General features: G+C 64.3%; 57 protein-coding genes, 2 tRNA genes and 2 pseudogenes (1 of these 61 running past the window's edge). 34 read left to right on the top strand and 27 right to left on the bottom strand.

The genetic code is table 11. From position 1 onward, the window contains the following. Positions 1 to 2006, top strand: partial view of a multidrug efflux RND transporter permease subunit gene (locus tag ACFDS3_RS05630; protein ID WP_375261362.1) — the 3' portion only. It extends 1108 nt beyond the left edge of the window; only the last 2006 of its 3114 coding nucleotides appear in the window; its start codon lies off the left edge, out of view; it ends in the stop codon at positions 2004 to 2006. A gap of 166 nt (positions 2007 to 2172) precedes the next feature. Here the strand turns inward: ACFDS3_RS05630 and ACFDS3_RS05625 are convergent. The 6 genes and pseudogenes from ACFDS3_RS05625 to ACFDS3_RS05600 form a co-directional block, all read right to left on the bottom strand. After that, positions 2173 to 2298 (bottom strand): annotated as a pseudogene (locus ACFDS3_RS05625) (integrase); the annotation flags it as partial. A 50-nt stretch (positions 2299 to 2348) separates the two neighbouring features. Beyond that, positions 2349 to 2948, bottom strand: a pseudogene (locus ACFDS3_RS05620) (ABC transporter permease); the annotation flags it as partial. 84 nt (positions 2949 to 3032) lie between these two features. Further along, complete coding sequence (locus ACFDS3_RS05615) at positions 3033 to 3881, bottom strand: ABC transporter permease (RefSeq protein ID WP_375261361.1); 849 nt, start codon at positions 3879 to 3881, stop codon at positions 3033 to 3035. After that, complete coding sequence (locus tag ACFDS3_RS05610) at positions 3818 to 4186, bottom strand: hypothetical protein (protein ID WP_375261360.1); 369 nt, start codon at positions 4184 to 4186, stop codon at positions 3818 to 3820. The genes ACFDS3_RS05615 and ACFDS3_RS05610 overlap by 64 nt, the downstream gene beginning before the upstream one ends. A gap of 3 nt (positions 4187 to 4189) precedes the next feature. Further along, positions 4190 to 4804 (bottom strand): ABC transporter ATP-binding protein, encoded by a 615-nt coding sequence (locus ACFDS3_RS05605; RefSeq protein WP_375261371.1) that lies wholly within the window; start codon positions 4802 to 4804, stop codon positions 4190 to 4192. A 105-nt stretch (positions 4805 to 4909) separates the two neighbouring features. After that, complete coding sequence (locus ACFDS3_RS05600; RefSeq protein WP_375261359.1) at positions 4910 to 6043, bottom strand: efflux RND transporter periplasmic adaptor subunit; 1134 nt, start codon at positions 6041 to 6043, stop codon at positions 4910 to 4912. Positions 6044 to 6343: 300 nt separating this feature from the next. Between ACFDS3_RS05600 and ACFDS3_RS05595 the strand changes: the two genes are divergently transcribed. Next, positions 6344 to 7012 (top strand): 4'-phosphopantetheinyl transferase, encoded by a 669-nt coding sequence (locus ACFDS3_RS05595; protein ID WP_375261370.1) that lies wholly within the window; start codon positions 6344 to 6346, stop codon positions 7010 to 7012. Between the two features lie 418 nt (positions 7013 to 7430). Here the strand turns inward: ACFDS3_RS05595 and ACFDS3_RS05590 are convergent, their stop codons facing one another. Beyond that, positions 7431 to 8480: a helix-turn-helix domain-containing protein gene (locus tag ACFDS3_RS05590; protein ID WP_375261358.1), complete on the bottom strand. Its 1050-nt coding sequence runs from the start codon at positions 8478 to 8480 to the stop codon at positions 7431 to 7433. A gap of 113 nt (positions 8481 to 8593) precedes the next feature. Here ACFDS3_RS05590 and ACFDS3_RS05585 point away from each other — a divergent pair, with 113 nt between their 5' ends. Beyond that, the gene (locus ACFDS3_RS05585; protein ID WP_375261357.1) at positions 8594 to 9607 is read left to right on the top strand and encodes an alpha/beta hydrolase family protein; all 1014 of its coding nucleotides are present in this window, start codon (positions 8594 to 8596) and stop codon (positions 9605 to 9607) included. Between the two features lie 35 nt (positions 9608 to 9642). Here the strand turns inward: ACFDS3_RS05585 and ACFDS3_RS05580 are convergent, their stop codons facing one another. Together ACFDS3_RS05580 and ACFDS3_RS05575 are read right to left on the bottom strand one after the other, a co-directional pair. Continuing rightward, a complete protein-coding gene (locus ACFDS3_RS05580; RefSeq protein WP_375261356.1) occupies positions 9643 to 10293 on the bottom strand; it encodes a DUF6538 domain-containing protein in 651 nt (216 codons plus the stop codon). Positions 10294 to 10662: 369 nt separating this feature from the next. Then, positions 10663 to 10752, bottom strand: a tRNA-Ser gene (locus ACFDS3_RS05575). Positions 10753 to 10885: 133 nt separating this feature from the next. On the opposite strand from ACFDS3_RS05575, the gene ACFDS3_RS05570 reads away from it, so the two are divergent. The 7 genes from ACFDS3_RS05570 to ACFDS3_RS05540 all read left to right on the top strand — a co-directional run bounded on the left by ACFDS3_RS05570 (position 10886) and on the right by ACFDS3_RS05540 (position 16930). Next, complete coding sequence (locus tag ACFDS3_RS05570; protein ID WP_375261355.1) at positions 10886 to 11695, top strand: DUF2059 domain-containing protein; 810 nt, start codon at positions 10886 to 10888, stop codon at positions 11693 to 11695. A 183-nt stretch (positions 11696 to 11878) separates the two neighbouring features. After that, positions 11879 to 12595 (top strand): 50S ribosomal protein L21, encoded by a 717-nt coding sequence (gene rplU / locus ACFDS3_RS05565; protein ID WP_375261354.1) that lies wholly within the window; start codon positions 11879 to 11881, stop codon positions 12593 to 12595. Between the two features lie 15 nt (positions 12596 to 12610). Next, positions 12611 to 12880: a 50S ribosomal protein L27 gene (rpmA, locus tag ACFDS3_RS05560; protein ID WP_375261353.1), complete on the top strand. Its 270-nt coding sequence runs from the start codon at positions 12611 to 12613 to the stop codon at positions 12878 to 12880. 67 nt (positions 12881 to 12947) lie between these two features. Further along, positions 12948 to 13490, top strand: coding sequence for a GNAT family N-acetyltransferase (locus ACFDS3_RS05555; protein WP_375261352.1), 543 nt, complete (start codon positions 12948 to 12950; stop codon positions 13488 to 13490). Beyond that, positions 13487 to 14518: a GTPase ObgE gene (obgE, locus tag ACFDS3_RS05550; protein ID WP_375261351.1), complete on the top strand. Its 1032-nt coding sequence runs from the start codon at positions 13487 to 13489 to the stop codon at positions 14516 to 14518. The genes ACFDS3_RS05555 and obgE overlap by 4 nt, the downstream gene beginning before the upstream one ends. Beyond that, positions 14506 to 15618 (top strand): glutamate 5-kinase, encoded by a 1113-nt coding sequence (proB, locus tag ACFDS3_RS05545; protein WP_375261350.1) that lies wholly within the window; start codon positions 14506 to 14508, stop codon positions 15616 to 15618. The genes obgE and proB overlap by 13 nt, the downstream gene beginning before the upstream one ends. A 46-nt stretch (positions 15619 to 15664) precedes the next feature. Then, a complete protein-coding gene (locus ACFDS3_RS05540) occupies positions 15665 to 16930 on the top strand; it encodes a glutamate-5-semialdehyde dehydrogenase (RefSeq protein WP_375261349.1) in 1266 nt (421 codons plus the stop codon). On the opposite strand, the gene ACFDS3_RS05535 is transcribed toward ACFDS3_RS05540, so the two are convergent. Beyond that, entirely contained in the window at positions 16927 to 17511 is a 585-nt protein-coding gene (locus tag ACFDS3_RS05535) for a histidine phosphotransferase family protein (protein WP_375261348.1), read from the bottom strand. The two genes, ACFDS3_RS05540 and ACFDS3_RS05535, sit on opposite strands and share 4 nt — an antisense overlap. Positions 17512 to 17547: 36 nt before the next feature. Here ACFDS3_RS05535 and ACFDS3_RS05530 point away from each other — a divergent pair, with 36 nt between their 5' ends. From ACFDS3_RS05530 to ACFDS3_RS05520, 3 genes are all read left to right on the top strand, one after another. Further along, positions 17548 to 17724 (top strand): DUF3553 domain-containing protein, encoded by a 177-nt coding sequence (locus tag ACFDS3_RS05530; RefSeq protein WP_375261347.1) that lies wholly within the window; start codon positions 17548 to 17550, stop codon positions 17722 to 17724. Positions 17725 to 17877: 153 nt separating this feature from the next. After that, positions 17878 to 18642, top strand: a complete 765-nt coding sequence (locus tag ACFDS3_RS05525) for a GNAT family N-acetyltransferase (RefSeq protein WP_375261346.1) — start codon at positions 17878 to 17880, stop codon at positions 18640 to 18642. Then, positions 18639 to 19481 carry a lysophospholipid acyltransferase family protein gene (locus tag ACFDS3_RS05520; RefSeq protein WP_375261345.1) on the top strand — a complete coding sequence of 281 codons (843 nt, stop codon included), beginning with the start codon at positions 18639 to 18641 and terminating at the stop codon, positions 19479 to 19481. The genes ACFDS3_RS05525 and ACFDS3_RS05520 overlap by 4 nt, the downstream gene beginning before the upstream one ends. Here the strand turns inward: ACFDS3_RS05520 and ACFDS3_RS05515 are convergent. Next, complete coding sequence (locus ACFDS3_RS05515; RefSeq protein ID WP_375261344.1) at positions 19461 to 20075, bottom strand: thiamine phosphate synthase; 615 nt, start codon at positions 20073 to 20075, stop codon at positions 19461 to 19463. The genes ACFDS3_RS05520 and ACFDS3_RS05515 overlap by 21 nt on opposite strands. An 87-nt stretch (positions 20076 to 20162) precedes the next feature. Here ACFDS3_RS05515 and ACFDS3_RS05510 point away from each other — a divergent pair, with 87 nt between their 5' ends. The 3 genes from ACFDS3_RS05510 to ACFDS3_RS05500 are packed head-to-tail and all read left to right on the top strand — an operon-like array spanning position 20163 to position 23547. Then, positions 20163 to 20882 carry an RNA methyltransferase gene (locus ACFDS3_RS05510; protein WP_375261343.1) on the top strand — a complete coding sequence of 240 codons (720 nt, stop codon included), beginning with the start codon at positions 20163 to 20165 and terminating at the stop codon, positions 20880 to 20882. 56 nt (positions 20883 to 20938) lie between these two features. After that, positions 20939 to 22081, top strand: a complete 1143-nt coding sequence (ctaA, locus tag ACFDS3_RS05505; protein ID WP_375261342.1) for a heme A synthase — start codon at positions 20939 to 20941, stop codon at positions 22079 to 22081. Further along, complete coding sequence (locus ACFDS3_RS05500) at positions 22078 to 23547, top strand: carboxypeptidase M32 (protein ID WP_375261341.1); 1470 nt, start codon at positions 22078 to 22080, stop codon at positions 23545 to 23547. The genes ctaA and ACFDS3_RS05500 overlap by 4 nt, the downstream gene beginning before the upstream one ends. On the opposite strand, the gene ACFDS3_RS05495 is transcribed toward ACFDS3_RS05500, so the two are convergent. The 6 genes from ACFDS3_RS05495 to ACFDS3_RS05470 are packed head-to-tail and all read right to left on the bottom strand — an operon-like array spanning position 23544 to position 29453. After that, positions 23544 to 24764 carry a cytochrome P450 gene (locus ACFDS3_RS05495; protein WP_375261340.1) on the bottom strand — a complete coding sequence of 407 codons (1221 nt, stop codon included), beginning with the start codon at positions 24762 to 24764 and terminating at the stop codon, positions 23544 to 23546. The two genes, ACFDS3_RS05500 and ACFDS3_RS05495, sit on opposite strands and share 4 nt — an antisense overlap. Before the next feature lie 58 nt (positions 24765 to 24822). Beyond that, the gene (locus ACFDS3_RS05490) at positions 24823 to 25593 is read right to left on the bottom strand and encodes a glycerophosphodiester phosphodiesterase family protein (protein WP_375261339.1); all 771 of its coding nucleotides are present in this window, start codon (positions 25591 to 25593) and stop codon (positions 24823 to 24825) included. Then, a complete protein-coding gene (locus tag ACFDS3_RS05485; RefSeq protein WP_375261338.1) occupies positions 25590 to 26894 on the bottom strand; it encodes an HlyC/CorC family transporter in 1305 nt (434 codons plus the stop codon). Before ACFDS3_RS05485 ends, ACFDS3_RS05490 begins: the two co-directional genes overlap by 4 nt. A gap of 39 nt (positions 26895 to 26933) precedes the next feature. After that, positions 26934 to 27839: a site-specific tyrosine recombinase XerD gene (locus ACFDS3_RS05480; RefSeq protein WP_375261337.1), complete on the bottom strand. Its 906-nt coding sequence runs from the start codon at positions 27837 to 27839 to the stop codon at positions 26934 to 26936. Then, positions 27836 to 29329, bottom strand: a complete 1494-nt coding sequence (locus tag ACFDS3_RS05475; RefSeq protein WP_375261336.1) for a hypothetical protein — start codon at positions 29327 to 29329, stop codon at positions 27836 to 27838. Before ACFDS3_RS05475 ends, ACFDS3_RS05480 begins: the two co-directional genes overlap by 4 nt. After that, positions 29319 to 29453 (bottom strand): hypothetical protein, encoded by a 135-nt coding sequence (locus tag ACFDS3_RS05470; RefSeq protein WP_375261335.1) that lies wholly within the window; start codon positions 29451 to 29453, stop codon positions 29319 to 29321. Before ACFDS3_RS05470 ends, ACFDS3_RS05475 begins: the two co-directional genes overlap by 11 nt. Positions 29454 to 29580: 127 nt before the next feature. On the opposite strand from ACFDS3_RS05470, the gene ACFDS3_RS05465 reads away from it, so the two are divergent. The 4 genes from ACFDS3_RS05465 to ACFDS3_RS05450 are packed head-to-tail and all read left to right on the top strand — an operon-like array spanning position 29581 to position 32949. Continuing rightward, positions 29581 to 30126, top strand: a complete 546-nt coding sequence (locus ACFDS3_RS05465) for a shikimate kinase (protein ID WP_375261369.1) — start codon at positions 29581 to 29583, stop codon at positions 30124 to 30126. Further along, positions 30126 to 31235 (top strand): 3-dehydroquinate synthase, encoded by a 1110-nt coding sequence (aroB, locus tag ACFDS3_RS05460; protein ID WP_375261334.1) that lies wholly within the window; start codon positions 30126 to 30128, stop codon positions 31233 to 31235. Before ACFDS3_RS05465 ends, aroB begins: the two co-directional genes overlap by 1 nt. Positions 31236 to 31240: 5 nt before the next feature. After that, positions 31241 to 32356, top strand: coding sequence for an aminodeoxychorismate synthase component I (locus ACFDS3_RS05455; protein WP_375261333.1), 1116 nt, complete (start codon positions 31241 to 31243; stop codon positions 32354 to 32356). Continuing rightward, the gene (locus tag ACFDS3_RS05450) at positions 32320 to 32949 is read left to right on the top strand and encodes an aminotransferase class IV (protein WP_375261332.1); all 630 of its coding nucleotides are present in this window, start codon (positions 32320 to 32322) and stop codon (positions 32947 to 32949) included. The genes ACFDS3_RS05455 and ACFDS3_RS05450 overlap by 37 nt, the downstream gene beginning before the upstream one ends. A gap of 4 nt (positions 32950 to 32953) precedes the next feature. Here the strand turns inward: ACFDS3_RS05450 and ssb are convergent, their stop codons facing one another. After that, entirely contained in the window at positions 32954 to 33454 is a 501-nt protein-coding gene (gene ssb, locus ACFDS3_RS05445; RefSeq protein ID WP_375261331.1) for a single-stranded DNA-binding protein, read from the bottom strand. 137 nt (positions 33455 to 33591) lie between these two features. On the opposite strand from ssb, the gene ACFDS3_RS05440 reads away from it, so the two are divergent. Further along, a complete protein-coding gene (locus tag ACFDS3_RS05440) occupies positions 33592 to 34182 on the top strand; it encodes a lytic transglycosylase domain-containing protein (protein ID WP_375261330.1) in 591 nt (196 codons plus the stop codon). Between the two features lie 24 nt (positions 34183 to 34206). On the opposite strand, the gene guaA is transcribed toward ACFDS3_RS05440, so the two are convergent. From guaA to ACFDS3_RS05410, 6 genes are all read right to left on the bottom strand, one after another. Further along, the gene (gene guaA / locus ACFDS3_RS05435; protein ID WP_375261329.1) at positions 34207 to 35793 is read right to left on the bottom strand and encodes a glutamine-hydrolyzing GMP synthase; all 1587 of its coding nucleotides are present in this window, start codon (positions 35791 to 35793) and stop codon (positions 34207 to 34209) included. 256 nt (positions 35794 to 36049) lie between these two features. Then, entirely contained in the window at positions 36050 to 37867 is a 1818-nt protein-coding gene (gene typA / locus ACFDS3_RS05430; protein WP_375261328.1) for a translational GTPase TypA, read from the bottom strand. 108 nt (positions 37868 to 37975) lie between these two features. Further along, positions 37976 to 38305 carry a DMT family transporter gene (locus tag ACFDS3_RS05425; RefSeq protein WP_375261327.1) on the bottom strand — a complete coding sequence of 110 codons (330 nt, stop codon included), beginning with the start codon at positions 38303 to 38305 and terminating at the stop codon, positions 37976 to 37978. 11 nt (positions 38306 to 38316) lie between these two features. Further along, positions 38317 to 38919 (bottom strand): YitT family protein, encoded by a 603-nt coding sequence (locus tag ACFDS3_RS05420; RefSeq protein ID WP_375261326.1) that lies wholly within the window; start codon positions 38917 to 38919, stop codon positions 38317 to 38319. 64 nt (positions 38920 to 38983) lie between these two features. Next, complete coding sequence (locus tag ACFDS3_RS05415) at positions 38984 to 40195, bottom strand: NADP-dependent isocitrate dehydrogenase (RefSeq protein ID WP_375261325.1); 1212 nt, start codon at positions 40193 to 40195, stop codon at positions 38984 to 38986. Positions 40196 to 40261: 66 nt separating this feature from the next. Next, on the bottom strand, positions 40262 to 42463 hold the full coding sequence (locus ACFDS3_RS05410; RefSeq protein WP_375261324.1) for an NADP-dependent isocitrate dehydrogenase: 2202 nt from the start codon (positions 42461 to 42463) through the stop codon (positions 40262 to 40264). Between the two features lie 180 nt (positions 42464 to 42643). Here ACFDS3_RS05410 and ACFDS3_RS05405 point away from each other — a divergent pair, with 180 nt between their 5' ends. Next, complete coding sequence (locus tag ACFDS3_RS05405) at positions 42644 to 42802, top strand: YqaE/Pmp3 family membrane protein (RefSeq protein ID WP_375261323.1); 159 nt, start codon at positions 42644 to 42646, stop codon at positions 42800 to 42802. Positions 42803 to 42892: 90 nt separating this feature from the next. Then, the gene (locus ACFDS3_RS05400; protein ID WP_375261322.1) at positions 42893 to 43486 is read left to right on the top strand and encodes an NAD(P)H-dependent oxidoreductase; all 594 of its coding nucleotides are present in this window, start codon (positions 42893 to 42895) and stop codon (positions 43484 to 43486) included. A gap of 66 nt (positions 43487 to 43552) precedes the next feature. Here ACFDS3_RS05400 and ACFDS3_RS05395 read toward each other — a convergent pair whose 3' ends face one another. The 3 genes from ACFDS3_RS05395 to ACFDS3_RS05385 are packed head-to-tail and all read right to left on the bottom strand — an operon-like array spanning position 43553 to position 45567. Next, positions 43553 to 44248, bottom strand: a complete 696-nt coding sequence (locus ACFDS3_RS05395) for a glutathione S-transferase (protein WP_375261321.1) — start codon at positions 44246 to 44248, stop codon at positions 43553 to 43555. A gap of 28 nt (positions 44249 to 44276) precedes the next feature. Next, a complete protein-coding gene (locus tag ACFDS3_RS05390; protein ID WP_375261320.1) occupies positions 44277 to 44909 on the bottom strand; it encodes a glutathione S-transferase family protein in 633 nt (210 codons plus the stop codon). 4 nt (positions 44910 to 44913) lie between these two features. Beyond that, positions 44914 to 45567 (bottom strand): alpha/beta hydrolase, encoded by a 654-nt coding sequence (locus tag ACFDS3_RS05385; protein ID WP_375261319.1) that lies wholly within the window; start codon positions 45565 to 45567, stop codon positions 44914 to 44916. Between the two features lie 168 nt (positions 45568 to 45735). On the opposite strand from ACFDS3_RS05385, the gene ACFDS3_RS05380 reads away from it, so the two are divergent. The 11 genes from ACFDS3_RS05380 (at position 45736) to ACFDS3_RS05330 (ending at position 54012) form a co-directional block, all read left to right on the top strand. Continuing rightward, positions 45736 to 46197 carry an Rrf2 family transcriptional regulator gene (locus tag ACFDS3_RS05380; protein WP_375261318.1) on the top strand — a complete coding sequence of 154 codons (462 nt, stop codon included), beginning with the start codon at positions 45736 to 45738 and terminating at the stop codon, positions 46195 to 46197. Positions 46198 to 46243: 46 nt separating this feature from the next. Then, on the top strand, positions 46244 to 47296 hold the full coding sequence (locus ACFDS3_RS05375; protein WP_375261317.1) for a cysteine desulfurase family protein: 1053 nt from the start codon (positions 46244 to 46246) through the stop codon (positions 47294 to 47296). Between the two features lie 12 nt (positions 47297 to 47308). After that, positions 47309 to 48868 carry a Fe-S cluster assembly protein SufB gene (gene sufB / locus ACFDS3_RS05370; protein WP_375261316.1) on the top strand — a complete coding sequence of 520 codons (1560 nt, stop codon included), beginning with the start codon at positions 47309 to 47311 and terminating at the stop codon, positions 48866 to 48868. 1 nt (position 48869) lies between these two features. Continuing rightward, positions 48870 to 49076, top strand: a complete 207-nt coding sequence (locus ACFDS3_RS05365) for a hypothetical protein (protein ID WP_375261315.1) — start codon at positions 48870 to 48872, stop codon at positions 49074 to 49076. Between the two features lie 20 nt (positions 49077 to 49096). Continuing rightward, positions 49097 to 49417 (top strand): heavy metal-binding domain-containing protein, encoded by a 321-nt coding sequence (locus tag ACFDS3_RS05360; protein WP_375261368.1) that lies wholly within the window; start codon positions 49097 to 49099, stop codon positions 49415 to 49417. A gap of 27 nt (positions 49418 to 49444) precedes the next feature. Then, positions 49445 to 50200, top strand: coding sequence for a Fe-S cluster assembly ATPase SufC (gene sufC, locus ACFDS3_RS05355; protein ID WP_375261314.1), 756 nt, complete (start codon positions 49445 to 49447; stop codon positions 50198 to 50200). Beyond that, complete coding sequence (locus ACFDS3_RS05350) at positions 50200 to 51498, top strand: SufD family Fe-S cluster assembly protein (RefSeq protein WP_375261367.1); 1299 nt, start codon at positions 50200 to 50202, stop codon at positions 51496 to 51498. The genes sufC and ACFDS3_RS05350 overlap by 1 nt, the downstream gene beginning before the upstream one ends. A 1-nt stretch (position 51499) precedes the next feature. Then, positions 51500 to 51982 carry a YIP1 family protein gene (locus tag ACFDS3_RS05345; protein WP_375261313.1) on the top strand — a complete coding sequence of 161 codons (483 nt, stop codon included), beginning with the start codon at positions 51500 to 51502 and terminating at the stop codon, positions 51980 to 51982. Next, complete coding sequence (locus ACFDS3_RS05340) at positions 51979 to 52575, top strand: YIP1 family protein (RefSeq protein ID WP_375261312.1); 597 nt, start codon at positions 51979 to 51981, stop codon at positions 52573 to 52575. Before ACFDS3_RS05345 ends, ACFDS3_RS05340 begins: the two co-directional genes overlap by 4 nt. Positions 52576 to 52585: 10 nt before the next feature. Then, positions 52586 to 53806 (top strand): cysteine desulfurase, encoded by a 1221-nt coding sequence (locus ACFDS3_RS05335; protein WP_375261311.1) that lies wholly within the window; start codon positions 52586 to 52588, stop codon positions 53804 to 53806. Positions 53807 to 53935: 129 nt separating this feature from the next. Then, positions 53936 to 54012: transfer RNA gene (locus ACFDS3_RS05330), tRNA-Arg, on the top strand. Positions 54013 to 54395: the final 383 nt, after the last annotated feature.

Below are 54395 nucleotides of genomic sequence, written 5' to 3'. Positions count from 1 at the left end.
CCGTGCCGGTGGTGCTTCTGGGGACGCTCGGCGTGCTGCTGCTTTTCGGCTACACGATCAACACGCTGACGATGTTCGCGCTTGTGTTGGCAATCGGCCTGCTGGTCGATGACGCGATCGTGGTGGTCGAGAATGTCGAGCGGATCATGGACGAAGAGGGGCTCGACCCCGTCGCCGCGACCGAGAAGAGCATGCGCGAGATCACCTCGGCCCTGGTCGGAATCGTGCTGGTCCTGTCGGCGGTGTTCCTGCCCATGGCGTTCATGACAGGATCGACCGGGGCGATCTATCGCCAGTTCTCGGTCACGATCATCACCGCCATGGTCCTGTCGCTGGGGGTCGCGGTGATCCTTACCCCGGCCATGTGTGCTACGTTGTTGAAGAAGGGCGGCCACGGCACGCGATTTGCACCGGCGCGGTGGTTCAATGCATCGCTCGGCCGCGCGACGAATGGATATGGCCGCGCGGTCGGGGTCCTGATCCGGCGGCCCTTCAGCATGCTGGTCGTGCTGGCTGCGATCACCGCGGGCGCACTTTACTTCTACGATCGGCTGCCCAGCTCGTTCATCCCGCAGGAGGATCAGGGCGTCCTGATCGTCATGGTGCAGACCCCTGACGGGTCCACGACACCAAAGACCGAAGCCCGCGTCGCCGAGGTCGAGGACTACCTGCTGAACGACTTGGGAGCGGCGGTCGACTCGGTCTTCGGCGTGATGGGGTTCAGCTTCGGCGGCTCGGGGCAATCCTCGGCCATGCTGTTCGTCAAGCTCGAGGATTACGAGGCGCGCGCGGATACCAGCGCGGCGGCGTTGGCAGGGCAGATCAACCAGCACTTCTACCTCAACAACCGCTCCGGCACCGTCTACGCGCTGCAACCGCCCGCGATCCAGGGGATGGGCGCGACCTCGGGCTTTTCGATGTACATGGTCGATCAGGGCGGCCAGGGGGCGGACCGCCTGGCCGAAGCCGCAGACGAAGTCGTGGCCATGGCCCAGCAGGACGGGCGCGTGACCAACCTGCGCGGCAACGACAACCCTGCCGGAACGTCGCTGCGCATCGACATCGATCAGCAAAAGGCGGCGGCGTTCGGCCTGTCGATCGGCAACGTCAACTCGATGTTGTCGCTGATCTTCAGCGGCCGCGAGGTCGGGGATTTCCCGATGAACGACGACCTGCGCCCCGTCATCGTCCAAGGCGAGGCCGCGGCGCGGTCGCAGCCCGAGGATATCGGCAAGTGGTACGCCCGCAACGAGTCCGGCGAGATGGTCTCGCTCGCGGCCTTCACCGATCTTGTCTGGGACGAGCAGCCGCAATCCATCTCGCGCTTCGCGGCGACGCGGGGGCTGAACCTGACGGGAACCCCCGCCGAAGGCGTCTCGTCCGGCGTTGCGATGGAGGTGATGGAGGACCTCGTCGCCAGCCTGGACGAGGGGTTCTCGGTCGAGTGGACCGGCCTGTCCTATCAGGAGCGGCTGTCGGGCAACCAGGCGCCGCTGCTTTACGCGCTGTCTGCCCTCGTCGTCTTCCTGGCGCTCGCTGCCCTGTATGAAAGCTGGGCGCTTCCGCTGGCCGTCATGATGACGGTGCCGGTCGGGATCTTCGGCGCCATCGGCGCGGCGCTGTTCTTTGGTCAGCTCAACGACGTCTACTTTAAGGTAGGGCTTCTCACGACCATTGGTCTGGCCGCAAGAAATGCTATCCTGATCGTGGAATTCGCCGAAGAGCAGCGCCGCGAAGGGAAGGCGCTTGTCGAGGCTGCAGTCACGGCCTCTCGGATGCGCCTGCGCCCGATCCTGATGACGACGCTGGCTTTCATGTTCGGTGTGTTGCCGCTGGCAATTGCATCCGGAGCGGGGGCGGCCGCACAGCGATCCATCGGCATCGGTGTCCTTGGCGGCATGGCAGCCGCCGCCGTCATCGGGATCTTTCTGGTCCCCGTGTTCTACGTGGCCGTCCTTGGTGCAGTCAGTCAATTGCGGCGCCAAGGGCGCGTTGCAGATGTCTGACGTCTTGCGGACCCGCGTTCGCAGCCGGGTCGTGACAAACGTGGCGACTGCGTTTTGTCGTTACTGCGGAGCTGGATGGAGTGAATGACGCTGCCTGCCGCCGCGAACGTCCGCTGGTAGGAAGCCGCACCGCGGCGCGGGCTGACCACGTGAACGGCCCGATCCTTCATATCTCCACCGCCTCGGATATTGCCAGGGCGTCTTCGAGCTCGACGCCAAGGTATCGGACTGTGCTGTCCATCTTTGTGTGGCCCAGCAGCAGTTGCACGGCCCTAAGTAATCCTTTTCGCTTTTCGTCGGCAGCGCGATCTGGGGCGTACTCGCGGCATGTGCCGCGAAAGCTTCCATCGCCTTGGCTCCCGTCAGTTTGATCCGAGCGGATTGCACTAAGCCGGGACGGTCAAAGAGGGTCTGCACGACGCCCGCATCGGCGAACATCTCGGATTCGAAGACCGACCCTTCGGCCACAAACATGCCGACGACCTTCCATGTGGACGTACCGAACGTCACGTCATCGCCAACAGCAAGCCCTTTGTAATCACGGCTCAGACGGCGTCCGACGACGATTTCGGGCGCACCGGGGGTAAAGGCGCGGCCTTCTGTGATACGGACCAGCGGGCGCACGTCGAACCCGTGATCGCCGATGCCCCGCAGGGACAAGGTCTCAAACCGGCCAGACTCCTTTTCCGTCGCATCGACCGGGACGACAAGTTCGCGCGACATGATTGCTTGGCTGTCTGCATCGCGGGCAATTTGTGTCGCCGCGGACAGGAAATGAAGCTGCGCAGGCTCGATCCGGCTGCCTAGCTCAGAGGCGGCACCGGTGCCCAAGGCGATGGCAATATCGTCCGACCCGGCATGTTGCAGCGCCATTCGGAAGCCGTTGGCCATCGCTAGAAAGCCGAGTAGGACCGTGACGACCAAGGCCACCGAGAATATCATTGACAGCGAGATCCAGAACCGTCGCGGCAGGCTTTTGAGGTTTGCGCGAGACAGGGCGAAAGATTGCTTGAGAAGGGACATGGCTCAAATTCCTTTCAGGGCCGCAGAGGCCGGAACGCGCACGGCGTTCAACGCGGGAAGTCCGCCAGTGAGCAGCGCGAAGAGAAACGCGAAACCGCCGGCGGTCATCAGGATCCGCGGTGTCAGCACTAGGCTCGGCACGAATGTCGAAAGTGGCGCCGCCAAGGCGGATGTGGCCAAAGCTGCCGCCAGGAGGCCTAGGATCAGCCCCAGCAAGAAAGTCCAGAGCATTTCGGCCAACACGCTGCGCAGGATATAGCCGCCGGAGAAGCCCAGCACCTTCAGTACGCCAATCTCCATCGTCCGCTCGCGTATCGCGAAGAACATGGTGTTGGCGACGATCATTAGAATTGTGATGAAGGACGCGCCTGCAATCAGGCGAACGATAGTCGTGATGTCAGCGAATTGCGCCACGAAAGCCTTCATGAATTCGCTTTCCGTCCGCGTGCGCGTCTCGAACGCGGAATTAGCGAAACGAGTGTCGATGGCTCTAATGACATCCGCGGACCGCGTGCCATCAGCAGGAAGGATGCCGAAATTGCCGACCGTATCGACACCGAAACTGCGCGCCGCGTTGAAGTAATCGTAGCGCATGACCACGAAACTGGTATCAGCGGTCTTGTCTATACCATCGAAAATACCCGCGATCCGGAATCCCCACTCGGCAGAGCCATCGGCTTTCACCGCGTCGGTTGAGGTTAGGACGATGCGGTCGCCGACGTCCCATCCCTCACGGTCGGCCAGCGAACGGCCCACAAGGAGCCCGTCACGGCTGCTTTCTATAGCGGTCAGGTGGCTTTCGGTGAAGTCGTACTGATCGGCGAAGAACCTCGCATAGCTACGTGGCTCCACCGCGTTGGCCCCGAGGTAATTATTTGGTGATCCGTGGGTGGCACGCATCCGGCCATATACGTAACGTTCCCGACCTCAGGCATGTCCGTAAGTCGTGCGGCATAGCTGATCGGCAGGCCTTGCGCGGTCCCGGCCTTATTGGTGACGATCAGCCGCTCCGTTTTGCTGTGCACGCCGTTGAAGCCCTGCTCAAACGCGGCGAGAAGAGCGAAGATGAAGAAGGCGATGCCGATTGACAGCACCAGAAGCACGCCGCGCGTACGCTTGCGGGATAGATTCCGGCGGATGAGCGTGAATGTGTTCATGGCTCAGGCGACCTTCGATGTTGGCTGTGTCTCGACGAAGCGGCCCTTATTCAGGTTCAGGGTGCGCTTGGCATATCCGCATGCAGCTTCGTCATGCGTTACCATCACAATGGTTTTGCCCATTTCTGAGTTGAGCGTCTGAAGCATTCCCAGAATTTCGTCAGCGCTCTTGCGGTCCAGGTCACCAGTAGGTTCGTCGCACAGCAGCAGAACAGGATCCATTGCTAAGGCGCGGGCGATGCCAACCCGCTGCATCTGACCGCCGGAAAGCTCGGCGGGCAGGTGGGCGTGGCGTTCGGCAAGACCGACCAGTTCAAGGATCGTATCCACCCGTTCCCGGCGCTGACGCTTGTTCAGATCGGTCAGCAGCAACGGAAGCTCAACGTTCTGGGCAGTCGTCAACATCGGCATCAGATTGTAAAATTGGAACACGAACCCGACCTTCGAGCCGCGCCAACGGCTGAGCGCGCCTTCGGACATCGTGTCGATCCGGTTATAGCCGAAGTGAATCTCGCCCTGATCGGGCCGATCGATCCCGCCGATTAGGTTCAGCAAGGTGGACTTTCCCGATCCCGATGGACCCATGACCGCCACGAAATCGCCCTTCGGGATTTCCAGCGTCAGGTCGTGGAAGATCGTGACCTGCTGGTTTCCGATCTTATAGCCCTTGCGGACACCCTCTATTAGAATTCCGGCGTTCTCGATGACATCTGTTGACGTGGTTCAGTCTCCTTTCGTCCGAAGGGAAGCGGTGCGCTCTATCGCGTCGAATGTGACCTTTGCGGACATGTTCGCAAACACGCCTATCGGTGGGTGGTCGAGAGTAAGGCGAACCAATGCGGTGCCCTTCTGCACGGACACGATGGGCGCGATGGTTGTGATCTCGGCATCGAACTTCCGGCCAGGATAGGCGTCCAGTTCCACCCGCGCGGTTTGACCGGGGGCGACGGCTGATAGGCTCGTCTCGGCGACGTCGACCTCGATGCTTAAGGCGTCGGGGTCGATTAGCGTGGCAATTGCCGTTCCGGAATCCCCGCCCAGACCTGACACCGCAATGTCGCCGGGGTTGAGATGCCGCGCCACGACGATACCCGCGAAAGGCGCCCGGATGGTGTGGCGGGCGAGCGTGTCTTCGGATTTCTCGACCTCGCGCCGGGCGATGGCGATCTTCAGTGCGCCGACCTCTACCTCGCGCTCCAGCCGCAGAAGGGAGAAATGGGCGGCTTCGGAACTCGCCTTCGTGGTCCATCCGCTGGCCAGCAGCGTGGCCTCCGTCTCAGCCAGCGCACGCGCTTCATCCAGCGACGCGCGCTGACTGGCATGGCTGGCTTCGGCCATGGCGAGGCCAGCCCGCGCGATATGCAAATCGGCCCGTGCGGCTGTCCGGTCTAGCGTTGCGATGATCTGTCCCGCCTCAAAGGTGTCGCCGATATCCACCGACACGGTGTCGAGACGCCCGCCAATATCGGGCATCAGCGGCAGTTCCCGGTCGGCCACCACGTAGCCCGACCCGATGATTGCCGGTGTAGGGGCCGGTGCGATGACGGGTGCCGCAACGGACGGATCGCTCGCGGGCACTTCCGCAACGGCGACATCGGCTTCGGTCGAATTGCTTGCGGCCCCGAGATAGGCCTTAAGAGTTTCGCGCCCGTCCTGCCAGACCGTTACCGGCGTGGCGCTGCTTTGATAGAGCCATGCCGCGCTACTGCAAAGAAGCACCAGCACGACCAGCGACCGGCCGGGCAACGGACGGCGCGCAGCACGGTCCTCGCGCTTAGCTGGTGCCACTTCTTCCCTGTCGATGGACAAGGACTTGAGTCGATCGAGAATTTCGGGACTATGAGACATAGCGTTCATGGCGGGTCTCCGGATTGAAATTCCTTACCACCATAGAAAGGAGGTCCTGCACCGTGCGACCGCGAACGCGATCTGGTCCGTGCGGATTGCGATTGAGGTCTTCGTGTCAGACGCAAATCATTGATTCGTCGAATAGATCCTTGGCCGACGCAGTTGGATGCCAGAAGATGAATAAGCGACCTGAAACGTGTTCTGCACACCTGGTAAAAATTTCTCGGCACGCGGAAACAGCGTTTGACTGATAAGCGTACGGGTGCGATTCCTTTTCTGTCGCGCGGTTTCTTGACCGCGCCACATCTAGTGCCGGCGGGGCGGGGGCTCCGCGTTCTCGGCCGCTACGATACGACACGTTTTGACAGATCACTTTTCGGTGCCCTGGATATCGTTTGCCCTAAGCGCCTATCCTGCGCCTCCCCGCTTCGGCTGGCAGAGTTTCTGGCCGGGCGAGCGATGGCGCAGGTGGCCCAGATCGCAATGGGTTTGGTGCCCGCCGACGTGCCCATCGGTCCGGATCGCGCCCTGGTTTGGCCTGTTGGTATCAAAGGGTCCATCAGCCACGCGCGGGGCTGTTGCGCAGCTTTCGTTGTGCCAACGGCCTCGGGTATGCCAGGGATCGACGTGGAGCGGATCGCAGCCGGGCATGCCTTGCGTTCGATTTTACGCATTGCTCTGGATGCTAACGAGAGGGGTTTCATCGACGCAGCTGCCGATCCCGCGACTGCCGCGACGTTGACCTTTTCGGCTAAGGAGACGCTCTTCAAGGCGCTATTTCCGACAGTGCGCCATTCTTTCGGGTTCGATGCGGCAACGCTCGTCACCGTGCCGACAGATAGCCTTGTTTTATTGCGACTGACCCGAGACCTAGCAATCACTTTGCCAAAAGATCGGATCTTCCGCGTCTCGTTTCGAATAGAGGCGGATCACGTGGTAACATGGTTAGTCTCTGGCGAACATGGCAATGTGATTTGATGGCCGCCGTACCCTTCGCAGCAAGGTTTTGAAATGCCTGAATCTCCTTCACCGGTATTGCGTCTTCCAATTCGTGAGCGAGGGCGGGTCTGGCACCGCTGGGAGGCACGGCGAGGCTGCCTCAGCAGCGATAGGATAGCCTCAAGTAGACGTTCCCTGCGCCAGGACGCGACTGTGCGTGATGCGCAGGAAGTGGACCCCGAAAGGACACGCTGCGGGGACGGTTCGGGTTCCGTCATGCTGCGCCGCCTCGACCCGAAGCGGAAGTTGCTTTCTCGCGAAGCATGAAAGTACGGCTTACAGTCCGGTGTGCGGGACGAAGCAGTCTTTCTTTCGATGTCAGCTCGCAGTCTCCGGTCGATCCGCTGCCCGTTGAACTGAGGATGTGCAGAACGAACCAACCGCTCTACGGCCTTCGTTACCGAAATTCCGAGGCGGCAAGTGTTCCCGTAGTCATCGCCGTTACGTTTGATGGGATCTCTCCATTGCTTCGCCACTCACTTGGCGCCACCCCAGTGACCCGCCGGAATTCGCGATTGAAATTGGACTTCGTATTGAAACCGCTGTCCAGCATCGCGTCCGTCACCGTAGATCCGGCCTCGATCAGCTTGCAGGCATGGCGGATGCGCCAGGCATTGACGTAGCGCGAGACGTTTTGGCCGGTCGCGCGGTTGACGGCCGATGAGAGCCTCTTTTCCGGAAGATGCAACCGCCGCGCCAGCCGTGACAGGTTCAGGTTCGGGTCCAGATGCACCGGATCGCGCGACAGGAAACCGTCGATCCGGGCCACGATCTCGGCGTCCTCGTCCAGGCATTGCCGGTCGGCTGCCGGGGGTGCGTCCAGTTCGCGCTCCTCTGCACCGGAGGCCGCCGGACTGCCGCTCAGCAGCCCCAGAAGAAGCAGGATCAGCGACGACGAGGCCGTGATCATCCAGCCGGCCCAGCCTTCATTGCCGCTCATGTAGGCCAGGCTGATCAGCGCGTCCCCGAGCGCCGATGCAATCAGGGCCCAGCCGAGAATCTGCCAGATGACGACTGGTATCTGCCCCGCCTCCAGCCGGGCGAGCGGCATGTCGGACGCGGCGCGCAGCTGGAACAGGATCGCGCCGCCATAGATTAGGAAGACCAGCGTCACGGCGACATCCGTCGTCTCGGGTGCGAAGACGCGGCAGCACAGGATGAAAGCCGGCGCGGCCAGATGTAGCGCCATCGCACTCAGCTTCAGCCGGGTGACCAGAGCATCGCGAAACGTGATCCAGGCCAGTGGCGGGATCGCCGCGGCGCTGACCGGCAGGATCGGACGCAGCCAGTCGATACCGTAGCCGCCCGCCAGCGCCACCAGCAGGGACTGGCCGGCACAGGCCAGCAGGAACGCGACCAGAAGCGGCCGGCCGTCCGACAGCAGGCTCCGGACTGCAATATATGCCAGCACGAGGGCGACGAAGGCGGGGACGGGCAGCATCGGCATGGATCCGTTCTATCCGAAATCCGGATCGAGGCGACCTTTATCCGGGATAGAGGACGCACTCGTGCCAGCCTGAGGTGCATTCGCAGGGGCAGCGTTCACTGACGGAGGTCCCCATGAAACGCTTTGCTACTCTCGCCTTCCTCGCAATGTCGCATGCTCTGCCCGCCGCAGCCGACATGCTGCCGGGGTATGACCGGTTCGATCTGTCGGCCTACCACCGCGCCCGGCCGGTCGCAGCGTCCATCTGGTATCCGGCGGCCGCGCCCACCTACCGCGCCCCCGTGGGCGATGGTCCGATCTTCGACCCTACATTGGCCGTCATCGGCCCTGCGCCTGCCGAAGGCCGGCACCCGCTGGTCCTGCTGTCGCACGGATCGGGCGGCAATGCCGACAGCCTGGGCTGGCTTGCTTCGGGGTTGGTTGTGCGCGGAGCCATCGTCCTTGCCGTCAATCATCCGGGCTCGACCAGCGGAGACAGCTCGCCACGCCGCTCCGTCGATCTGAAGGCGCGGGCGAACGACCTGACCGCCGCGCTCGACACCGTGCTGGCCGACCCCGCCTTTGCGCCCTCCATCGACACCGGTCGGATCGGCGTTGTCGGATTCTCTCTGGGCGGTGCGACGGCCTTGGGCCTTTCGGGGCTGCAATTCGACGGCGCGGTCCAGGACACCCGCTGCTCGCAAGTGCCGAGCGCGGGGGACTGCGGCTTCTTCCTGCGCGGCGGCGTGCGCTTTGCCGATCATCCGGGTTTTTCGGCAGACACCCGCGATCCCCGCATCACCCGCGCCGTGGCCGTCGATCCAGGCTTCGGAACCGCCGCGCGCCCCGAGAGCCTGGCTACTGCTCTTGAAGGTGTGACGCTGATCAATCTTGGCGAAGCGGACAGGCTCGAGGCGGCCGATGTCGGGCCGGACGGAAACGACCTTGCGCGTCTCATGCCAGAAGCGAGCCACGTCGTGATCGCACCGGCGAACCACTTCACCTTTCTGGGCACCTGCAAGGCTGGAGCGACGGAATTATTGCAAGCAGAAGGCGACGATCCGATTTGCGCCGATCCCGAAGGGACAGATCGCGCGGTGGCTCATTTGCGGCTGATTGACGCCGTTGCCTCTGGGCTCGGGCTTTAGGGCTGCGGCAACGCAAAAGGAGATCGCCATGAAACTCAGGTCCCTTTGCTCCCGCCCGCAGCCCGGCGATCCGATTGCTCCAAGGCACGCGCGCGCCCTTCGAACGCGGCGGACCTGAGGTGACGGTAACCGGCTTCCGTGATCGTCCGGTCGCCGAACACCGCTTCGGGACTGGGAGCCAGAGCCGGAGGCTCCGTCCCCCAGAACCGTTCCTTCAAGGCAAATAACTGCTCGAGTACCAGGCTCATCTCGTCCGGGCGAAACCCTCGTTCGCGGAGCAGGTCCATATCCTCGGGCATGAGATCGGCGGCCTGGCCACGTTGAGCCAGTAGCCTCAGGGCGCAAGCTTCTGCGCGATCCGTCATCCAGCGCCTACGCCATTCGGCAGGCGAGACGGCGGGGCTTTCGTCCCACCGCTCGCCCTCGATGCGCTGCAGTTCTTCTGCGACGACGGCTTCCAAGTAGGCGCGAACGTCGTCTTTCGTGATGGTTTGCGTCTTCATGCCCTCATACATCCACTCGGCGGCATTCGAGACAAGAGCGCCGACGCGCCTGGCTGTGGACAACTCCCGCGTCCGCAGACTGACCTGCAATGTTCCTGTGGATTGGTGCGCTGATGTAGCCGGACATCGCCTACGCCAGACATAAACCGCCCCGCGGCGGCTGACATGCGTGATCTGTCCCATCGTCGTCTCCTCATCGGAGCCGAAAGACGATCGAAAACCTGCTCGAGACACAGTGATGTCACGCATCCTTGTGTCGCACTGCGAATCCGATTCCCTGCCGCAGCAGGGTTATCGTTGCAAATCAACGATTTACGAGAACCTTGGCTGGGGTGGTAGGATTCGAGGCGGTGGTGCGAACCTGGGAGCACTTAAATGATGATCGACGCGAGGGTACAGCATTGCATAGCGCGACGAATCTTGCGCGAACGGGTAGCAATAAGGGTAGCAAATTGGGTTGCATGATCTCTTAATCTAGGAGAGCTCTCGTTGCTTCATTGACGTACGCTCTTAAAGTAATTAGCTTTTCCAGCTTACAGAAAGCACGCCTTGTGGCGGAGAGACAGGGATTCGAACCCTGGGAGGACTTGCATCCTCAACGGTTTTCGAGACCGCCCCGTTCGACCACTCCGGCACCTCTCCGCGGTCTGGCGGCGGGTCTATCCATGTGCGGCGGCGGGCGCAAGAGGAGCATGAAGAGATTTTTTGCACCCTTGGGTCGCCGCCTGCCGCATCGTATGTATCGGGCGTTATCACCCCGACCGAAAGGCTCGTTATGTTCCGCACCTCTGCCGCTGTCTTTGCCGTCTGCGTCGGCGCTTCGGCGCCACTCGCCGCGCAGGACGCCGAGCGCCTGTTCGAGGCGCTGAGATTGGACGACGTGGTCGAAGTCATGCGCGGGGAAGGGATCGTCGCGGGCGAGGCGCTTGAGGCCGATCTGTTTCCTGGCCGCGGTGGACCTTTGTGGGACCGGGTCGTCCGCGACATCTACGACAGGTCAGAGATGATTGAGGTCGTGCACGATAGGTTCGGGAAGGCGATTCCTGAGGCGTCCGTCGCGCCTCTCATAGGGTTCTTCGAGTCCGAGACGGGGCAGCGCCTGGTCGAGCTTGAGATCGCCGCTCGGCGCGCGATGATCGACGAGGCGGTCGAGGACGCCGCCGCAGAGTCTGCGCGCGACGCGACGGCGGCACGGCGCGACCTGATCAGAGATTTCATCGAAGCGAACGACCTGATTGAGCAGAACGTGACGGGCGCACTGAACTCGAACCTCGCATTCTATCGCGGGCTTCTGGACGGGGAGGCGCCGATCGGGGGCCTTAGTCAGGATCAGGTGATCGCAGACGTCTATGCCTCCGAGCCGCAGGTGCGCGAGGATACCGTTGATTGGCTTGAGGGGTACCTGACGCTTGCCTACGCGCCGGTCGATGACATGGCGCTGCAGCAATACCTGGATCTTAGCCGGAGCGATGTGGGGCAGGACCTGAACACGGCGATCTTCGCCGCCTTCGACGAGCTCTATGACGATATCTCGTATGACTTGGGCCGCGCCGCCGCACGGTTCATGAGCGGACAGGACCTCTAGACCCGCCCTTGACACCTGACGGTCGGATCGACATAAGCCGCGCACCCGGGTGGAGAGATCCGCCGCGGGTCCATTGTAATTCGCCCACAACGGGCGCGCTGTCCGAGGCGGGATCGCACTCCCGAAACGTGTCGACCGGAAACGGCGGCAGGCCACAGGATGCGGGACAAGAAGGAAGAGCCCATGTTTGCGGTCCTCAAGACCGGCGGCAAGCAGTATCGCGTCCAGCAAGGTGACGTTCTGCGTGTCGAGAAGCTCGCCGCCGATGCCGGTGAAAAGATCCAGTTTAACGATGTCCTGATGGTCAACTCCACCATCGGCACCCCCTTCGTCGACGGCGCGGGTGTGCAGGCCGAGGTGATCGAGCAGATCAAGGGCGAGAAGGTCATCCACTTCGTCAAGCGCCGCCGGAAGCACGGCTCGAAACGCACGAAGGGCCACCGCCAGCAACTGACCCTGCTGCGCGTGACCGACATCCTCGAAACCGGCGCCGCCGATTCGGGCGTTAAGGAAGCCATCGGCGCAGGCATCGCCGGCTGGACCGGGGTGAAGGCGGACAAGGGCGACTACGCCAAGAACCGTTCCGGCACGGCCGAGATGAAAAAGCGCGTCGCCACGGGCGAAGCGAAGGAAAAGGTCGCCGCCAAGACCGCCGCCGCCGAGGGTGGTGAGACGTCTAAGCCCGGCAACCTGCTGACCGAGCCGCGCGACGGGCAAGGCGACAAGCTGACCGATCTGAACGGTGTCGGCCCCGCGATGCAGACGAAGATGAACGAAGCTGGCGTCTACCACTTCGACCAGATCGCCGCTTGGAACGAGGCGGAAATGGCGTATATGGCAGATCAACTCGGCGCTGGCGGCAAGCTGGCCGGTTGGGTCGACGAAGCCAAGAGCAAGTAAGAGGGAGACCGACTTATGGCACACAAAAAGGCAGGCGGTTCCAGCCGCAACGGTCGCGACTCCGCCGGACGTCGTCTTGGCGTCAAGAAATTCGGTGGTGAGGCCGTCATTCCCGGCAACATCATCATCCGCCAGCGGGGCACCAAGTGGTGGCCGGGCGAGGGCGTGGGGCTTGGCCGCGACCACACCATCTTTGCGACCGACGGTGGCAAGGTGACCTTCCACAAAGGCCTGAAGGGACGGACCTACGTCTCGGTTCTGCCGGAAGCTGAAGCCGCCGAATAAGGCTACTTTCAGCGATTCCAAGGGGGGATCGGCGGTCGCCGGTCCCCCTTTTTCGTCCGAGGACCCGATGCGGGACATCGCCCACCTGACGACCGAACGGCTGGTTTTGAGGCCACTTCGACCAGACGACGCCGATGCCGTCGTTGCGGGGGTCGGCAATTACGATGTCGCCAAATGGCTGGCGGTCGTGCCATTTCCTTACGATCGCAGCGATGCCGAGTCGTTCCTTGCCTCAACCGCAGCCGAAGCGCGCCGGACCTGGGCGATTTGCGACGCAAGCGGGCTCTGCGGCGTGATCTCGGCGCAGGACGAACTGGGTTACTGGCTGGCGCGATCCGCCTGGGGGCGGGGCTACGCGCGAGAGGCGGCCGAAGCGGTGCGCGACGCAGTTTTTGCCGATCCGACCCGCAAGCGCTTGACGGTCAGCCACATGGTCGGGAACGACAGGTCCGAAAAGGTAATCCGCTACCTGGGTTTCCGCGCCGTCGGCGCGACCCGACGAAGATTCAGGGCGCTCGGTCAGGATGCCGAGACGGTGCTCTACGAGATGACGCGGGCCGAGTGGCGCCGCTTGAGACGAGCCGCACAACGGGATAGGGCGACGACATGAAATTTCTGGATCTTGCGAAAGTTCAAATTCGTTCCGGCTCCGGTGGTGGCGGCTCCATCTCGTTCCGGCGCGAGAAGTTCATGGAGTACGGCGGACCCGATGGCGGCGACGGCGGCAGGGGCGGCGACGTTGTGATCGAGGCGGTAGATGGGCTCAACACCCTGATCGACTTTCGCTACCAGCAGCATTTCTTCGCCGGCAATGGTCAGCACGGTATGGGTAGCCAGCGCACCGGTGCCGGCGGGGACGACATCGTGCTGCGCGTGCCCGTGGGCACCGAGATCCTCGACGAGGACGAAGAGACCGTTATCGCCGACCTCACCGATGTCGGCCAACGGGTCGTTCTGGCCGAGGGCGGTAACGGCGGCTGGGGCAACCTGCGCTTCAAGTCCTCTACGAACCAGGCGCCACGCCGCGCGAATCCCGGGCAGCCGGGCGTGGAACGTACGATCTGGCTGCGCCTGAAGCTGATCGCCGACGCCGGTCTTCTGGGTCTTCCGAACGCCGGGAAGTCCACCTTCCTCGCCGCAACTTCCAATGCGCGGCCCAAGATCGCCGACTACCCCTTCACCACGATCCATCCCAATCTCGGCGTCGTCGGCGTGGATGGGGCCGAATTCCTCATCGCCGATATCCCCGGGCTGATCGAAGGCGCACATGAAGGGCGAGGCATCGGTGACAGGTTCCTCGGCCATGTGGAGCGCTGCGCCGTGCTTCTGCATCTGGTGGACGGAACCTCGGGCGACCCGGTCCGGGACTGGCAGACGGTGATCAACGAACTAAAAGCCTATGGTGGCGCACTGGCCGAGAAACCTCGGGTGACCGCGCTGAACAAGATCGACGCGCTCGACGAGGAGGAACGCACCTTCCTCAAGGAAACGCTGGAAGAAGCGGCCGGACCCGTCATGCTGATGTCCGGTGTCAGTGGCGAAGGGGTGACAGAGGTTCTGCGTGCCCTCCGCGCCCAGATCTCGGACGAGCGCGTGCGGCAAAAGACGACAAAGGACAGCGACACATGGCAACCCTGACCCCCTTCAAAGCGCGGCGCCTCGTCGTTAAGATCGGCTCGGCGCTTCTTGTGGATCGCCAAACCGGCAAGCTGCGCGGCGCCTGGCTGGAAAGCCTCTGCGCCGATGTGGCGGCACTGAGGGCAGGCGGCACCGAGGTGGTCGTGGTATCGTCTGGCGCCGTCGCGCTCGGTCGGGGGCGCCTTGGACTTCCCGCCGGCGCACTGCCGGTGGAACAGTCACAGGCCGCCGCGGCTGCGGGACAGATCAGTCTGGCGCGTGCCTATGACGAAGCTTTGGCGCCGCATGGTCTGACCGCGGCGCTGGTCCTCCTCACGCTCGAAAACACGGTGGACCGCCGTCGTTATTTGAACGCTCGTTCGACGTTTTCGTCGCTTCTGTCGCTCGGCGCCGTTCCAATCGTGAACGAGAACGATACTGTTGCGACGGACGAACTTCGGTTCGGCGACAATGACAGGCTGGCGGCGCAGATCGCCGTGACTGTTGACGCGGACCAGCTGATCCTGCTGTCGGATGTGGATGGCCTCTACACGTCCAATCCGCACACCGATCCGTCCGCGCAGCATCTTCCCGAGATCGAGGATATCACCAGCGACATCGATGCCATGGCGGGAGACCCGGTTTCGGGCGTGTCTAAGGGCGGTATGCGCACCAAGCTTCTGGCGGCGCGGACCGCCACCGCCTCGGGCTGTGCGCTGTGCATCACCGATGGCGGCGTGGAAAACCCGCTGGCAGCGCTGGGAAATGGGGCTCGCGCGTCGTGGTTCCTGCCGCGCCTCGATCCGAAGACGGCGCGAAAGGCGTGGATCCTCGCCATGAAGCCGCAGGGTGTGATCGAGGTGGACGAGGGCGCCGCCAAGGCCTTGGCAGGCGGGCGCTCTCTTCTGCCGGCGGGCGTGGCGAATGTCACGGGCGAGTTCGGACGCGGCGATCCGGTCTCGATTATCGGTCCAAAGGGGCGGATCCTCGGCATGGGCCTGACCCGCTATACTTCGGACGCGGCTCGCGCGATCGCGGGGCGGCAGAGCGAAGAAATCTTCGAAATTCTAGGGTATCCGGGCCGGGCGTCCCTGATTCACCGTGACGACATGGCACTTTGAGCCGTTTCGCCCTATGTAGCGGCCGAACCCGAACCTGGAGGGCATGATGAAGGACGACACGAACATCGTCGAGACGATGGCCGAGATCGGCCGCCGCGCCCGCGCCGCCGCCACCGAGCTGGCCACCGCGACCCCCGAAGCCAAGCGCAGCGCGCTTGAAGCCGGGGCAGATGCGCTGGTCGCGCGCACCGATGAGTTGCTGGAAGCCAACGCGAAGGACATGGACTTCGCCCGCGACAAGGGCGTGACGCCCGCGATGCTGGATCGGCTGGAGCTGGACGCCGCTCGGATCGCTGGAATCGCCGACGCGCTGCGGTCTGTCGCGGCGCAGGATGATCCTGTGGGCGAGGTCATGGAAGCGTGGGAGCAGCCGAACGGCCTGAAGTTCGAGCAGGTGCGCTCTCCGCTGGGCGTGGTCGGCGTAATTTATGAAAGCCGCCCGAACGTGACTGCCGACGCTGGCGCGCTGTGCCTGAAGTCAGGCAACGCGGTCATCTTGCGCGGCGGGTCCGAGAGCTTTCATTCGTCGGGCGTGATCCATTCGTGCCTCGTCGAAGGGCTGAAGAAGGCCGGTCTGCCTGAACATGCCGTCCAGCGCGTTCCAACGCGCGACCGTGCCGCGGTCAGCGAGATGCTGCAGATGACGGACGCGATCGACGTGATTGTGCCCCGCGGCGGCAAGGGTCTTGTCGGGCTGGTCCAACGCGAAGCGCGGGTGCCGGTTTTTGCCCATCTCGAGGGAATCGTTCACATCTACATCGACAAGGATGCCGATCCCGAGGTCGCTCTGAATGTCGTGCTGAACGCCAAGACACGGCGCACCGGCATCTGCGGCGCCGCGGAATGCCTGCTGATCCACGAGGACGTCGTAGACACGATCGGCCAGGGCCTCATCCGCGCGTTGATCGAGAAGGACGTCGAGGTCCGCGCCGGCGGTCGTTTGGCCGGGATCGACGGCACTGTCGCCGCGTCCGACGACGACTGGGGGCGCGAGTTCCTCGACAAGATCATCGCAGCGAAGACGGTTCCTGACATCGATGGGGCCATTGCACATATTCGCCGCTACAGCTCGAACCACACCGACTGCATCATAACCGCTGACGATGCGACGGCCGAACGGTTCCTGAACGAGGTGGACAGCGCCATCGTCATGGTGAATGCCTCCACCCAGTTCGCCGACGGCGGCGAGTTCGGCATGGGGGCCGAGATCGGGATCGCCACGGGCCGGCTTCATGCAAGGGGCCCCGTGGGTGCACGTCAGCTGACCTCGTTCAAGTACAAGGTGCGGGGGGCTGGGACCATCCGCCCCTAGGCGGTGATCCTCAGTTGCCCCTCGGCCACGTCGAGGTCAATGCGCCGTCCCAGTTCGGCCGCAGCCACACGGGCGAGCGGGAAGTGGAGATCATTGGCGTCGGGCAGGGCCGCGGTGTCATCGACGAGCTGCATGAGAAGGTCAGGCGCATCACGCATGCGCTCGGCCGCGATTTCGAGCGTGACGCGCGGGCCCATTTCGACCCGGACTGTGCCGCCGAAGGGGATGAGTGTTTCGGCGCAGAGAAGAAGCAGGACACCCAGCTTCGCCTCGCGGCGTTCGAGATCCGATGCGGGCGCCCAGTCGATCTGCATCCGGCGTGACGACAGCGTCTCGATCACGCTGCCAAGTTCGCCCCAGCCGATCTTCTGTCCGGCGCCAGCCATGCCGAAGGCGATGCGGAACAGGCGAATCCTCGCATTCGCTGCGGCAGCACTGTCCGACAGCAGCGCAACTTCGGCGGTGCCGGCCCCGCCCATCATCTCCACCAGTTCGACACCGTTGCAGATCGCGCCCAGAGGGCTGATCAGGTCGTGGCAAATCCTCGACCCGAGCAAAGCGTTCATTTCTGCAGGAACCATCGTCATATCACCTTATCCGCAAGAAGGAATGAACCCATGTCCGACATAAATGCGCTGCTCGAACCGGGCATGATTGTACGCCACCCCGATCGCCCGGACTGGGGAGAGGGGCAGGTGCAGTCCAACATCGGTGGGAAAATCACCGTGATGTTTCGCGACGCGGGAAAAGTGGTCATTGATGGCTCCCACGTAGAACTCGTTCCGGTCTTCTGAATGGCAGGAACCATGCGCGCGGAACCCTTAACAAAGGATTAAGCCGGGTGAGAAGTCCCGACAGGAAATCGCCGCTCGCGCGCATGTTGCCCATATCGACAGGACGCCCTAAGAGCGGTCGGCGAGCCGTGCCGGGACGGGATCCGTGCTGCAATGACAGAGCCCAAATTCGACCTGAGCTTCGCCGCAGGTGAGGCCGACATTCGCGCCGCGCAAGCGCTGAGGTATCGCGTCTTCGTCGAGGAACTTGGTGGCGGCGGCGAAGATGTCGATTATGCCGCGGGCCTCGAGTGTGATGCCTTCGATCCTATCTGCCGTCATCTCATACTGCGCGATCTGGCGCGTGAAGACGATGATCAGGTCGTCGGAGTCTATCGCCTGATGACCGAGGCCGGTGCGGCCGAGGCTGGTCGGTTCTACTCCGAAGCGGAATACGATCTTGCGCCACTACGTCGTTCGGGGCGGAAGCTACTTGAGCTTGGGCGCTCCTGCCTGCACCAGGACTACCGGGGTGGCGCTGCGATGTTCCACATGTGGGCCGGGCTCGCAGAGTTCGTGACGGCCGAGGGGGCCGAAATCCTCTTCGGCGTCGCGTCATTTCATGGCACCGACCTCGACGCTCTTGCCGCCCCTCTGTCGATCCTCGGGCACCGTCACATCGCGCCAACCGAGTTGCGCGTCGCAGCCCGTCCGCCCGAAGCGGTGCCGCTGGCCCGGCTTCCTGAGGAAAGCTACGAGCGGATAGCCGCGATGAAGGATGTCCCGGCGCTGATCAAGGCGTATCTGCGGCTCGGGGGCTGCGTCGGGGAGGGCGCCTGGATCGACCGCAAGTTCAACACGACGGACGTCTGCATGGTCATGGATACTGCGCAGCTGAATGATCGCGCCCGCGCGATCTATGCCCGGCCACGACCGTGACATGGCATTCCGACGTGCCGCCAGAGGTGCCGCGCGTCGGCCCCGGCGGCTACGCGCTCGCCGTGGTGCGTGGGGTGCCGCTGGCGCTGTGGGTCTTCGGGCTGCTAGGGCTGCACATGCTCGTCAGACTGATCGAACGTCCGCTCGCCGGTCTGAACCGTCCCGTGAGTCCCTGGATCACCGTCATCGTCTGTCGCGGGGCACTCTGGCTCATGGGGCTGCCGATGGAAGTGCGCGGGCCGCGGATGACGGGGCAGGGCGCAATGGTAGCGAACCATTCGAGCTGGCTCGACATCTTCGCGCTGAACGCGATCGAGCCGCTCTACTTCGTCTCGAAGTCCGAGGTGGCGGGCTGGCCGGGGGTCGGCGTCTTGGCGAAGGCCACCGGCACGCTCTTCATCCGCCGCGAACGACGCGAGGCGGCCGCTCAGCAGCGCCTTCTTGAGGAGCGGCTGAGCGCCCGACACCGGCTGATGTTCTTTCCCGAGGGCACCTCGACCGACAACCTTCGGGTCGCGCCCTTCAAGACCACGCTGTTTGGAGTGTTCTACTCTGGCGCGCTGGCCGAAGAGATGGAGGTTCAGCCGATCTCGGTCGCCTATCATCCGCCCGCAGGGGCCGAGCCGCGTTATTACGGCTGGTGGGGCGACATGGGTTTCGGCCTGAACCTGGTCAAGGTCCTCGCCACCCGACGCCAAGGGTCGGTGGAGGTGATACGCCACGCGCCGATCCGCGTGGCGGCAATGCCGGATCGCAAGTCTCTTGCCCGCGCGGCCGAGGCCGCCGTGCGGGAAGGGCTCGAGACGGCGAAGCGCGCCCTAGCCAAGGGCGGCGCGTAGGGCGGCCAGACGCTGCACCGGGTCGGGCGCAATCCAGAGCTCTTCACCGAACGCCACGAAATCGGTCGAGGTCTTGAGCCGCGCCAGCTCGGCCTCGGCCAGACCGCCTTCGGCAACCACCGGAACCTCGATCATCTCGGACCACCATTGGAACAGCTCGTCTGCAGCCCGCTCGTCCCCCAGGTCGGGGCCGCCGACGGGTCCGAACGACACGTAGTCTGCACCCATCTCGCCCGCGACCATTCCGTCGTGACGAGAGGCACCACAGAAGGCGCCGACAATGGCCTCGGCACCAAGATCGGCGCGGGCCTTCTTCACCTGTCGCGATCCGTCAGACAGGTGCACCCCGTCAAGCCCGGTGCGATCCGCGAGCTTCCAATGGTCGGCAATTACCAGCGCGACGTCGCGCGGCTCGGTAGTTGCGCGCAAGGCGTCGCAGGCGCGCAGCAGCGTGTCTTCGTCGCGGGTCGCGAGATCGAGCCGCACGCAGGCGATCGGATGGGCGTCGAGCAGCCGGGCGAGTGCGTCCGGCAAGGTGTCCTGCATCAGTGGCGGGGTTACGAGGTAGATCTGGGGCTGGTCGTCTTCGGCCATGGCGCTCTCCGTCACGGGGTCTGGCGGGCGTCTTAGCGGGCGGGAAGGGCTTTGACCATGCCCGGGGGCGGGACTAAACGGACGGGCATGACAAGCCAGCCCTCAATGATCCTCGTGCGCCCGCAGATGGGCGAGAACATCGGCGCCGCCGCGCGCGCCATGCTGAACTTCGGCCTGACGGACATGCGCCTCGTCTCGCCCCGGGACGGTTGGCCGAATCCGAAGGCAACGGCGATGGCCTCGGGCGCCACGCGGGTGCTCGAGACTGCGCGAGTGGCCGATGATGTCGCCGGCGCGGCGGAAGGCTGCGACTACGTCTTTGCCACGACAGCAAGGCCGCGCGACCTGGAGAAGCCTGTCCACGATCCGGAAAGCGCCATGCGCGCAGCCCGCGAGATGATGGCCGAGGGACGCCGCGTCGGCATCCTGTTCGGCGGCGAACGCGCGGGGTTGGCGAACGAGGACGTCGCGCGCGCGCAGGCCATCGTGACCGTGCCGGTGAACCCCGAATTCGCGTCGCTGAACCTTGCCCAATGCGTGCTCTTGATGGCCTACGAGTGGCGCCGCGGCGCCGTCGAACCCCGCGCCGCCGACCCACCGGACGTCGCTCCGGTCGAGGACGTGGAGAGATTCGCCCAGCATTGGGAGCAGCGGCTCGAGGACTCGGGCTTCTTCTTTCCGCCCGAGAAGGCAGGCCACATGAAGCTGACCTTCCGCAACTTCTGGTCCCGCATGCCGATGACGCGCAACGACGTGCAGCTTCTGCACGGTGCGTTGCGGCAACTCGTCCGACCGCGGGACCGCTGACTTCCCTTTGGCGGCTGCGCGGCATAGCTTCGCGCGGCACGGCGACAGGAGTTCCAATGGCCCAGAAACGTTCGATCTTCGAGGAAGTCGGCACCGAAGAGCCCCCGCGCGGGGCGCCGAAGGGCGGCATGATCGACGCTCGCCCCCGCGGCGCGCGAAAGGCGGTGCGGGCGTGGCTTTGGGTCCTGTTCGCGCTGGTCGTGGTGATGATCGCCGTGGGTGGCCTGACGCGGCTGACCGACTCAGGCTTGTCGATCACCGAATGGGCCCCGGTGACGGGCGCGATCCCGCCCCTGAACGAGGCTGATTGGCAGGCCGAGTTTGACGCCTATCAGCAGATCCCCGAGTTTCAGTTGCAGAACTTCCAGATGACCCTGGGCGAGTTCAAGTCGATCTACTGGTGGGAATGGGGCCACCGGCAGCTGGGCCGCGTGATCGGCCTTGTCTGGGCCTTGGGCTTCGTCGGTTTCCTCGTCACTCGGAAAATCCCGCCCGGCTGGACGGGCCGGCTGATCCTTCTGGGCGCACTGGGCGGGCTGCAGGGGGCGATCGGCTGGTGGATGGTAGCCTCGGGGCTCGGGGATGATCGTCTGGACGTGGCGTCCTACCGTCTTGCCACACATCTGGGCTTGGCCTTCGTGATCCTGGGGCTGATCGCATGGTACGCCGCGCACCTGTCGCGTACCGAGGGAGAGCTGATCCAGGCCCGCCGCGCGCGTGAGCCCGTGCTGACGCGCTTCGCAAGCTGGCTTCTGGCACTGACCTTCCTTCAGATCATCCTCGGCGCGCTGGTCGCGGGGATCGACGCAGGCCGCAACTACATCGACTGGCCGCTGATGGCCGGGGGCTTCTTTCCGCCTGACGCCTTCGGGATCGAGCCGGTGTGGCGCAACTTTTTCGAAAACGATGCGACCGTGCAGTTCATGCACCGCATGACCGGCTACTTGCTGTTCGTGGTGGGCCTCGTGTTCTTCCTGCGGGCGCGCAAGTCGTCGCTGCGCAAGACCCGCGCGACGTGGCACGCAGTCATCGCGATGCTGGTGCTGCAGATCATCCTCGGGATCGTCACGGTGATGCACTCGTCGCCGTGGTACCTGGCGATCCTGCACCAGCTTGGCGCCGTGGCGCTGTGGGTCTTCATCATCCGCGCGCGACACCAGAACGCGTATCCCGCCCAGCAATCCGTGAGGACCGCATGACCGCCTATGACGAGTTGATGGCCTTCCAGCGCGAGACGGAGGTGCTGTCGCAGGTGGCCGGCCGGCTCGGATGGGACCAGGAGACGGTGATGCCTCGCGGTGCGGCCGAGCAGCGCGGCGAAGAGATGGGGGTTCTCGAAGGCCTCCTTCATGCCCGCCGTACCGATCGACGGATCGGCGAGTGGCTGGCAGCCGCCGAATCTGAGGACGAGGTGGCCGAGGCGAACCTGCGCCACATCCGCCGCAGCTACGAGCGCACGGCCCGCGTGCCGGCGCGTCTGGCGAGCGCGCTGGCCAAGACCACGTCGATCGCGCAGGGGAAGTGGGCGGCTGCGCGGGCAGCGGATGATTTCGCCGCCTTCGCGCCGGTGCTGGCTGAGATCGTGCGCCTGAAGCGGGAAGAAGCCGACGCCCTTGCAGACGGTGGTGACCTCTATGATGCGCTGCTGGACGACTACGAACCCGGCGCCACGGCCGAGACCCTTGTCGCCATGTTCGGCGCCCTGCGCCCGCGCCTGATCGCGCTGCGCGACGCCTGCCTCGGGGCTGAGCGGCAGCCTGCGCGGCTTGACGGGACGTTCCCGCCGGACGCGCAGCTCATGCTTGCCGAGAAGCTCGCAGCCGCCTTCGGCTATGACTTCGACCGCGGGCGGATCGACCGGGCGGTTCATCCGTTCAGCTCGGGCAGCGGCATGGACGTGCGGATCACCACCCGCACCGATCCGGTCGACCCGTTTAACTGCCTCTACTCGACGATTCACGAGGTCGGGCACGCGACCTACGAACAAGACATCGACGACGCATATCTGTTCACGCCGCTCGGCCAAGGGGTGTCGATGGGGGTGCACGAAAGCCAGTCGCGCCTCTACGAGAACCAGCTAGGCCGGTCTCGCGCCTTCACGGGCTGGCTTCATGGACAGATGGCCGAGCTGTTCGGCGATCCGGGCCTCGACGCCGATGCGTTCTTCGCCACGGTGAATCGCTTGCATCGCGGATATATCCGCACCGAGTCGGACGAGGTGCAATACAACCTCCACGTCCTCCTGCGCTTTGATCTGGAACGCCAGCTGATCGCGGGAACACTCGATCCCGCGGATCTGGATGAGGCCTGGAACGCCAGGTTCGAAGCCGATTTCGGCTACCGCCCCACGCGTGCGTCGGAGGGGTGTTTGCAGGACGTGCATTGGTCCGTTGGGCTCTTTGGCTACTTTCCAACCTACACTCTCGGCAATGTCTATGCTGGGTGCCTGCATGCGGCGCTGCGCCGGGACCTTCCAGACCTAGACGCGGCGCTCGCTGAGGGCGAGCCGCGGGTGGCGACGGAGTGGCTGCGCGACCGGGTGCAGGTCCACGGCGGCCTCTACCAGCCGCGCGAGCTGATACAACGCGCGGCCGGAGAGGCGCCGACGGAGGCGCCGCTCCTGGACTATCTCGAAGCCAAGTTCGGCGCGATCTACGGCCTCTAGACGGACGCCGGGCGAAGGTCGGTCCAGATCATCCGGCTAGACGGCAGGGCTGGAAGGGTCTGCATCTCGAAATGCAGATCCTGCCGCGGCCGGATATAGTCGATGCGCGTGGTCCACTCGGTGAAGGCGCGCATCAGGGCGATGGTGATCCATTCGCCGGGACAACGATGGCCGCTCGCGTGGTCGCCACCGCCTTGCGCAATCAGGTCATAGGGGCCGATGTCGCGATCCTGAAACCGGCTGGGACGGAACATGTAGGGGTCGTCCCATACGCGGGCGTCCCGGTTGGTCCCATAGATATCGAGGATCACACGCGTGCCGGCCGCGACCGCGTCGCCCTCGATTTCGATGTCGCGAGCCGTGCGCGCCGCAAGCATCGGGAAGAACGGAGCGGTGCGCCGGACCTCCTGCACCAGGTTCTCTGGCGCTTCCTCGGCTGCGGCGCGGGCGCGTTCATGGGTTGCCAAGGCGTGGGCGGTGAAGGTCAGGAACGCCGAGACGGCGATGACCGGGCGGATCACGTTGAGCAGTTCGACCGCGGCGACCTCGCGGCCCAGCGGGTCGCCCTGGGCGGTGCGGTAGCCCGCAATCTCGTCCAGCGCCGAGCCGCGGGGCGGCCGAATTTTGCCCGCGCGCGTATTCGAGACCAGTTCGCCGGCCCAGGCGTTGGCCTTGCGCCGCGCGGTGACGCCTTTGACGAAGGCCCAGTTCAGCGGCGCCGCATGCTCGAACAGGTCCGACAGCATTCCGGCATGGGTTGCGGAACGGCTATCGGGCACGCCGGCCCATGTGCAGGCGACCCGGGTCAAGAGGCGGATCATCTCATCCTGCACGACGACCCTGCCGGGACGGGCCTCGGCCAACCGATCCAGCTCTTCGCTGAACGCGGCCGCCAGTTGAGCGGGCACGTTCCGGGTCATCAGCCCGAGGAACAGCGCCTTCCGGCGCCTGTGCTCCTCACGATCAAGGCTCTGAACGCCGCCACGACCGAACAGCGTTTCCCTTAGGAACCACGGCGCTGCGCCGTTGCGCATCATGTCGTCGCTATAGAAAAGCTGCGCCTTCTCAGGTCCGGTCAAAAATACCGTGTCGCCAAGCATCAGCTTGCCGCGGAAGGCATCGGCGCCAAGCCGATCGGCAACGCGCGAGACGGCGCGGTAAGGGTCGCGCGAAATAAAACGGGTCAGATCGCCCTGGGGAGCGTGGGGTAAGGACATGGGGTTCTCTCGTCAGTCTGTGTGCCGACATAATCCTAGATGCCCTGACGTCGCCCCGTCAGTGCAGGAAACCGGACCAAAATCCCCGTGAGGTCATCACCTCCTTAAGGGCAGGCGCGTCGTCCGTCATCAACCCGTCCACGCCGAGGTCCAAAAGCGCGTGCATCTCGAGGGGATCGTTCACCGTCCAGACATGGATTGCGGCCCCTCGATCATGCGCCGCCTTGATGAACCGTGGCGTGACGATCGGGATACTGCGCCATGTCGGCGGCACCTGCAGGCACGGCGCTCCGCGTCCGCCCACGGGCACGCCCCAACCGCCCGCCCAAATACGCGCAATTTCCGCCATCGCGGGCGACCAGCAAAGGCGAGATCCCAACCTCTGGCGCAAGGCGCGGGTCCGGCGTGTGTCGAACGAGGCCGCGCAGACCCTGTCGAGCGCGCCCTTGATGGCGTCACCCATGGGACGCACGACGTCGTCTGTCTTGGCATCGATGTTCAGTCGCAGGCGTGGGTGATCGGACAGAACCTCGTCGAGCCGCACGATCCGGCCTCCCCCCACCAGCCGGCGCGTGCTGAGATCGGTCCAGTCGCGGTCGGCAATACGACCGGGCTCGCCCAGAAGGCGCTCTGTCGTGTCGTCATGGAACAGCACCGCCACCCCGTCGCGCGTGGCCTGCACGTCCGTCTCGACATAGCCGTAACCTGCCGACACTGCGGCATCGATGGCTTCGGCCGAATTCTCGGCCACGCCGTCCGCATGGCCGCGGTGTGCGAAGGCAATCGGGTCGGACGCGTCCAGGTAGGGATGGCGCGCCCGACCCGTCATAGCGGGCGGATGCGAAGGCGGGTGATCCGGTTGTCCATCCGCTGCATCACCTCGAACCGAAATCCGTGGAAGCTGAAGACCTGGCCTTGCGTTGGGATTGTCTGCGCCTCGTGAATGACGAGGCCGGCGATCGTGATGGCTTCGTCGTCGGGCAGTTGCCAGTCGGCAGCACGGTTCAGGTCGCGAATGGTCATGCCGCCATCGACGATCCAGTCGCCGCTTTCGGTGCGGCGGTAGGGGGCCTCTTCGTCGAGGTCGAATTCGTCCGTGATCTCGCCCACGATCTCTTCGAGGATATCCTCTAGCGTGATGAGGCCCTGCAGCACCCCGTACTCGTCGACTACCAACGCAAAGTGCGTATGGCGGCGCAGGAACTCGCGCATCTGGTCGTCGAGCGTCGTGACCTCGGGCACGAAATAGGGGGGCATCGCCACGTCGGCGATGTCGAAATCCGCCAACTCCTCGCCGGCGGCTGCGGCGGCACGGCGGGCATAGATCGCGCGCAGCAGATCCTTGGCGTGGATCACGCCGATGATGTTCTCATGGCTCTCGCGATAGACCGGCAGGCGCGTATGCGGACTGTCGAGGCATTGGCGCACAAGCTCGGCCGGGGGATCATCCGCGTTCAACATCTGAATCTTGGACCGGTGGAGCATGATCTCTTCGACCGTCCTCTCGGCCAGGTCCAACGCACCGAGGATGCGGTCGCGGTCCTCCTTTTCGACGACGCCCTCGGAGTGGCCGAGATTCAGCGCGCCCTCGATCTCTTCACGGATGGCAAGGATCTGGCTGTTGGGATCGGTCTGCACGCCGAAAAGCCGCAGAAGCAACCGAACCAGCGCCCGCACCGCACCGACCACGGGCGCAAAGACGCGCACGATGATCCCGATCGGCGCCGAGACGCGCGAGGCCGCAGTCTCGGCATTGGTGATGGCGTAGGTCTTGGGCAGCACCTCGGCGAAGATGAGCACCAGCAGCGTCATGATCAGCGTCGCCAGCGCAACGCCGGACTCGCCGAAGAGCCGGGTGAACAACGCCGTGGCCAGCGAGGTCGCGAGGATGTTCACTAGGTTGTTGCCCAGCAGGACCGAGCCGATCAGCCGCTCGTTGTCTTGCGTGATCTCCAGCGCCAGAAGCGCGCCCTTGCTGCCCTTGTCGGCCTGGCTACGCAGCTTGCCGCGCGATGCCGCGGTCAGCGCGGTTTCCGAGCCCGAGAAGAATGCGGAGCACAGGAGGAGAAACAGGATGGCGCCAATCGAAATCCAGAAGGCGCCGTCGAAGAGGCTAGATGAAGGGTCCATGGTCTTTCGTTATGGTGCGCCGGGTGGGGACTGACAAGATCAGCTCTTGGCAAGCGGGTGGTGGTCCAGCACGAGTTCCCTCAGCCGCTGGTCGAGAACATGGGTGTAGATCTCGGTCGTTGCCACATCGGCATGACCCAGAAGCGCCTGGATGGCCATCAGGTCGGCGCCGCCGGCCAGGAGGTGGGTGGCGAATGCGTGGCGCAGCGTGTGAGGCGTGATCGCGGCGGGATCAAGCCCGGCCTCAAGCGCCATTTCCTTGATCAACTGGAAGAAGCGGTGCCGTGTCAGGTGCCCCGCCTTCCCGCGCGAGGGGAAGAGAAAACGAGACGGCGCGCGCGTATCCTCGGCTGCGTCGCGGGTGACGAGCCATGCAGACAGCGCCTGCCGGGCGCCTTCGGTCAGAGGCACCATGCGCTCTTTGCCGCCCTTGCCGCGGATCAGCAGCATTCGCGGGTCGCCTCGTGCCGCCGCGACCGGAAGGGACACAAGTTCGGTCACGCGCATCCCGGTGGCGTAGAGCAATTCGAGCAGGCAGCCGTTGCGCACGCGGTCGCCCTCGGCGCGGCCGGTGCGCCCGGCTGCGTCGATCAGGCGATCCACGTCCTCGACCTCGATCGTCTTGGGCAGGCGCTTTTCGCGGCCGGGGCCCTTGATGCGGATGGCTGGATTGTCGTCGCGCCAGCCTTCTTCATAGGCGAAGCGGAAGAACCCCTTGATCGCGGACAAGCGCCGCGCACGGGTCGAGACTGCGAAACCCTGCGCCTCGCAATGGATGAGGTAACCCTCGACGTGGTCGCGCGTGATCCCGGCAACATCGTCGGTGGCGATCCACGTTCCGAAGTCGTGGAGGTCACGGGCATACGCAAGGCGGGTGTTTTCGGCCGCGCCCATTTCTGCGGATCGGGCGTCGATGAAAGTGGCGATCTGGCGCGCGATGCTCATGGCGTCGTGTCCGTCAGCAGCAGGTCGATGGCGGCACGGAAGGCCGCATCCCGCTGACCGGCCGCGGTGAGCGTCGCGAGGCCCGCGGACAGTGCATCCAAGTTGCCGCCCCAGCCGTCCTGGAGGTTTGTCGCCGCCTCAAGAAGCGCTCCGCCGATCCTGCCTGCGTCGATGCGCTCCCGCGTCTCTTCGGGCGCCGGCCCGGACAGGCCGGCCGTAATCGCCGCGATCACGGGGTCCGCGCTGCCCGGCTGCGGCACCTCGCGAGCCAGAAGCGAGGCGATGACGGGATCGTCCGGCGGCGGGGCTTCGACATCGGCGAGAGCGGCGAGGCGGCGCGAAATCTCCTGCGCCTCGCCCGAGAGATCGAAATCGATCAGCTGAGGCGCAACCTGGTGGGCGAGGGTGTTCAGAAGGCCCGCCGCGTGCATCCGCTCCCACGCAGGAACGAGCGCCTTCGCAACCCGTTCGGGGTCCTCGTCTTCGAGCGAGTCCTTCAGTCGCTGCACGGCCGCAATGCGGTCCCACGGCTGACCTGACGCCGCGGGGGCACGTTCGGAATAGACCTTCCACAGGCGATCGCTGTCGATGGCACCATAGCTGGCAAGTCGTTCGGCAGCTTCGACGCGCGCCTTCCAGCCGGTGTTCTTCCGCAAATCCGCAACGGCGAAGGGCAGGGGCAGGACAGGGGTTCGCAGGGGCTCTCCGACCGCCTCGTAGATGATGAATTCCAGTGTGCTCGGCATCGACGGTGGCGGCAGGAGCGCCGGACCGGCGAGATCGTCGAGGAAGCGCGTCAGGAGCTCGGTCTCGGCGGCGTCAATGACGCCAAGCGCCCGCGCAGTCTCCAGAGTGACCACGGCGGCAGGCCAGTCGCCCGAGCGTGCGAGGCAGAAGATGCGCACGGGATAGGTCGGTGTGATCTCGGGCAAGGCGCGCATGCGGTCGCAAGCCGCGTTCTCGTCCCCCGTCAGGATCGTCATGTCAAACCAGCGACGGAAGATCTCGGGCTGGTGCATACCCGCCCGCTCCATCAGCGCGCGCGCCGTGTCCAGCCTGCCAAGCGCCATCAGCGCGTCGAGCCGTGCGAGAAAAAATGCCTCGCCGTCCTTGCTTCCCGCAGGCGGCGGGGCCGAGACACGAAGCATGTCGTGCAGCAGCGTCTGCATCGGTGCGCTTTTCGGGGGCTCTAGCGCCTGGAGCCGTTGGACGAGGTCGGAGAGATCCGATCGCTGCCACAGCCCCTCTGGCAGTCCGACCTCGGCCGGCTCTACCAAGCCCACATGATCGGGCACGGGCCTGTCGAGGGGCAGCACGGTGATCGGACCGGTCATAGCCGAGCGGGCAACTGGCTCCTTGTCAGGCTCATCGACCGCGGCCCCCTCGGCGGTCGCGGCGTGCCACAGCGCAGCGACGGGCGCTTCTTGTGCCGCGGCGCCCCAAGCCAGCGCGGCGCCAGCAAGAAGAAAGGTCGCCGGATTAGCGCGCATTCAGATCCACAGGTTCGCTCACGTCGCGGCTTTGAGGGTCCAGATCACCCAGATAGGCGAAGCCCACCAGTCCGATGAACCCGATGACCGCCATAATGGCGACGAATTTCAGCAGCTTGAGCATTGCCCGTCCTTTTTGCCCCTCGTCCCCGGCACTGCGTCCGGTGTGCCGGCCGTTTATAGCTGGTCTTTCCGACAAGATCACGCCATTCAGGGGCCGTTTCTCGAAACTTGAGCGGGACCGTGCTGACCTGATGCGCAGACTGAAGAAAACCGTTTGCATGGTCGGCATGATGGGCGCGGGCAAAACCGCGATCGGATCGGCCGTGGCACGAACGCTTGGTGTGCCATTCGTCGATTCGGATGCCGAGATCGAGCGCGCCGCGAACGCGACCATAGCCGAGATCTTTACCCGCTATGGTGAACCGTTCTTCCGCCAGAAGGAAAGCCAGGTCCTGATCCGCCTGCTCGAAGGCGAGCCGTGCATCCTGTCCACCGGCGGCGGCGCATACCTGGCCGAGGCGAACCGGGCGGCGATCACCTCGCGCGGTGCCGCGGTCTGGATCAAGGCCGCGCCGCAGCTTCTCTGGTCGCGGGTGCGCCACAAGGACACGCGGCCGCTCTTGAGAACCGCCGACCCGAAAAAGACGCTCTATGACCTCATCGCGCAGCGCGAGCCGCTCTACGCGCTGGCGGACCTCTCGGTCGAGGCCGAGCCGGACATGAGCGTGGAGCGCATGGCGGAAAAGACGATTGACGTGATTGCCACCCGCCCCGACCTTTTGGAGATGGATTGATGCACGACGTCCGAGTCGACCTTGGCAGCCGCAGCTATGACGTGCGCATCGGCTCTGGCCTGCTGTCCCGCGCGGGGAGCGAGATCGCGCCGCTTCTGAAGCGGCCGCGCGTCGCGATCCTGACGGACGAGACAGTGGCAGGGCTGCACCTTGATCCACTGCGGCATGCGCTTGCCATGGCGGGAATTGAGGCAACCGCGACGACGCTGCCCGCGGGCGAGGCGACCAAGTCCTGGGATCACCTGGGCCGCGCGGTCGAGTGGCTGCTGGCAGAGCGGATCGAGCGGCGCGACATCGTCGTCGCACTTGGCGGGGGCGTGATCGGCGACCTTGCGGGCTTTGCCGCCGCGATCTTGCGGCGGGGCGTCCGCTTTGTGCAGATCCCGACGACGCTGCTGGCGCAGGTCGACAGTTCGGTCGGCGGCAAGACGGGCATCAACGCGAAGGCCGGCAAAAACCTGATCGGCGCATTTCACCAACCCTCACTCGTGCTGGCGGATATCGACGTACTTGGCACGCTCAATGCTCGGGACTTTCTGGCCGGCTACGGCGAGGTGGCGAAGTACGGTCTGCTGGGCGACGCCGAGTTCTTTCAGTGGCTCGAAAAGAACGGACCCGACATGGCGCGGGGTGATACGGCGCTGCGGGCCGAGGCGGTGCGCCGGTCGGTGCAGATGAAGGCCGACATCGTTTCGCGTGACGAGACCGAGCAAGGGGACCGCGCCCTTCTGAACCTGGGCCACACGTTCTGCCATGCTCTTGAGGCTGCCACTGGCTATTCGGACCGGCTTCTACACGGCGAAGGGGTGGCGATTGGCTGTGCGCTGGCGTTCGAGCTGTCCGCGCGTCTGGGCCTCTGCCCGCAGGAAGAGCCGAGCCGCGTGCGCGCTCACCTGACCGAGATGGGGACCAAGAAGGACCTTTCCGACATTCCCGGCGATCTGCCGGATGCGGAGGGGCTTCTTGACCTCATGTCGCAGGACAAGAAGGTGCAGGATGGTCAGTTGCGGCTGATCCTGGCCCGCGGAATCGGGGACACCTTCGTCACGGCTGATGCGCCGCGCGATGCCATAGGTGCTGTGCTTGCCGACGCTCTTGCCGCCCGCTGAGCGCCATGCACGTCACTTTTGACGAGGGTCCCCTTGGGACCGGAACGCGCTTTGCCGATCCGGTCCGCCTGATTGAGGTCCACGCGCCCGAAGACGTGATTCCGGCCTTCGAGGCGCTAGAAGCCGAAAGGCGCCGCGGCAGGTGGTTGGCGGGGTATGTCAGCTACGAAGCCGGCTACGTCCTGTCGCACAAGTTGGCCGACCTGCTGCCTTCGGAGCGCGAGGTGCCGCTGCTCTCGTTCGGCGTATTCGAGGCGCCCGAACCGGCGGCACCCGTCGCGGCCGGCTCCGCCCATCTATACGACCTGACGCCCCGATGGGGGGCGGATCGATACGAAACCGCATTCGCGCAAGTCCACGACTACATCGGCGCCGGCGACATTTACCAAGCGAACCTGACCTTTCCCATCGATGCGCACACGACCGGCAAGCCTCGCGATCTTTATGCCGCCTTGATCGCGCGACAGCCCGTCCGGGACGGCGCGCTGGTCGAGCTGGGGGGGCCGTCGATCCTTTGCCGCTCGCCCGAGCTGTTCTTCGACATCGACGCAAGCGGCCGCATTCGGACGCGGCCCATGAAGGGCACCGCCCCGCGTGGTGCGACGCAGGAGCAGGACACGGCCATGCGCGCGGAACTTGAGGCGAGCGAGAAGAACCGCGCCGAGAACCTGATGATCGTGGACCTCCTGCGCAATGACATCAGTCGGATCTGCCGGATTGGCTCGGTGCGCGTGCCGCGCCTGTTCCACATCGAGAGCTACGAGACGTTGCACCAGATGGTCTCGGACGTAGAAGGGACGTTGCAGCCTGGCGTCGGCATCCCGGAGATCTTCGGCGCCCTGTTTCCCTGCGGCTCGATCACGGGCGCTCCTAAGATCCGGGCTATGCAGATCCTGGGCGAGCTCGAGGCAGCCCCCCGCGGCGTCTACTGTGGCGCTGTCGGTTGGATTGCGCCGAACGGCGCAATGCGAATGGGCGTGGCGATCCGCACGGTCACCGTCTGGCCGGGCGGTCGCGCGCGGCTGGATGTCGGCGGCGGCGTGGTCCACGATTCGACCGGCGCTGGGGAATACGAGGAGGCGCTATGGAAAGCCCGTTTCGCGACGCTCCCCCGGGACTGAGGGTCATCGAAACGCTACGTCTGACTCCCTCGGGTCCCGTGCGCGGTGATCGACATCTCGCCCGCATGGCAAGAACCTGCGTGCTGCTGGGGCTGCCGTTCGACGAAGGGAAGGTGCGCGCGGCGCTCGATGCGGCGCGGGGGACGGTGGACCTGCGGGCGCGCCTCAGTGTTGGAGTGGATGGGCTAGACCTGGCCTGCACTCGGCTGCCGCCCGCGCCTACTGCTTGGACCGTTGCCCTTGCCGAGCTGCACATCGCGGCGAGTGATCCGTGGCGGTCGGTGAAGACCACCCACCGTGCGATCTACGACACGACACGCGCGGCGCTGCCTGCCGACCTCGACGAGATGATCTTCCTAAACGACTCGGGCCGGATTGCGGAAGGCACGATCACGAACATCTTCGTGGAGCGGGGCGGAACGCTCGCTACGCCCCCAGTCGAGGCTGGTGCATTGCCGGGCATTCTGCGCGAAGAGCTGCTCGAAACCGGAAGAGCCGAGATCTGCGATGTCGCCCCCGACGACCTGCGACGGGAGCGATTCTATTGCGGTAACTCGCTAAGGGGCCTGATTCTCGCGCGTTTGGCCAACTAGTCGATCAGAACGGGATCTCGTCGTCCATGTCGGAGTATCCGCCACCGCCGCCACCACGACCTTCGTCATAGCCGCCGCCACCGCCACCGGAGCGGCCGCCGCCACCGCTGCGGTCGTCATCGTAACCACCACCACCACCTCCACCGCCTTCGCCGCGACCGTCGAGCATCGTCAGAGTCGAAGTGAACGGACGCAGTACGACCTCGGTGGAATAGCGGTCCTGGCCGCTCTGATCCTGCCATTTGCGGGTTTCAAGCTGGCCTTCGATATAGACCTTCGAGCCCTTGCGCAGGTACTGCTCGGCCACGCGCGCCAGCGGTTCCGAGAAGATCGCGACCGAATGCCATTCGGTCCGCTCGCGGCGCTCTCCGGTGTTGCGGTCCTTCCACGTCTCGGAGGTCGCGATTCGCAGATTGCAGACCTTCCCGCCGTTCGAGAACGTCCGCGTCTCGGGATCGCGGCCCAGATTCCCGATCAGGATCACCTTGTTGACAGACCCGGCCATGCAGACGCTCCTTGTTCGATTCAGCGGTTTCCGCTTCGTGGCACATATGGCGGGGATGTTTAACAGGCGCTTGCCCGACGGGCTGGAAAAATTCGTAGTCCGACTGTAACATACCGCGAAAATCGACGGGGGCATACATGATCCGACAGATCGCGGTCGCGGCGCTTTTGCTCGCGCCCGGCGTTGCCGGGGCCGACACGTTGTTCGCGTCCAAAGGAACATCCGATTTTAGCGCGAAGCTGGGCGTGCTCGATAGTCGTGCCGCCTCGCAATACGAGGGGTCGAAGCGGCTTCAACCCGTGATCAAGAAAGCACCCGAGCGGCGCATTTCGACTGCGGTCACGCCCGTGCGGACAGGGTCCTACCGTGGCGCATATCTCGACGTCGCGCGCATGGCGGCTCGGAAGCACGGCATTCCCGAGGCACTGTTCCTAAATCTGGTGCAGCGCGAAAGCGCGTGGGATCCGGCGGTTGTCAGCCACAAGGGCGCCATCGGTCTAGCGCAGCTGATGCCCGACACTGCGCGGCAGATGGGGGTTGATCCCTACGACCCCACACAGAATCTTGAAGGCGGCGCGCGTTACCTCGCGATACAGTATCGCGCGTTCAAAGACTGGCGGCTGGCGCTTGCCGCCTACAACGCGGGTCCGGGCGCGGTGATCGAGTACGGCGGCATTCCGCCGTATGCCGAGACCACGGCCTACGTCACCGCGATCCTCGGCCAGTAACTCGGAAGGATCGCGCCGCGCCGATCACTCCCACTCGATCGTTCCCGGAGGCTTCGACGTGATGTCATAGGTCACCCGGTTGATTCCGCGCACGTTGTTGATGATCCGCGTGGCCGTCTCGCCGAGGAAGTCGTGGCTGAACGGATAGTAGTCAGCCGTCATTCCATCGACGCTGGTCACCGCGCGAAGGGCGCAGGCGTAGTCGTAGGTGCGCCCGTCGCCCATGACACCGACTGTCCGGACGGGCAGGATCGCGACAAAGGCCTGCCAGATTTCATCATAGAGCCCGTGCTTGCGGATCTGGTCGATGAAGATCGCGTCGGCCTCGCGTAAAATCTCGAGCTTGGCGCGTGTGATCTCTCCGGGGCAGCGGATGGCAAGACCGGGTCCAGGGAAGGGGTGGCGGCCGATAAAGTGTGCCGGCAGCCCCAGGTCGCGCCCCAATGCGCGGACTTCGTCCTTGAAGAGCTCGCGCAGAGGCTCAACCAACTGCATGCCCATCTTTTCGGGCAAGCCGCCGACGTTGTGGTGGCTCTTGATTGTTACGGATGGACCGCCAGAGAAGCTGACGCTCTCGATCACGTCGGGGTAGAGCGTGCCTTGTGCGAGAAAATCGGCGCCGCCAATGGCGTGGGCGTGCTTCTCGAACACATCGATGAAGAGCTTGCCGATGATCTTGCGCTTCTGTTCCGGGTCGCTGACGCCTTCGAGCGCGGTCAGGAACAGGTCGCTTTCGTCGGCGTGGATAATCGACAGGTTCATGTGGTCGCGGAACATCGCGACGACCTCATCCCCCTCGTTCTTGCGCAGCAGACCATGGTCAACGAAGACGCAGGTGAGTTGGTCGCCGATCGCCTCGTGAATCAGCGCCGCGGTCACGGACGAGTCGACTCCGCCGGAAAGCGCGCAGATGACCTTGCCGTCGCCTACCTGGTCACGGATCGCCTGCACTGCCTGGTCGCGATACGCCTGCATCGTCCAGTCGCCGGTGAAGCCGGCGAGGGCGCAGAAGTTCTCGAACAGCTTGGACCCGTTCGGCGTGTGGTGCACCTCGGGGTGGAATTGAGTGGCAAAGAAACGCCGAGCCGGATCGGCGACGACCGCGAACGGGGCACCGGGCGATGTCGCATAGGGCGCGAAGCCGGGCGCGAGCTGAGAGACGTGGTCGCCGTGGCTCATCCAGACCTGTTCGCGGTGGCCTTGGAACCAGCCATTGAAGATCTCGAGGCGATCCTCGGTGGGTTCAAGATAAGCGCGACCGAACTCGGCCGAGCCATGCGTGCGGACCACTTCGCCGCCCAGCATGTGCATCATCACCTGCTGCCCGTAGCAAATACCCAGCACCGGAACGCCCAGCTCGAATACCTTGGCAGGCGGTTTCGGGCTACCTTCGTCGGGAACGCTCGCCGGACCACCCGACAGGATGATCGCGCGGGGGGCAAATTCGTCGAGGAACGCCTCGTCCACAGCATTGAACGGGTGGATTTCACAGTAGACGCTGATCTCGCGCAGCCGTCGCGCGATCAGCTGCGTCACCTGACTGCCGAAGTCGATGATGAGGAGCTTCTGGTGATCGGCCTGATCGGCCGGTTCGATCGGTGCGTCTGTCATGCGCTGCCGATAGCGCCACGGGCTGGCGTGCGCAAGCATCGGAGCGCCTTGCAGGAGAGAGTATGGCGCGGGGTTGCCCTGGTAGCCCCGCGCCACGACCTACGCAGCAGGGCCGGTCGCTCTCTTCGCGTCGCGGTCATCGGCTCGGGAGCCTGTACCGCGCTTTCATTATTGCGCGGTAACCTTAACAACGCATTGAGGCGGATCCGGTCTCCCGCATCCGCCTCTTATATCGTCTTCAGCGCAGGGCGCTGGATCAGCCTTGCTTGGCGTGACGTTTGCGCTCGTGCGGGTCGAGGTAGCGCTTGCGCAGGCGGATGGCGTTCGGCGTGACTTCGACCAGCTCGTCGTCGTCGATATACGCAATCGCCTCTTCGAGCGACATGCGGACTGGAGTGGTCAGGCGGACAGCTTCGTCGGTGCCGCTGGCGCGCACGTTGGTCAGCTGCTTGCCCTTCAGCGGGTTGATCTCGAGATCGTTGTCGCGGCTGTGCTCACCGAGGATCATGCCCTGGTAGACGGCTTCTTGTGCGCCGATGAAGAACTTGCCGCGGTCCTCGAGCTTCCATAGTGCGTAGGCGACAGACGTTCCGTTCTCCATCGAGATCAGCACGCCCTGACGGCGGCCGGGAATCGGGCCTCGATGCGGTTGCCACGCGTGGAAGACCCGGTTCAAAACGCCGGTGCCGCGCGTGTCGGTCAGGAATTCGCCATGGTACCCGATCAACCCGCGTGAAGGGACATGCGCAACAATCCGCGTCTTGCCCGCGCCAGCCTGCCGCATCTCGACGAGGTCGCCCTTCCGGGGGCCAGTCAGCTTTTCGATGACCGAGCCGGAATACTCGTCGTCCACGTCGATCGTCGCTTCCTCGATCGGCTCGTGCAGCACGCCGTCGATCTCGCGCATCAGGACCTGCGGGCGGGAGATCGATAGCTCGAATCCCTCGCGGCGCATGTTCTCGATCAGAACGCCCATCTGCAGCTCGCCACGGCCCGAGACAACGAAGGCCTCGCCGCCCTCGGTGTCCTCGACCTTGATCGCAACGTTCGATTCGGCCTCGGTCATCAGGCGGTCACGGATCACGCGCGACTGAACCTTCTTGCCGTCGCGGCCGGCAAGGGGGCTGTCGTTGATGCCGAAGGTGACCGAGATCGTCGGCGGGTCGATCGGTTGCGCATAGAGCGGCTCGTCCACGGCGAGCGCACAGATCGTGTCCGCGACGGTCGCCTTCTGCATGCCCGACAGCGTGACGATGTCGCCCGCGGCCGCCTCGTCGATGTCGGTGTAATCGACGCCGCGGAACGCGCGGATGCGGCTGACACGGAACTGCTCGATCAGCTGGCCCTGCCGCGACAGAGCCTTCACCGTGGCGCCGGCCTTGAGGCGGCCGGACTCGACACGGCCCGTCAGCAGGCGGCCAAGGAACGGGTCGGCCGAAAGCGTGGTCGCGAGCATCCGGAAGTCCTCGCCCTGCCGCTTCTGCTGCTTCGGGGGCGGGACGTGACGGACGATCAGGTTGAACAGCGCGTCCAGGCCCTTGCGCGGGCCGTCAAGTTCGGCATCCGCCCAGCCGGAGCGGCCGCTGGCGTAGAGATGCGGAAAGTCGAGCTGGTCCTCGTTCGCATCGAGCGAAGCGAACAGGTCGAACACCTCGTCGAGCGCCCGGTCGGGTTCGGCGTCGGGCTTGTCGACCTTGTTCAGCACCACGATGGGGCGCAGGCCGAGGGCAAGCGCCTTCGACGTCACGAACTTGGTCTGCGGCATCGGACCTTCGGCGGCGTCCACAAGAAGCACCACTCCGTCCACCATCGACAGGATCCGCTCGACCTCGCCACCGAAATCGGCGTGGCCGGGGGTGTCGACGATGTTGATGCGGGTGTCTTTCCACTCGACACTGGTGTTCTTGGCGAGGATGGTGATGCCACGCTCTCGCTCGAGGTCGTTCGAGTCCATCGCGCGTTCGACCACCTGCTGGTTCTCGCGATAGACGCCCGACTGCTTGAGAAGCTCGTCCACGAGGGTCGTCTTGCCGTGATCGACGTGGGCGATGATGGCGATATTGCGCAGATCCATGAAGGGTCCTTTCCGGAGGTCGCCGGCGCCTTACCTTGCACTCGCCCCAATGGGAAGCGGGAAAGGTCGCTGCCACTTCATCGCGAGCACGCCCGCAGCCGCGTGAAGTCAGTGCGGCGTGGCCCCGGAAAACAGCTGGATGACGAGAATACCCGCGAGAATCATCGTCATGCCGATGACGGCCGGCAGATCGAGGGGCTGGCGGAACACAAGCCACCCGATCAGCGCGATGAAAAGGATGCCGAGGCCCGACCAGATCGCATAGGCCACGCCGACGGGAATGGTGCGCAGGACTAGCGAAAGGAACCAGAAGGCGGTCGCGTAGCCGATCACGACGAGCGCCGAGGGCAGGGGCCTCGTGAACTGCTTGCTGGCCTGCAGCGCCGAGGTGCCGACAGTCTCGGCCATCACCGCCAGCACAAGATAGAAGTAGGCCATGGCACCCTCCTTCAGGTGGCGATATAGCGGTCGCGGCGGTGATTTATCGCGATCACGAGGTTCAGCACGACCGCACCCAAAAGCGACCAGAGCACGACGTCCCACGGGAAGAGGAACGCGGCAACCGAGAAGAGGACGAGGTCGAAAAGCAACTGCACGTGGCCGGCTCGGAAGCCGGACGTGTCCTGGATGAGAAGCGCGACCACGCCGACACCGCCAAGCGATCCACCGTGGCGGAACAGCGCGAGCAGACCAGATCCGGTAAGCGCGCCGAAGATCACGGCGCCGAGCCAGAGATTCAGGCGGTCGATGGCGAAACCGATGGGCAGAAGCTCGGTCAGGATCGACAGGATCGTTACCGAAATCAGGCTCTTTGCGGTGAAGACCGGGCCGAGGCGGCGCCAGGCCAACCAGTAGAATGGCAGGTTGATCACGAAGAAGATCGGCCCGAAGGACCAGCCGGAGAGATACGAGATGATGACCGCCAGACCCGCGGTCTGCCCGGTGATGAGCCCGCAGAACGTCAGGACCTGCAATCCGAGGGCACACATGAAGGTGCCGAATGCAATGCCTTGCGCGTCGTCGAAGAGGGTATGCTGAGAGGGTTCGGACATGGGGCCTTCTTGCGCCCGCGGCAGGGAACGGCAAGCCCTCCGCCGCAGGTCTTGGCGGTCGATTTCAGCTGAGCGCCTTTTCCAGGTTGGCGTCGATCTTGTCGAGGAACCCTTGTGTCGTCAGCCACTGCTGATCCGGACCGACGAGCAGCGCGAGGTCCTTCGTCATGTGGCCTGACTCGACGGTGTCGACGACGGTCTTTTCCAACTTCTCGGCGAAGTTCATCAGCTCGGCATTGTCGTCGAGTTTCGCGCGGTGCCGCAGGCCGCCGGTCCAGGCAAAGATGGACGCGACCGAGTTGGTCGAGGTCTGTTTGCCTTCCTGGTGCTGGCGGAAGTGCCGCGTCACGGTGCCGTGCGCGGCCTCGGATTCGACGATCTTGCCGTCCGGCGTCATCAGGCGCGACGTCATCAGACCCAGCGAGCCGAAGCCCTGCGCCACCGTATCCGACTGCACGTCGCCATCGTAGTTTTTGCAAGCCCAGACATAGCCGCCCGACCACTTCATCGAGGACGCGACCATGTCGTCGATCAGGCGGTGCTCGTAATAGAGGCCGGCTTCCTCGAACTGGTCCTTGAACTCGGCGTCGAAGATCTCCTGGAACAGGATCATGAAGCGGCCGTCATAGGTCTTCAGGATCGTGTTCTTGGTGGACAGGTAGACCGGATAGCCGCGGTTCAGCCCGTAGTTGAACGAGGCGCGCGCAAAATCGCGGATGGAGTCGTCGAGATTGTACATCCCCATGAACACGCCGGCCGAGGGGGCCTTGTAGACTTCTTCCTCGATCTCGGTGCCGTCCTCGCCGACGAATTTCATCGTCAGCGTGCCGGGGCCGGGGAACTTCATGTCGGTCGCTCGGTACTGATCGCCAAAGGCATGGCGGCCGATCACGATTGGCTCGGTCCAGCCGGGCACGAGGCGCGGCACGTTCGAGCAGATGATCGGCTCGCGGAAGACGACGCCGCCAAGAATGTTGCGGATCGTGCCATTCGGGCTGCGCCACATTTTCTTGAGGCCGAATTCCTCGACGCGGGCTTCGTCGGGGGTGATCGTGGCGCATTTCACGCCGCAGCCGACCTCCTTGATCTTCTCGGCGGCGTCCACGGTGACCTGATCGTCGGTCCGGTCACGCTCTTCCATACCCAGGTCGTAATAGAGCAGATCGACGTTCAGGTAGGGCAGGATGAGCTTTTGCTTGATGAAGTCCCAGATGATCCGGGTCATCTCGTCGCCGTCGAGCTCGACGATGGGGTTCTCGACCTTGATCTTCGACATGGCTGGATCCTGTCAGTCTTGAGAGGGGCAGGCGGCCCCGTCGGGGCCACCCATAGACGTCACGCGTTAAGCGATGATGTCGTTGAGCGTGTTCGAAGGCCGCATGACGGCAGATTTCTTGTTCGCCTCGGGGTGGAAGTACCCGCCGATATCAACCGACGTACCCTGCGCACCATGCAGTTCGCCCATGATCTCGGCCTCCTTCGCGGCAAGCTTTTCGGCCAGCGGCTTGAACTCGGCCGCGAGATCCGCGTCCTTGTCCTGCGACGCCAGTGCTTCGGCCCAATAGCGGGCGAACCAGTAGTGGCTGTCGCGGTTGTCGGGCTCGCCCACCTTGCGCGAGGGCGACCGGTCGTGGTCGAGCACGCCCTGCGTCGCGGCCTCGACCGCCTCGCCCAGCACACGCGCCTTGGCGTTGTCGCGGCTTTCGCCCAGGAATTTCAAGCTTTCGGCCAGCGCGCAGAACTCGCCCAGGCTATCCCAGCGCAGGTGGTTCTCCTCAACCAGCTGCTGGACGTGCTTCGGGGCTGAGCCGCCGGCGCCAGTCTCGAACAGACCGCCGCCCTGCATCAGCTTCACGATGGACAGCATCTTGGCCGAGGTGCCGAGCTCGAGGATCGGGAAAAGGTCGGTCAGGTAGTCGCGCAGCACGTTGCCGGTGATCGCGATGGAGGTCTTGCCCTCGCGGATCGTCTCGAACGTGCGGCGCGTCGCCTCGCGCGGGGCCATGATGGCGAACTTGTCGGCCACGCCCTTCGCCTCCAGGATGGGCTTGACGTACTCGATCAGCCGCGCGTCATGCGGGCGGTCCGCGTCGAGCCAGAAGATCGCCTCGCAGCCCTCGGCCCGCTGGCGGTCGATGGCCAGCGCCACCCAGTCCTCGATCGGCGCCTTCTTGGCGGTGGATGCGCGCCAGATGTCGCCCGCTTCGACGGCATGCTCGTGCAGCACGTCGCCGTTGGCGGCGATCATGCGGACCGTGCCGGCCGTCGGTATCTCGAACGTGGTGGGATGCGAGCCGTATTCCTCGGCCTTCTGCGCCATGAGGCCGATGTTCTGCACCGCGCCGGCGGTCGCGGGATCGAGCGCGCCGGTCTCTTTGAAATAGGCGATCGTCTCGTCATAGACCGGTGCATAGGTGTCGTCGGGGATGACGCAAGTGGTGTCGTGCTGCGCGTCGTCCGGGCCCCAGCCCTTGCCGCCGTCGCGGATCAGCGCGGGCATCGAGGCGTCGATGATGACGTCCGAGGGGACGTGCAGGTTGGTGATCCCCTTTGCGCTGTTCACCATGTACATCGGGGGCTGGTCGGCCTTGACCTTCTCGATTTCGGCCTTGATCTCGGGCTTGTCCTCGATCTTGGCGTAAAGCGCGCCGAGGCCGCCATTGGGATCGACGCCCGCAGCTTTCAGTTCTTCGCCGTACTTGTCGAAGACCGGCTGAAGGAACGTCTTGACCGCGTGGCCGAAGATGATCGGGTCCGAGACCTTCATCATCGTCGCCTTGAGGTGCAGCGAGAACAGCGTCCCGTCCTCCTTGGTCTTCGCGATCTCATCGGCGAGAAACGCGTCAAGCTTCTTGACGGACATGAAGGTCGCGTCGAGGACGGCGCCTTCGTGCAGTTGCACGCCCTCTTTCAGCACCGTCTCGGTCCCGTCGGCGGCGGTCAGCACGATCTTCGCCGGGCCAGCCTGATCCGCCGTCAGGATCACGGATTTCTCGTTTGAACGAAAATCGCCGCCGGACATCGAGGCAACGCGGGTCTTGGAATCGCTCTTCCACTCGCCCATGCGGTGCGGGTTATTCTGGGCGAACTTCTTCACCGCGTTCGCTGCACGCCGGTCCGAGTTGCCCTCGCGCAGGACGGGGTTCACGGCGGAACCCTTGATCGCGTCGTAGCGAGCGCGGGCGTCCTGTTCCGCGCCGGTGCTCGGCTCGTACGGGTAGTTGGGCAGGTCGTAACCCTGCGCCTGAAGCTCCTTGATCGCCGCTTCGAGCTGCGGCGTCGAAGCCGAGATGTTCGGCAGCTTGATCACGTTGGCCTCGGGCGTCTTTACCCAGTCGCCAAGCCACGCGAGGTCGTCACGCACCTCGCCCTTCTGGCGGTCGGGGAAGGCGGCCAGGATGCGGCCGGCCAGCGAGATGTCGCGCGTCTCGATCGTGATGCCGGCGGCTTTGGCGAAGCGGCGAATGATCGGCAACAGCGACGCGCTTGCCAGTTCGGGGGCCTCGTCGACGGTGGTGTAGACGATATCGGGAGTCTCGGACATGGAAGCCTCTCGGAAAGGGTCAGTGTCGTTCCAGTGCCTGTTAGACGATAGCCGCATCAGCGGAAAGGGAAACTTTGTATGCCGATGTATACCAGTGCAGTCATGGCGGGACGGTGTGGGAACTCTGCGGCGAAGCGCCGGTTGGCAGGGAAACCCTATGCGCGCCCCTGGAGCCCCGAAATGGATATCATTCGCATCATTCTGTCGATCCTCCTGCCGCCGGTCGGAGTCTTCCTGCAGGTCGGGTTAGGCCTGCAGTTCTGGATCAACATCGTTCTGACGCTGCTGGGTTACATCCCGGGCGTCGTGCACGCGATCTGGATCATCGCGCGGCACTGAACCGCACAGAATATCTCTCATCCTGCGCAATCGACTGCTCCGCTGACCGTCTCTAGGTCAGCGGCGACCTAATTTTTTCTGGAGAACCCCATGGCCCAGCCGAAGATCACCGTCCTGTTCTACTCCACTTACGGCACGAACCATAAGGTGGCTCTGAAGGCCGTCGAGGCCGCCGAGGCCGCCGGCGCCGAAGTTCGCCTGCGCAAGATCCGCGAGACAGCCCCGCAGGAGGTCATCGACGGCCAGGACGCCTGGAAGGCTCAGCAGGAGCAGATGGCTGACATCCCCGAGGCCAGTCTGGACGACATGGAGTGGGCCGACGGCTTCTTCATTTCGGCCCCGACGCGCTTTGGCGTGGTCGCGAGCCAGGTGCGCTCGTTCATCGACACGATGGGTTCGCTGTGGCAGTCGGGCAAGCTCGTCAACAAGACGCTGACCGCCACGACCTCGACCCAGACGCAACATGGCGGTCAGGAAACCACTTTCCTGTCCCTCTATCTCACCGCGATGCACTGGGGCTGCCTGATCGTGACGCCAGCCTACGCCGACAGCATCAAGTTCGAAGATGGCGGAAATCCCTACGGCTTCTCCATGGCCATGGGCGAGTGGGGCGAAACCGGTGAGAAAAGCGTCGCCTTTCAGGCGACGCGTCTCGTCGAAGTCACCAAGAAGATCATCGGCTGAGCCACTAAGGCTTCGACAGGTCTGCGGCGGTGCGCTTATGTGCGCCGCCGTTCGCATGATCGGGGCTCACATCGCCGCTCGCAGCGATTTTTCAATCTGTCCGCCGCACCATTCGTCGCCATGATCTGCCTGAGCCTTCTGTAGTAGGGCGGCCTGCTCGGGCCGCTCGGCCATGCGATCCGCGAGTCCCGCAATCGCTGGCGCGGTCTCATCTAGCATCGGGCGGAGGGAGAGCAGCTTTTGCGTCATTACGCCCCACAGGTTCAGCACCACGACATCCGCGAGGCCCGGCGCGTCGCTTCCCAGCAGATACCCGCGTTCCGGCGTCAGCCCATGTCGCTGGCCGATCTGTTCGAAGATCGACATCCAGCGGGCGAGGCGCGGACGGTAATTGCTCCACATCTCCGGCGTCCACATCTGCGCGCCATTGTGCAGCGTGATCTCGTAGAGCACGTCATTCGCATCCGCGACGAGCTTGTCCGTCAGGGCCGCCTGCGCCGGGTCGGCGGGGCAGAGGCCATGCTTCCGCGCCAAATAGCCGAGGATCGCGGGCATCTGCGACAGCGCAACGTCCGTCTCGTGGTCGACAAGCACCGGTGGCGCCATGTGCGGCACCGGCTGAGAGTCGGGATCGTCCTGCATCAGCGCCTTCACCTCGTCCGGCGCGGGCTGATCCCAGGACGAGTCAGCGAGCGCCAGGAGCGATTTGATGAAGGCGCCGCGGAAGGGCAGCGGCCAGTAGTAAAGCGTGTAATCGGCCATCTTGGGCATCCCGTTTGGGGTTATGCCTTCAAGCGTAGGCGTAGGGTCCGCCCTTTTCCAGCGCAGCCTGATAGGCAGGACGCGCATGGATCTTCTTGAGCCACGCAGCAGTGGCGGGCCGCTTGTCGTCAAGTCCCGCCCGGGATCGTGCCGCCTCGAGGGGGAAGCTCATCATCACGTCGGCTGCGCTGATCTCTTCGCCCGCGAACCAAGGTCGCTGCGAAAGCTCGCTTTCGACGAAGTCGAGATGCACGTCGATCATCGGCTGCACGCGCTTCATGGCGATCCGGCCGAACAGAGGGATCTTCGACATCGCCAGCTTCAGCAGAAGCGGCGGCATCATCGACCCTTCGGCATAGTGCAGCCAAAAGCGGTAGGTCAGCCCGTCCTCGTCATCCATCGGCGCACCGAATTCGCCGCCGGCACGGTCCACGAGGTAGGACGCGATAGCTCCGGTCTCGGCGATAACGAGGCCGGTTTCGCGATCCTCGATTACCGGCGATTTCCCGAGCGGATGGACACGCTTCAGTTCTTCCGGCGCCAGCATCGTGCGAGGGTCGCGGGCGTAGCGGCGCACCTCGTAGGGCAGGCCCAGTTCCTCAAGCATCCACAGCACGCGCTGGGACCGCGAGTTCTCCAGGTGATGTACGACGATGGTCATGGGATCAGCGCGTCGTCTCAGTCAGGCGGCGCTTCACGTAGTCCTGCACCAAGCCGATCATCGGCTCCATGTGCGGGTCCTCGAAGAAGTGACCGGCGCCCTCGATCTCCTCGTGGGTGATCGTGATCCCCTTCTGCTCGTGCAGCTTGTTGACGAGCGTGTGCGTGTCCTTGGGTGGCGCGACGCGGTCGGCGGTGCCGTTGATGACGAGGCCAGAGGAGGGGCAGGGGGCAAGGAACGAGAAGTCGTACATGTTCGCGGGGGGCGACACGCTGATAAAGCCCGTGATCTCGGGACGCCGCATCAGCAGCTGCATGCCAATCCACGCCCCGAACGAAAAGCCCGCCACCCAGCAATGCTTGGCGTTCGGGTTCATCGACTGCAGGTAGTCGAGCGCCGAGGCCGCATCGGACAGCTCGCCGATGCCTTGGTCGTACTCGCCCTGGCTGCGGCCGACGCCCCGGAAGTTGAAGCGCAGGACGGTAAAGCCAAGCTGGTGGAATGCGTAGTGCAGGTTATAAACGACGCGATTGTTCATCGTGCCGCCGAACTGGGGATGCGGATGCAGGACGATGGCGATAGGAGCGTCGTGCTTGCGTTGCGGGTGATAGCGGCCTTCGAGTCGGCCTTCGGGTCCGGGGAAAATCACCTCGGGCATGGGTGGCGCTCCGTTTTTGCGACGGGACCAAGGCGGCGAGGCGTTGTTGACGTTATCGCTCGGACACCTTAGAACCGTTCTAAACTCCGAGCGGGCCCGAAGGCCCGCGATCGGAGAACGCAGGTAGCCGCAGGCTGCGGTGTCGTCAATGGCTCGGGGGGGAACGCCGTGAAGCTCAGTACCAAGGGACGCTACGCCATGGTGGCGCTGACGGATCTGGCGCTTGCCAAGGGGGACAAGCTGATCTCGCTGGGCGAACTGTCCAAGCGGCAGAATGTGTCGCTTGCCTATCTCGAGCAGCTTTTCGTCAAGCTGCGCCGTGCCGGGCTCGTCGAATCTGTCCGGGGCCCCGGCGGTGGGTATCGGTTGGCCAAATCCGCCTCTGATATCCGTATCTCGGACATCCTCGAGGCGGTGGACGAGACCGTTTCTGCGATGGAGTCGGGCGCAGGGGCGAAGGGCGGCCTTTCGGGCACAAAGGCGCAGTCGCTGAACAACCGCCTGTGGGAATCGTTGTCCGCCCACGTGTACGTCTTCCTCCACCAGACGCGCCTGTCGGATGTGACCGGCAATGCGCTTGCCCCGTGCCCGGCCGTGCCCGCGCTGTTCGAGGTCGTGGACGAGACGTGAACCGGCCCGGAACGTCCGGACCTTCCGAGGAGTAGCCAGAGCCAAGATGCACCGGCAGACGCGCACATATCTCGACTGGAATGCCACCGCTCCGCTGCGGCGCGAGGCGCGCGAGGCCATGATCGGCGCGATGGGCTTGGTGGGCAATCCGTCCTCAATTCATGCCGAGGGGCGCGCGGCACGAACGGCTGTCGAGCGGGCGCGCGGGCAGATTGCCGAGGCGCTCGGTGCGCAGAACGCGGACATCGTCTTCGTCTCCGGCGCGACCGAAGCGGCCGCGCTGGCCTGCGCCGACCGAGGCCTGCTTTGCGCGCCGGTGGAGCACGAGGCGGTGCTGGCATGGTGCGATCCATCGTTGCCGGTCGATGCGCAGGGGAGCGTAGACGTGTCCGAGCCGGGGCGCGCGGCGTTGCAGGCTGCAAACTCCGAGACGGGCGTCTTGCAAGATCTGCCAGAGGGGCTGGCAGTCGTGGATGCCACCCAGGCTTTCGGGAAAGTTCCGTTCGCCTTCGAATGGTCGGGGGCGCAGATGACCTTCGTCTCGGCCCACAAGATCGGCGGCCCCAAGGGCATTGGCGTGCTCATCCTGAAGCGCGGCCTCGACCTCGCCGCCCGCGCCCGTGGCGGCGGGCAGGAGATGGGGCGGCGTGCCGGAACCGAGAACGTGGCCGCGATCGCGGGCTTCGGCGCAGCGGCCGAGGCGGCGGCGGCGGACTTGGCCTCGGACATGTGGAGCGCGGTGCGGGCGCGGCGGGACTCTTTGGAGGATGCGTTGATGCGCGACGCCTCGGGTCTTATCTGCGTAGGCAAGGACGCATCCCGGCTGCCGAACACGAGTCTGCTTGTCACGCCCGGCTGGAAGGGCGAGACGCAGGTCATGCAGATGGACCTCTCTGGGTTCGCCGTCAGCGCAGGGTCCGCCTGCTCGAGCGGCAAGCTCCGTGGGTCGGGGACATTGGCGGCGATGGGGATGGACCCGGACGCCGCAGGCTCGGCGATCCGCGTGTCGCTCGGGCCGACGACAACCGATGAGGACGTGAGCCGGTTCGCGGAAGCGTGGCTGCGTCAGTGGAACAAGCACCGGGCGCGTGCCGCCTGAAAGGAGACCGACATGGACGATCAGACCGTCATGGATCAAGATGTGAAAGAGGGCGTCGACCAGGAGACCGTCGATGCCGTCAAGCAGCTGTCGGGCGCCTACAAGCACGGCTGGAATACCGAGATCGAGATGGACTTCGCGCCCAAGGGCCTGACGGAGGACATCGTGCGCCTGATCTCGGAGCGCAACGACGAGCCCGAGTGGATGCTCGAGTTCCGCCTCGACGCGTTCCGCCGCTGGCAGAAGATGGACGAGCCGGACTGGTCGATGCTGCGCTACGCGCCGGTCGACTACCAAGAGCAGTATTACTACGCCAAGCCGGCCTCGATGAAGGAGAAACCGAAGAGCCTGGACGAGGTCGACCCGAAGCTTCTCGAGACCTACGAGAAGCTCGGTATTCCTCTGAAGGAGCAGATGATCCTCGCCGGCGTCGAAGGCGCCGAGGGCAAGGCCCCGGCCGAGGCGAAGGACGGTGATGACGCCACCGGCGGCCGTAAGGTGGCCGTGGACGCAGTGTTCGACAGCGTCTCGGTGGGGACGACCTTCAAGAAGGAGCTTCAGAAGGCGGGCGTGATCTTCAGCTCGATCTCCGAGGCAATCAAGGAGCATCCCGAGCTGGTGAAGAAGTACCTCGCCAGCGTGGTTCCGGTGCAGGACAACTACTTCGCCACGCTGAACGCGGCGGTCTTCTCGGACGGGTCGTTCGTCTACGTGCCGAAGGGCGTGCGCTGCCCTATGGAGCTGTCGACCTACTTCCGCATCAATGCCGAGAACACCGGCCAGTTCGAGCGGACGCTGATCATCGCGGACGAGGGGGCCTATGTCAGCTACCTCGAAGGCTGCACCGCGCCCATGCGCGAGACGAACCAGCTCCACGCGGCCGTGGTCGAGATCGTCGCGCTCGACGATGCCGAGGTGAAGTATTCGACGGTTCAGAACTGGTACCCCGGCGACGAAAACGGCGTGGGCGGCATCTACAACTTCGTCACCAAGCGCGCCGATTGCCGTGGCGACCGGTCGAAGGTGTCTTGGACGCAGGTCGAGACCGGCTCGGCACTGACCTGGAAGTACCCGTCCTGCATCCTGCGCGGCGACGACAGCCAGGGCGAGTTCTACTCGATCGCCATCACCAACAACTGGCAGCAGGCCGACACCGGCACCAAAATGATCCATCTGGGCAAGAACACCCGCAGCCGGATCGTGTCGAAGGGGATCAGCGCCGGGCACGCGCAGAACACCTATCGCGGCCTCGTGTCGATGCACCCCAAGGCCAAGAACTCGCGCAACTATACCCAGTGCGACAGCCTTCTGATCGGCGACAAGTGCGGCGCCCACACGGTCCCCTATATCGAGGTGAAGAACAACTCGAGCCGGGTGGAACACGAAGCGACGACCTCCAAGGTGGACGACGATCAGATGTTCTACTGCCAGCAGCGGGGCATGGACGAGGAAGAGGCTGTGGCCCTGATCGTCAACGGCTTCTGCAAGGAAGTCCTGCAGGCCCTGCCGATGGAATTCGCCATGGAAGCGCAGCAGCTGGTCGCGATCAGCCTCGAAGGCTCGGTGGGCTGAGTTGGGGGAACTCGACCCCATCCGGGCACCCGGCAAGTCGCGCTTCTACGTCTCGCTGACGGTAGCCGTCGCGGTCGTTCTGGGGCTGATCATGTTCCTGGCGTGGTGGCTCGCGGCCCCCATGCCGCGGGTGCTGGTCGTCTTGGCTGTGTCGGCCGCCATCGGGTGGGTCGCAGGGCGCCTCATGTTCAAACGGAGACGGAAATGAGCTTCTGGTCGCAATCGCAGATGATCGTCACAACCACGCCTTCGATCGAAGGCAAGAAGATCGCCCGCTATCACGGCATCGTCGTGGGCGAGGCGATCCTGGGCGCAAACGTGTTCCGTGACCTCTTCGCCGGGATCACGGACATCCTCGGCGGACGGTCGGGGAGTTACGAGAAATCGCTGAATGAAGCGCGCGAGACCGCTCTGAAAGAGATGGAAGACCGCGCGCGGGATGCCGGGGCCAATGCGGTCGTCGGCGTCGACCTGGATTACGAGGTCGTCGGCAAGGACAACGGGATGCTCATGGTTTCGGCCAGCGGCACCGCTGTCACCGTCGAATGATCCGAACACGATACGAAGGAAGAAAAAATGCTTGAGATCAATAACCTGCACGCCTCTCTTGAAGAAGAGGGTAAGGAGATCCTGAAGGGTGTGAACCTGACGGTCGAGGCCGGTAAGGTGCACGCCATCATGGGTCCGAACGGCTCGGGCAAGTCGACGCTGTCCTACGTCCTGGCCGGGCGCGAGGGCTACGAGGTCACCGAAGGCTCGGCCACGCTTCTGGGCGAGGACGTGCTCGACATGGATGTCGAAGAGCGCGCCGCGGCGGGCATGTTCCTTGCGTTCCAATATCCCGTGGAAATTCCGGGTGTTGGCAACATGACCTTCATGCGGACGGCGGTGAATGCGCAGCGCAAGGCGCGTGGCGAGGAAGAGATGTCCTCGGCCGAGTTCCTCAAGGTCATCCGCGAGAAGGCCAAGGAGATGCAGATCGACGCCGACATGCTGAAGCGCCCGGTGAACGTCGGCTTCTCGGGCGGCGAGAAGAAGCGCAACGAGATTCTGCAGATGGCGATGCTCGAGCCCAAGCTCTGCATCATGGACGAGACCGACTCGGGCCTCGATGTCGACGCGATGAAGCTGGTGGCCCAGGGCGTGAACGCGCTGCGCAGCCCTGATCGCGGGTTCCTGGTCATCACGCACTACCAGCGCCTTCTGGACCACATCCAGCCCGACGTGGTGCACATCATGTCCGACGGCCGCATCGTGAAGACCGGCGGACCCGAACTGGCCCTTGAGGTCGAGAAGAACGGCTACACCGACATCCTGAAGGAGAACGCATGATGGCTTTGCCGCAGGCGAAACAGGACGCGACCGATGCGCGCCTCGCCGCGCTGACGCTGCCCGTTCAGGATGGCTGGACGCGTGCGGCGCGCGCCGACGCGCTCGCCCGGCTGACCAAGTCGGGCTTGCCGGGACCGCGCGATGAATACTGGCGCTGGACCCGCCCGGCCGAATTGAACGCGGTCGAAGCTTCGGGTGCTGCACCCATGGACGAAAGCGACGAGGCGCCGATCTTCGACGGCATCGAGGCGCTGACCCTCGTGTTCCGCGACGGCGAGTTCGATGCCGAGGCGTCGGACGAGCTTGCGCTGGACGGCGTCGAAATCTCGCGTCTGGGCAAGGTTCAGGGAACAGACATCCACTGGGCCCGCGACGTCTATGGCGCCTTGGAACTGCGCGGGCAGGACCCGGTCGTGCGGCCCTTCGCAGCGCTGAATACCGCCTTCGCGACCGACGGCGTGCTGATCCGCGCCACGGGCAAGGCCGCCAAGCCGATCTGCATCCGATATGTCCACGAGAAGACGGACAGCGACCCGATCCTGCACCACGTGGTAAAGGTCGAACCGGGCGCCGAGGTCACGCTGCTCGAGGCCGGTGCGCCGGGCGCGCGGTTCAATACGGTGTTCGAAGCGGACATCGCCGATAGCGGGACGTTCCATCACGTGCGCGCCCAGGGCCGCAACCGTGACCGCCGGGCGAACACCCACACCTTCGCGCGTCTCGGTGCCGAGGCGGTGTGCAAGTCGTTCACGCTGTCGCTGAACGGCGCGCTGACCCGCAACGAGCACATCATCGAATTCACCGGCGACGACGCAGCCGCCCACGTGGCAGGTGCCGCGATCGGGGACGGCAAGGTAGCCAAGTTCCACCACGACGATACCGTGTTCATCACCCACGACGCGGTGAATTGCGAGAGCCGGCAGGTCTTCAAGAAGGTCCTGAAGAACGGCGCGCTCGGGGTGTTTCAGGGCAAGATCCTCGTGAAGCCCGGCGCGCAGAAGACCGACGGATACCAGATCAGTCAGTCGTTGCTTCTGGACGGGGACAGCCAGTTCCTCGCGAAGCCCGAGCTCGAGATCTATGCCGACGACGTCGCGTGCTCGCACGGGTCGACCACCGGCTCGATCGACGACGAGATGCTGTTCTACCTCAAGGCGCGCGGTGTGCCGCATGCCCGGGCGATGGACCTGCTGGTGCTGGCCTTTCTGGCGGAAACGCTGGAAGAGATCGAGGACGAGAAAATCGCCGAGAGCCTGCGCACGCGGCTGGAAAACTGGCTCGAGCGGCACGCGGACTGACGTGGCGCTCGCCAATGATATCGTGGCGTCCTACCGGCGGCCGGGCGAGATCGTCCGCCGCCGGCTGGGCGCGCGTGACCGGGCCGAGGCACGGGCGCTCATGACCGTTTTCACGGCTTGCTTCCTGATTTTCGTGGCGCAGTGGCCGCGCCTCAGCCGCGAAGCATACCTGACGGGGCAGGAGTTACAGCTAATGCTGGGCGGCGCGCTACTGGGATGGATCTTCATCGCGCCGCTCGCCCTATATGGCGTTGCAGGTCTCACCCATTTCATCGTGCGCCGCATGGGCGGACAAGCGAGCTATACCGAGGCGCGCATGGCGCTGTTCTGGGGGCTTTTGGCGGCGTCGCCGCTCTGGCTGCTCTGGGGGCTCGTCGCTGGCTTCGTCGGCCCCGGGTCGGCGCTAGATGCGGTCGGCATCATTGCGCTCCTCGCGTTTGTCGGGATCTGGACTGCTGGCCTCTATTCAGTGGAGCGTGGATGAAGCCGACCCTGAACCTTGGCACGCTCGTGCGGCTGGCGGCTGAGACCGTGCGCGCACCGCAGGAGACCTTCGCCGCCCTGCGCAGTCTCAACCTGCCGCGCCAGACCTTGTGGGAGGCGCTGCTTCTGGTGGTCGTGATTTCGGTGATCCTGGCTGAGCTCGGCAACCTTATCCTCGTCGCCTTCACTCCTGTTGCAAGTGACGCGCCCCAGTTCCTCAGCCCATTCGCCTTCGGTGTGCTGCAGTTCGTTATCCTGGCGCTGTCGGTGGTGCTGATCGACCGCATCGGGCGTGGGATGGGCGGGCAGGGCCGGCCTGAGGATGCGATCCTCGCCGTGACTTGGCTTCAGTTCGTCATGATCTGCCTGCAGATCGTGCAGACTTTGTTCCTGTTCATCTTGCCCGGTGTTGCTGCCCTGATCCTGATCGGCGGGCTCGTCCTGTTCCTCTACCTGCTGACCGCGTTTGTGATCGAACTTCACGGCTTTGCAAGCCACGGACGCGTCTTTGCCATGATCCTCGTCGTGATGGTCGGCGTGGCTCTCGGTTTTTCTTTCATCCTCACCCTGCTTGGTGTCACCGTCCCGCAGTAAGGAGGCTTCCATGTACGACGTTCAAAAAGTTCGGCAAGATTTTCCAATCCTCAGCCGCAAGGTGAATGGGAAGCCGCTCGTCTACCTCGATAACGGCGCCTCTGCCCAGAAGCCGCGGGTTGTCCTCGACGCGATTCAGCGGGCGTATGGCGAAGAATATTCCAATGTTCACCGCGGACTGCACACGTTGTCGAACCTTTCGACCGAAGCCTATGAAGGGGTGCGGGGCAAGATCGCGCGCTTTCTCGGCGCTACCTCGGAAGACTCGATCGTGATGAACACCGGCACGACTGCTGGGATCAATCTGATCGCCTACAGTTGGGCTATGCCGCAGATGAAGGCCGGCGACGAGATCGTCCTCAGCGTCATGGAGCACCACGCCAATATCGTCCCATGGCACTTCCTGCGCGAACGGCAGGGAGTGAAGCTGGTATGGGTCGAGCCTGACGCTGACGGATCTCTGCCCGCAGAAAAGGTGCTGGAAGCCGTGACCGAACGAACGAAGCTTATCGCCGTCACGCAGATGTCGAACGTGCTAGGAACCGTGGTAGATGTCTCCGCAATCTGCCGCAAGGCGCGCGAGCGGGGCGTGCCGGTGCTTGTGGACGGCTCTCAGGGCGCCGTGCATCTTGACGTCGATGTCGAGGAAATTGGCTGTGACTTCTATGTAATCACAGGTCACAAGCTTTACGGGCCCTCGGGGTCGGGGGCGATCTACATCCGTCCCGAGCGCATGGCCGAGATGCGTCCCTTTATGGGCGGCGGTGACATGATCCGCGAGGTGCACCGCGATGAGATCACCTGGAATGATCCGCCGATGAAGTTCGAGGCCGGCACCCCTGGTATCGTTGCCCAGATCGGTCTTGGCGCTGCGCTGGACTACATGGCGACTCTCGGGATGGAGGCCATCGCTTCGCACGAGGCCGATCTCCGCGACTATGCGCGCGATCGTCTGACCGGTATGAACTGGCTAAACGTGCAGGGCGTGGCGCCAGGGAAGGGCGCCATTTTCTCGTTCACGATCGACGGCGCGGCTCATGCCCATGACATCTCGACGGTTCTGGACAAGAAGGGCATTGCCGTCCGTGCAGGCCACCATTGCGCCGGGCCGCTCATGGATCATCTGGGCCTCTCGGCAACCTGTCGCGCGTCGTTCGGGCTCTACAACACCCGCGCCGAAGTCGATGCATTGGTCGACGGGTTGGAGCTTTGCCACGAGCTTTTCGCCTGACGGCGGGTGGCGGTTCGGCCCACGCGGCTGCTTGTCTGGCGGCTGACGTCAACATTTCCCTGCCGGACGAGTGAAAGAGCGGATTTCCCGTTGTGGATGACATCGAATACCGCTAGAGCGACTGCGCGTGGACCCATAGCTCAGCTGGATAGAGCGCTGCCCTCCGAAGGCAGAGGCCAGAGGTTCGAATCCTCTTGGGTCCGCCATTAACTTCTTGCCCAGCTAATTCTCTGCCCCAGCGAGTTGAGTGGGGTTGAGCTTTGCAATCAGGTTAACTTCCGAAATCGTAGACACAAACTTGGGGCTAAGATCACTTGATCGACGGCCGCGGGCCGTCGTGTATATTCGGTCGGACTGGCGGGTCTCTGGGCCGCACACGCAGCTTTTAGCTTGATGACTAGCCAATGCCGGTCGTATCGAGGCCGATCTGCTGTCCGGCTTGTTCGTTTAGACCCGTGAGACGCAGTCGGAGAGATCGTCAATGGAGGCATGGGCGACCGAGGGATAGAGAACTGCACAGGATGTAACGGTCACCGGGATAATGTAGCTACTGCAAATCTTCTTCCGTTTCGGGCGAACGGGCCAATTT

Source organism: Palleronia sp. (assembly GCF_042089775.1).
In the GTDB taxonomy this organism is placed as follows: domain Bacteria; phylum Pseudomonadota; class Alphaproteobacteria; order Rhodobacterales; family Rhodobacteraceae; genus Palleronia.
This window is presented reverse-complemented; position numbering and strand designations above follow the sequence as displayed.

Excerpts from the sequence above, each read along its gene's own strand:
- ACFDS3_RS05485 (WP_375261338.1), bottom strand. The coding sequence starts at position 26,894 with ATGGACCCTTCATCTAGCCTCTTCGACGGCGCCTTCTGGATTTCGATT.
- ctaA (WP_375261342.1), top strand. The coding sequence starts at position 20,939 with ATGGCCCAGAAACGTTCGATCTTCGAGGAAGTCGGCACCGAAGAGCCC.
- ssb (WP_375261331.1), bottom strand. The coding sequence starts at position 33,454 with ATGGCCGGGTCTGTCAACAAGGTGATCCTGATCGGGAATCTGGGCCGC.
- ACFDS3_RS05415 (WP_375261325.1), bottom strand. The coding sequence starts at position 40,195 with ATGTCGAAGATCAAGGTCGAGAACCCCATCGTCGAGCTCGACGGCGAC.
- ACFDS3_RS05340 (WP_375261312.1), top strand. The coding sequence starts at position 51,979 with ATGAAGCCGACCCTGAACCTTGGCACGCTCGTGCGGCTGGCGGCTGAG.
- ACFDS3_RS05350 (WP_375261367.1), top strand. The coding sequence starts at position 50,200 with ATGGCTTTGCCGCAGGCGAAACAGGACGCGACCGATGCGCGCCTCGCC.
- ACFDS3_RS05610 (WP_375261360.1), bottom strand. The coding sequence starts at position 4,186 with ATGAACACATTCACGCTCATCCGCCGGAATCTATCCCGCAAGCGTACG.
- rpmA (WP_375261353.1), top strand. The coding sequence starts at position 12,611 with ATGGCACACAAAAAGGCAGGCGGTTCCAGCCGCAACGGTCGCGACTCC.
- proB (WP_375261350.1), top strand. The coding sequence starts at position 14,506 with ATGGCAACCCTGACCCCCTTCAAAGCGCGGCGCCTCGTCGTTAAGATC.
- ACFDS3_RS05375 (WP_375261317.1), top strand. The coding sequence starts at position 46,244 with ATGCACCGGCAGACGCGCACATATCTCGACTGGAATGCCACCGCTCCG.
- ACFDS3_RS05420 (WP_375261326.1), bottom strand. The coding sequence starts at position 38,919 with ATGTCCGAACCCTCTCAGCATACCCTCTTCGACGACGCGCAAGGCATT.
- guaA (WP_375261329.1), bottom strand. The coding sequence starts at position 35,793 with ATGACAGACGCACCGATCGAACCGGCCGATCAGGCCGATCACCAGAAG.
- ACFDS3_RS05440 (WP_375261330.1), top strand. The coding sequence starts at position 33,592 with ATGATCCGACAGATCGCGGTCGCGGCGCTTTTGCTCGCGCCCGGCGTT.
- ACFDS3_RS05395 (WP_375261321.1), bottom strand. The coding sequence starts at position 44,248 with ATGGCCGATTACACGCTTTACTACTGGCCGCTGCCCTTCCGCGGCGCC.
- sufB (WP_375261316.1), top strand. The coding sequence starts at position 47,309 with ATGGACGATCAGACCGTCATGGATCAAGATGTGAAAGAGGGCGTCGAC.
- ACFDS3_RS05535 (WP_375261348.1), bottom strand. The coding sequence starts at position 17,511 with ATGGTTCCTGCAGAAATGAACGCTTTGCTCGGGTCGAGGATTTGCCAC.
- ACFDS3_RS05475 (WP_375261336.1), bottom strand. The coding sequence starts at position 29,329 with ATGCGCGCTAATCCGGCGACCTTTCTTCTTGCTGGCGCCGCGCTGGCT.
- ACFDS3_RS05570 (WP_375261355.1), top strand. The coding sequence starts at position 10,886 with ATGTTCCGCACCTCTGCCGCTGTCTTTGCCGTCTGCGTCGGCGCTTCG.
- ACFDS3_RS05600 (WP_375261359.1), bottom strand. The coding sequence starts at position 6,043 with ATGAACGCTATGTCTCATAGTCCCGAAATTCTCGATCGACTCAAGTCC.
- ACFDS3_RS05510 (WP_375261343.1), top strand. The coding sequence starts at position 20,163 with ATGACAAGCCAGCCCTCAATGATCCTCGTGCGCCCGCAGATGGGCGAG.
- ACFDS3_RS05335 (WP_375261311.1), top strand. The coding sequence starts at position 52,586 with ATGTACGACGTTCAAAAAGTTCGGCAAGATTTTCCAATCCTCAGCCGC.
- aroB (WP_375261334.1), top strand. The coding sequence starts at position 30,126 with ATGCACGACGTCCGAGTCGACCTTGGCAGCCGCAGCTATGACGTGCGC.
- ACFDS3_RS05490 (WP_375261339.1), bottom strand. The coding sequence starts at position 25,593 with ATGACGGGTCGGGCGCGCCATCCCTACCTGGACGCGTCCGACCCGATT.
- ACFDS3_RS05410 (WP_375261324.1), bottom strand. The coding sequence starts at position 42,463 with ATGTCCGAGACTCCCGATATCGTCTACACCACCGTCGACGAGGCCCCC.
- ACFDS3_RS05360 (WP_375261368.1), top strand. The coding sequence starts at position 49,097 with ATGATCGTCACAACCACGCCTTCGATCGAAGGCAAGAAGATCGCCCGC.
- ACFDS3_RS05580 (WP_375261356.1), bottom strand. The coding sequence starts at position 10,293 with ATGGGACAGATCACGCATGTCAGCCGCCGCGGGGCGGTTTATGTCTGG.
- sufC (WP_375261314.1), top strand. The coding sequence starts at position 49,445 with ATGCTTGAGATCAATAACCTGCACGCCTCTCTTGAAGAAGAGGGTAAG.
- ACFDS3_RS05555 (WP_375261352.1), top strand. The coding sequence starts at position 12,948 with ATGCGGGACATCGCCCACCTGACGACCGAACGGCTGGTTTTGAGGCCA.
- ACFDS3_RS05500 (WP_375261341.1), top strand. The coding sequence starts at position 22,078 with ATGACCGCCTATGACGAGTTGATGGCCTTCCAGCGCGAGACGGAGGTG.
- ACFDS3_RS05425 (WP_375261327.1), bottom strand. The coding sequence starts at position 38,305 with ATGGCCTACTTCTATCTTGTGCTGGCGGTGATGGCCGAGACTGTCGGC.
- ACFDS3_RS05450 (WP_375261332.1), top strand. The coding sequence starts at position 32,320 with ATGGAAAGCCCGTTTCGCGACGCTCCCCCGGGACTGAGGGTCATCGAA.
- ACFDS3_RS05385 (WP_375261319.1), bottom strand. The coding sequence starts at position 45,567 with ATGCCCGAGGTGATTTTCCCCGGACCCGAAGGCCGACTCGAAGGCCGC.
- ACFDS3_RS05405 (WP_375261323.1), top strand. The coding sequence starts at position 42,644 with ATGGATATCATTCGCATCATTCTGTCGATCCTCCTGCCGCCGGTCGGA.
- ACFDS3_RS05515 (WP_375261344.1), bottom strand. The coding sequence starts at position 20,075 with ATGGCCGAAGACGACCAGCCCCAGATCTACCTCGTAACCCCGCCACTG.
- ACFDS3_RS05540 (WP_375261349.1), top strand. The coding sequence starts at position 15,665 with ATGAAGGACGACACGAACATCGTCGAGACGATGGCCGAGATCGGCCGC.
- ACFDS3_RS05495 (WP_375261340.1), bottom strand. The coding sequence starts at position 24,764 with ATGTCCTTACCCCACGCTCCCCAGGGCGATCTGACCCGTTTTATTTCG.
- ACFDS3_RS05470 (WP_375261335.1), bottom strand. The coding sequence starts at position 29,453 with ATGCTCAAGCTGCTGAAATTCGTCGCCATTATGGCGGTCATCGGGTTC.
- ACFDS3_RS05390 (WP_375261320.1), bottom strand. The coding sequence starts at position 44,909 with ATGACCATCGTCGTACATCACCTGGAGAACTCGCGGTCCCAGCGCGTG.
- obgE (WP_375261351.1), top strand. The coding sequence starts at position 13,487 with ATGAAATTTCTGGATCTTGCGAAAGTTCAAATTCGTTCCGGCTCCGGT.
- typA (WP_375261328.1), bottom strand. The coding sequence starts at position 37,867 with ATGGATCTGCGCAATATCGCCATCATCGCCCACGTCGATCACGGCAAG.
- ACFDS3_RS05400 (WP_375261322.1), top strand. The coding sequence starts at position 42,893 with ATGGCCCAGCCGAAGATCACCGTCCTGTTCTACTCCACTTACGGCACG.
- ACFDS3_RS05530 (WP_375261347.1), top strand. The coding sequence starts at position 17,548 with ATGTCCGACATAAATGCGCTGCTCGAACCGGGCATGATTGTACGCCAC.
- ACFDS3_RS05525 (WP_375261346.1), top strand. The coding sequence starts at position 17,878 with ATGACAGAGCCCAAATTCGACCTGAGCTTCGCCGCAGGTGAGGCCGAC.
- ACFDS3_RS05585 (WP_375261357.1), top strand. The coding sequence starts at position 8,594 with ATGAAACGCTTTGCTACTCTCGCCTTCCTCGCAATGTCGCATGCTCTG.
- ACFDS3_RS05455 (WP_375261333.1), top strand. The coding sequence starts at position 31,241 with ATGCACGTCACTTTTGACGAGGGTCCCCTTGGGACCGGAACGCGCTTT.
- rplU (WP_375261354.1), top strand. The coding sequence starts at position 11,879 with ATGTTTGCGGTCCTCAAGACCGGCGGCAAGCAGTATCGCGTCCAGCAA.
- ACFDS3_RS05590 (WP_375261358.1), bottom strand. The coding sequence starts at position 8,480 with ATGCCGATGCTGCCCGTCCCCGCCTTCGTCGCCCTCGTGCTGGCATAT.
- ACFDS3_RS05480 (WP_375261337.1), bottom strand. The coding sequence starts at position 27,839 with ATGAGCATCGCGCGCCAGATCGCCACTTTCATCGACGCCCGATCCGCA.